This window comes from Streptomyces sp. P17 (assembly GCF_032436805.1).
Lineage (GTDB): Bacteria > Actinomycetota > Actinomycetes > Streptomycetales > Streptomycetaceae > Streptomyces.
Window position 1 is genome coordinate 57,108 of the sequence record NZ_JAVRBF010000011.1, and the last position, 56,515, is coordinate 113,622.

51 protein-coding genes and 1 pseudogene (2 of these 52 only partly in view) are annotated in these 56,515 nt (G+C 71.0%); 27 read left to right on the top strand and 25 right to left on the bottom strand.

Annotation, left to right across the window (positions count from 1 at the left end; translation table 11 throughout):
- A protein-coding gene (locus tag RMT89_RS09535; RefSeq protein WP_315883364.1) for an MFS transporter crosses the window boundary here: on the top strand, positions 1-1,299 show its 3' portion. Its footprint begins 303 nt before the window's first position; 1,299 of the gene's 1,602 nt are visible here — the last part of the coding sequence; its start codon lies beyond the left edge, outside the window; it ends in the stop codon at positions 1,297-1,299.
- 118 nt (positions 1,300-1,417) lie between these two features.
- On the top strand, positions 1,418-2,596 hold the full coding sequence (locus RMT89_RS09540; RefSeq protein WP_315883365.1) for an acyl-CoA dehydrogenase family protein: 1,179 nt from the start codon (positions 1,418-1,420) through the stop codon (positions 2,594-2,596).
- A gap of 35 nt (positions 2,597-2,631) precedes the next feature.
- Here the strand turns inward: RMT89_RS09540 and RMT89_RS09545 are convergent, their stop codons facing one another.
- Positions 2,632-3,069, bottom strand: a complete 438-nt coding sequence (locus RMT89_RS09545) for a cell division protein SepF (RefSeq protein WP_315883366.1) — start codon at positions 3,067-3,069, stop codon at positions 2,632-2,634.
- A gap of 326 nt (positions 3,070-3,395) precedes the next feature.
- On the opposite strand from RMT89_RS09545, the gene RMT89_RS09550 reads away from it, so the two are divergent.
- The 4 genes from RMT89_RS09550 to RMT89_RS09565 all read left to right on the top strand — a co-directional run bounded on the left by RMT89_RS09550 (position 3,396) and on the right by RMT89_RS09565 (position 8,097).
- On the top strand, positions 3,396-4,565 hold the full coding sequence (locus tag RMT89_RS09550) for a DUF5685 family protein (RefSeq protein WP_315883367.1): 1,170 nt from the start codon (positions 3,396-3,398) through the stop codon (positions 4,563-4,565).
- A 220-nt stretch (positions 4,566-4,785) separates the two neighbouring features.
- Positions 4,786-5,694 (top strand): S1 family peptidase, encoded by a 909-nt coding sequence (locus RMT89_RS09555; RefSeq protein WP_315883368.1) that lies wholly within the window; start codon positions 4,786-4,788, stop codon positions 5,692-5,694.
- A gap of 161 nt (positions 5,695-5,855) precedes the next feature.
- A complete protein-coding gene (locus RMT89_RS09560) occupies positions 5,856-6,737 on the top strand; it encodes a slipin family protein (protein ID WP_315883448.1) in 882 nt (293 codons plus the stop codon).
- A gap of 277 nt (positions 6,738-7,014) precedes the next feature.
- Positions 7,015-8,097: a S1 family peptidase gene (locus RMT89_RS09565; RefSeq protein WP_315883369.1), complete on the top strand. Its 1,083-nt coding sequence runs from the start codon at positions 7,015-7,017 to the stop codon at positions 8,095-8,097.
- A 60-nt stretch (positions 8,098-8,157) separates the two neighbouring features.
- On the opposite strand, the gene RMT89_RS09570 is transcribed toward RMT89_RS09565, so the two are convergent.
- A complete protein-coding gene (locus RMT89_RS09570; protein ID WP_315883370.1) occupies positions 8,158-9,192 on the bottom strand; it encodes a DUF3533 domain-containing protein in 1,035 nt (344 codons plus the stop codon).
- Between the two features lie 133 nt (positions 9,193-9,325).
- Here RMT89_RS09570 and RMT89_RS09575 point away from each other — a divergent pair, with 133 nt between their 5' ends.
- Genes RMT89_RS09575 through RMT89_RS09585 form a run of 3 tightly spaced genes read left to right on the top strand, consistent with a single transcriptional unit; the run spans position 9,326 to position 14,091 of the window.
- Positions 9,326-12,739: a DNA polymerase III subunit alpha gene (locus tag RMT89_RS09575; RefSeq protein ID WP_315883371.1), complete on the top strand. Its 3,414-nt coding sequence runs from the start codon at positions 9,326-9,328 to the stop codon at positions 12,737-12,739.
- Positions 12,736-13,710, top strand: a complete 975-nt coding sequence (locus tag RMT89_RS09580; RefSeq protein WP_315883372.1) for a DNA polymerase thumb domain-containing protein — start codon at positions 12,736-12,738, stop codon at positions 13,708-13,710. Before RMT89_RS09575 ends, RMT89_RS09580 begins: the two co-directional genes overlap by 4 nt.
- A 48-nt stretch (positions 13,711-13,758) precedes the next feature.
- Positions 13,759-14,091, top strand: coding sequence for a hypothetical protein (locus RMT89_RS09585; protein WP_315883373.1), 333 nt, complete (start codon positions 13,759-13,761; stop codon positions 14,089-14,091).
- Here the strand turns inward: RMT89_RS09585 and RMT89_RS09590 are convergent.
- Positions 14,088-14,462, bottom strand: coding sequence for a cupin domain-containing protein (locus tag RMT89_RS09590; protein WP_315883374.1), 375 nt, complete (start codon positions 14,460-14,462; stop codon positions 14,088-14,090). The genes RMT89_RS09585 and RMT89_RS09590 overlap by 4 nt on opposite strands.
- 111 nt (positions 14,463-14,573) lie before the next feature.
- Here RMT89_RS09590 and RMT89_RS09595 point away from each other — a divergent pair, with 111 nt between their 5' ends.
- Both RMT89_RS09595 and RMT89_RS09600 read left to right on the top strand, forming a co-directional pair.
- On the top strand, positions 14,574-15,017 hold the full coding sequence (locus RMT89_RS09595) for a MarR family transcriptional regulator (RefSeq protein ID WP_315883375.1): 444 nt from the start codon (positions 14,574-14,576) through the stop codon (positions 15,015-15,017).
- Between the two features lie 152 nt (positions 15,018-15,169).
- Entirely contained in the window at positions 15,170-16,033 is an 864-nt protein-coding gene (locus RMT89_RS09600; RefSeq protein ID WP_315883376.1) for an alpha/beta fold hydrolase, read from the top strand.
- 55 nt (positions 16,034-16,088) lie between these two features.
- Here RMT89_RS09600 and RMT89_RS09605 read toward each other — a convergent pair whose 3' ends face one another.
- On the bottom strand, positions 16,089-17,066 hold the full coding sequence (locus RMT89_RS09605; protein WP_315883377.1) for a lytic polysaccharide monooxygenase: 978 nt from the start codon (positions 17,064-17,066) through the stop codon (positions 16,089-16,091).
- A 170-nt stretch (positions 17,067-17,236) separates the two neighbouring features.
- Between RMT89_RS09605 and RMT89_RS09610 the strand changes: the two genes are divergently transcribed.
- On the top strand, positions 17,237-17,686 hold the full coding sequence (locus tag RMT89_RS09610) for a GNAT family N-acetyltransferase (RefSeq protein WP_315883378.1): 450 nt from the start codon (positions 17,237-17,239) through the stop codon (positions 17,684-17,686).
- 8 nt (positions 17,687-17,694) lie between these two features.
- Here RMT89_RS09610 and RMT89_RS09615 read toward each other — a convergent pair whose 3' ends face one another.
- Positions 17,695-17,832 (bottom strand): hypothetical protein, encoded by a 138-nt coding sequence (locus tag RMT89_RS09615; RefSeq protein WP_315883379.1) that lies wholly within the window; start codon positions 17,830-17,832, stop codon positions 17,695-17,697.
- Between the two features lie 140 nt (positions 17,833-17,972).
- Here RMT89_RS09615 and RMT89_RS09620 point away from each other — a divergent pair, with 140 nt between their 5' ends.
- Positions 17,973-18,587 (top strand): class I SAM-dependent methyltransferase, encoded by a 615-nt coding sequence (locus RMT89_RS09620; RefSeq protein WP_315883380.1) that lies wholly within the window; start codon positions 17,973-17,975, stop codon positions 18,585-18,587.
- Positions 18,588-18,590: 3 nt separating this feature from the next.
- Here the strand turns inward: RMT89_RS09620 and RMT89_RS09625 are convergent, their stop codons facing one another.
- Both RMT89_RS09625 and RMT89_RS09630 read right to left on the bottom strand, forming a co-directional pair.
- Positions 18,591-19,091, bottom strand: coding sequence for a DUF402 domain-containing protein (locus tag RMT89_RS09625; protein WP_315883381.1), 501 nt, complete (start codon positions 19,089-19,091; stop codon positions 18,591-18,593).
- Positions 19,072-20,004 carry a GNAT family N-acetyltransferase gene (locus RMT89_RS09630; protein WP_315883382.1) on the bottom strand — a complete coding sequence of 311 codons (933 nt, stop codon included), beginning with the start codon at positions 20,002-20,004 and terminating at the stop codon, positions 19,072-19,074. The genes RMT89_RS09625 and RMT89_RS09630 overlap by 20 nt, the downstream gene beginning before the upstream one ends.
- A 71-nt stretch (positions 20,005-20,075) precedes the next feature.
- Between RMT89_RS09630 and RMT89_RS09635 the strand changes: the two genes are divergently transcribed.
- Positions 20,076-20,447, top strand: coding sequence for a GntR family transcriptional regulator (locus RMT89_RS09635; RefSeq protein WP_315883383.1), 372 nt, complete (start codon positions 20,076-20,078; stop codon positions 20,445-20,447).
- 74 nt (positions 20,448-20,521) lie between these two features.
- Here RMT89_RS09635 and RMT89_RS09640 read toward each other — a convergent pair whose 3' ends face one another.
- Entirely contained in the window at positions 20,522-21,292 is a 771-nt protein-coding gene (locus RMT89_RS09640) for a DUF72 domain-containing protein (protein WP_315883384.1), read from the bottom strand.
- A 15-nt stretch (positions 21,293-21,307) separates the two neighbouring features.
- On the bottom strand, positions 21,308-22,402 hold the full coding sequence (locus tag RMT89_RS09645) for a DUF5925 domain-containing protein (protein ID WP_315883385.1): 1,095 nt from the start codon (positions 22,400-22,402) through the stop codon (positions 21,308-21,310).
- A 132-nt stretch (positions 22,403-22,534) separates the two neighbouring features.
- On the opposite strand from RMT89_RS09645, the gene RMT89_RS09650 reads away from it, so the two are divergent.
- Entirely contained in the window at positions 22,535-23,953 is a 1,419-nt protein-coding gene (locus tag RMT89_RS09650) for a GH39 family glycosyl hydrolase (protein WP_315883386.1), read from the top strand.
- Positions 23,954-23,956: 3 nt separating this feature from the next.
- Here RMT89_RS09650 and RMT89_RS09655 read toward each other — a convergent pair whose 3' ends face one another.
- From RMT89_RS09655 to RMT89_RS09685, 7 genes are all read right to left on the bottom strand, one after another.
- Positions 23,957-27,664 (bottom strand): lipopolysaccharide biosynthesis protein, encoded by a 3,708-nt coding sequence (locus RMT89_RS09655; protein ID WP_315883387.1) that lies wholly within the window; start codon positions 27,662-27,664, stop codon positions 23,957-23,959.
- Positions 27,657-28,457 carry a polysaccharide deacetylase family protein gene (locus RMT89_RS09660; RefSeq protein WP_315883388.1) on the bottom strand — a complete coding sequence of 267 codons (801 nt, stop codon included), beginning with the start codon at positions 28,455-28,457 and terminating at the stop codon, positions 27,657-27,659. The genes RMT89_RS09655 and RMT89_RS09660 overlap by 8 nt, the downstream gene beginning before the upstream one ends.
- Positions 28,450-29,439, bottom strand: a complete 990-nt coding sequence (locus RMT89_RS09665) for a glycosyltransferase family 2 protein (RefSeq protein WP_315883389.1) — start codon at positions 29,437-29,439, stop codon at positions 28,450-28,452. Before RMT89_RS09665 ends, RMT89_RS09660 begins: the two co-directional genes overlap by 8 nt.
- Positions 29,436-30,257, bottom strand: coding sequence for a glycosyltransferase family 2 protein (locus RMT89_RS09670; RefSeq protein WP_315883390.1), 822 nt, complete (start codon positions 30,255-30,257; stop codon positions 29,436-29,438). The genes RMT89_RS09665 and RMT89_RS09670 overlap by 4 nt, the downstream gene beginning before the upstream one ends.
- 334 nt (positions 30,258-30,591) lie before the next feature.
- Positions 30,592-31,689, bottom strand: coding sequence for a GNAT family N-acetyltransferase (locus tag RMT89_RS09675; RefSeq protein WP_315883391.1), 1,098 nt, complete (start codon positions 31,687-31,689; stop codon positions 30,592-30,594).
- Between the two features lies 1 nt (position 31,690).
- A complete protein-coding gene (locus RMT89_RS09680) occupies positions 31,691-32,113 on the bottom strand; it encodes a hypothetical protein (RefSeq protein WP_315883392.1) in 423 nt (140 codons plus the stop codon).
- A 141-nt stretch (positions 32,114-32,254) separates the two neighbouring features.
- Positions 32,255-33,463 (bottom strand): S8 family peptidase, encoded by a 1,209-nt coding sequence (locus RMT89_RS09685; RefSeq protein WP_315883393.1) that lies wholly within the window; start codon positions 33,461-33,463, stop codon positions 32,255-32,257.
- A 315-nt stretch (positions 33,464-33,778) separates the two neighbouring features.
- Here RMT89_RS09685 and RMT89_RS09690 point away from each other — a divergent pair, with 315 nt between their 5' ends.
- On the top strand, positions 33,779-34,573 hold the full coding sequence (locus RMT89_RS09690; protein ID WP_315883394.1) for an SGNH/GDSL hydrolase family protein: 795 nt from the start codon (positions 33,779-33,781) through the stop codon (positions 34,571-34,573).
- Between the two features lie 4 nt (positions 34,574-34,577).
- Here the strand turns inward: RMT89_RS09690 and RMT89_RS09695 are convergent, their stop codons facing one another.
- The 4 genes from RMT89_RS09695 to RMT89_RS09710 form a co-directional block, all read right to left on the bottom strand.
- A complete protein-coding gene (locus tag RMT89_RS09695; protein ID WP_315883395.1) occupies positions 34,578-36,176 on the bottom strand; it encodes a serine/threonine-protein kinase in 1,599 nt (532 codons plus the stop codon).
- 33 nt (positions 36,177-36,209) lie between these two features.
- Positions 36,210-37,706: a nickel transporter gene (locus tag RMT89_RS09700; protein ID WP_315883396.1), complete on the bottom strand. Its 1,497-nt coding sequence runs from the start codon at positions 37,704-37,706 to the stop codon at positions 36,210-36,212.
- Positions 37,703-38,878 (bottom strand): tetratricopeptide repeat protein, encoded by a 1,176-nt coding sequence (locus RMT89_RS09705; protein ID WP_315883397.1) that lies wholly within the window; start codon positions 38,876-38,878, stop codon positions 37,703-37,705. The genes RMT89_RS09700 and RMT89_RS09705 overlap by 4 nt, the downstream gene beginning before the upstream one ends.
- Before the next feature lie 414 nt (positions 38,879-39,292).
- On the bottom strand, positions 39,293-40,825 hold the full coding sequence (locus RMT89_RS09710) for a DUF4331 domain-containing protein (RefSeq protein WP_315883398.1): 1,533 nt from the start codon (positions 40,823-40,825) through the stop codon (positions 39,293-39,295).
- 207 nt (positions 40,826-41,032) lie between these two features.
- Between RMT89_RS09710 and RMT89_RS09715 the strand changes: the two genes are divergently transcribed.
- The 3 genes from RMT89_RS09715 to RMT89_RS09725 all read left to right on the top strand — a co-directional run bounded on the left by RMT89_RS09715 (position 41,033) and on the right by RMT89_RS09725 (position 42,756).
- Positions 41,033-41,575, top strand: coding sequence for a sigma-70 family RNA polymerase sigma factor (locus tag RMT89_RS09715; protein ID WP_315883399.1), 543 nt, complete (start codon positions 41,033-41,035; stop codon positions 41,573-41,575).
- Positions 41,572-42,360 (top strand): anti-sigma factor, encoded by a 789-nt coding sequence (locus RMT89_RS09720; RefSeq protein WP_315883400.1) that lies wholly within the window; start codon positions 41,572-41,574, stop codon positions 42,358-42,360. Before RMT89_RS09715 ends, RMT89_RS09720 begins: the two co-directional genes overlap by 4 nt.
- A 126-nt stretch (positions 42,361-42,486) precedes the next feature.
- The gene (locus RMT89_RS09725) at positions 42,487-42,756 is read left to right on the top strand and encodes a hypothetical protein (protein ID WP_315883401.1); all 270 of its coding nucleotides are present in this window, start codon (positions 42,487-42,489) and stop codon (positions 42,754-42,756) included.
- Positions 42,757-42,774: 18 nt separating this feature from the next.
- Here RMT89_RS09725 and RMT89_RS09730 read toward each other — a convergent pair whose 3' ends face one another.
- The 5 genes and pseudogenes from RMT89_RS09730 to hmgA all read right to left on the bottom strand — a co-directional run bounded on the left by RMT89_RS09730 (position 42,775) and on the right by hmgA (position 47,742).
- Positions 42,775-43,971: a CaiB/BaiF CoA-transferase family protein gene (locus RMT89_RS09730; RefSeq protein WP_315883402.1), complete on the bottom strand. Its 1,197-nt coding sequence runs from the start codon at positions 43,969-43,971 to the stop codon at positions 42,775-42,777.
- Between the two features lie 24 nt (positions 43,972-43,995).
- Positions 43,996-44,456: pseudogene (locus RMT89_RS09735) on the bottom strand (ABC transporter permease); the annotation flags it as partial.
- 33 nt (positions 44,457-44,489) lie between these two features.
- Positions 44,490-45,632 carry a type ISP restriction/modification enzyme gene (locus RMT89_RS09740; protein WP_315883403.1) on the bottom strand — a complete coding sequence of 381 codons (1,143 nt, stop codon included), beginning with the start codon at positions 45,630-45,632 and terminating at the stop codon, positions 44,490-44,492.
- Positions 45,633-45,648: 16 nt separating this feature from the next.
- Positions 45,649-46,398: a GntR family transcriptional regulator gene (locus tag RMT89_RS09745; protein WP_315883404.1), complete on the bottom strand. Its 750-nt coding sequence runs from the start codon at positions 46,396-46,398 to the stop codon at positions 45,649-45,651.
- Between the two features lie 27 nt (positions 46,399-46,425).
- The gene (gene hmgA, locus RMT89_RS09750) at positions 46,426-47,742 is read right to left on the bottom strand and encodes a homogentisate 1,2-dioxygenase (RefSeq protein WP_315883405.1); all 1,317 of its coding nucleotides are present in this window, start codon (positions 47,740-47,742) and stop codon (positions 46,426-46,428) included.
- Between the two features lie 162 nt (positions 47,743-47,904).
- Here hmgA and RMT89_RS09755 point away from each other — a divergent pair, with 162 nt between their 5' ends.
- The 8 genes from RMT89_RS09755 to RMT89_RS09790 form a co-directional block, all read left to right on the top strand.
- Positions 47,905-48,483: a hypothetical protein gene (locus RMT89_RS09755; protein WP_315883406.1), complete on the top strand. Its 579-nt coding sequence runs from the start codon at positions 47,905-47,907 to the stop codon at positions 48,481-48,483.
- Entirely contained in the window at positions 48,480-49,097 is a 618-nt protein-coding gene (locus RMT89_RS09760; RefSeq protein ID WP_315883407.1) for a TetR/AcrR family transcriptional regulator, read from the top strand. Before RMT89_RS09755 ends, RMT89_RS09760 begins: the two co-directional genes overlap by 4 nt.
- 641 nt (positions 49,098-49,738) lie before the next feature.
- Positions 49,739-50,287, top strand: coding sequence for a hypothetical protein (locus RMT89_RS09765; protein ID WP_315883408.1), 549 nt, complete (start codon positions 49,739-49,741; stop codon positions 50,285-50,287).
- 79 nt (positions 50,288-50,366) lie between these two features.
- Positions 50,367-52,592: a molybdopterin oxidoreductase family protein gene (locus RMT89_RS09770; RefSeq protein ID WP_315883409.1), complete on the top strand. Its 2,226-nt coding sequence runs from the start codon at positions 50,367-50,369 to the stop codon at positions 52,590-52,592.
- Between the two features lie 138 nt (positions 52,593-52,730).
- Positions 52,731-54,134 carry a citrate:proton symporter gene (locus tag RMT89_RS09775; protein WP_315883410.1) on the top strand — a complete coding sequence of 468 codons (1,404 nt, stop codon included), beginning with the start codon at positions 52,731-52,733 and terminating at the stop codon, positions 54,132-54,134.
- A 24-nt stretch (positions 54,135-54,158) separates the two neighbouring features.
- Positions 54,159-55,400: an MFS transporter gene (locus RMT89_RS09780; RefSeq protein ID WP_315883411.1), complete on the top strand. Its 1,242-nt coding sequence runs from the start codon at positions 54,159-54,161 to the stop codon at positions 55,398-55,400.
- 101 nt (positions 55,401-55,501) lie between these two features.
- Entirely contained in the window at positions 55,502-56,110 is a 609-nt protein-coding gene (locus RMT89_RS09785) for a hypothetical protein (RefSeq protein ID WP_315883412.1), read from the top strand.
- 172 nt (positions 56,111-56,282) lie between these two features.
- On the top strand, positions 56,283-56,515 hold the beginning of the coding sequence (locus tag RMT89_RS09790; protein ID WP_399497860.1) for a class F sortase. It continues 562 nt past the right edge of the window; 233 of the gene's 795 nt are visible here — the first part of the coding sequence; the start codon lies at positions 56,283-56,285; its stop codon lies off the right edge, out of view.

Sequence of the window (56,515 nt, forward strand, 5' to 3'; positions counted from 1 at the left end):
GCCTCCGCCATGGCCGCCCTCGCCGACACCGCCCAGGTGCTGATCGTGGCGCGGGCGCTGCTCGGCGTCGGCGGCGCGATGATCATGCCGGCCACCCTCTCGATCCTCCGCCAGGTTTTCCCCGACCGGCGTGAGCGGGCGCTCGCGATCGGTATCTGGAGCGCGGTCGCCGCGGTCGGCGCGGCGGTCGGACCGCTGCTCGGCGGCTTCCTGCTGGAGCACTTCTGGTGGGGCTCGGTCTTCCTCGTCAACATCCCCCTGATGCTGGTCAGCCTGCTGGTGGGCCGGCTGCTGCTGCCCGAGTCCAGGGGAGACGGCCGCGGTCCCTGGGACGTGGTCGGCGCGCTGATGGCGGCGGCCGGTCTGTTCGGGATCGTGCTGGGCGTCAAGCGGCTCGGCGGCGGCGACCTCGACGGCGCCGGCGCGCTGCCTCTGCTGGTGGGCGCGGCCCTGCTGGTCCTGTTCGTACGACGGCAGCGGCGCCGCGAGCACCCCCTGGTCGACCTGCGGATGTTCTCCCGTCCCGCGTTCAGCACCTCGGTGGGCTGCATCGTGCTGGCGATGCTCGCGCTGGTCGGCCTGGAGCTGATCGCCGCGCAGTATCTGCAACTCGTCCTCGGCCTGTCGCCGCTGGAGACGGGGCTGCGGCTGCTGCCGCTGACGTTCGCGGCGATGGGCGCGGGTCTCGCCGGGGCGCGGATGCTGCGCCGGTTCGGGCCGCGGCGGATGGTGTGCTCCGGGTTCTGTCTGACGGCGTTCGCGGTGGTGCTGCTGACGGCGATGGGCGAGACGGACAATCCCGCGCTGATGGTGTCCGGGTTCGTGCTGCTGGGCTTCGGCCTGGAGACCACGCTGTTCGGGGCGTACGAGTCGATGCTGAGCGAGGCACCGCCGGAGCAGGCGGGCGGCGCGGCGGCGATCGGTGAGACCTCGTACCAGCTCGGCGCGGGTATCGGAATCGCGCTGCTGGGCACCGTGATGAACGCGGCCTACACGCCCGGTCTGTCGTCCGTCCCAGGTGTGCCCGCCTCGGCGTCCGCGGCGGCCGGGCACTCGCTGGGCGAGGCCTATGAGGTGGCCGGACAGCTGGGCGGCTCCGCCGGGGAGACCCTGCGCGATGTGGCGCGGAACTGCTTCGTCAACGGGCTGCATGTGACGCTGCTGGTCAGCGCGGGACTGCTGCTGCTCGGCGCGGTGATGGCGCTCAGACTGCCGCGGACGATGAACTGTGAGGCGACGGCCCCGGTGGTGGAGGTGCCGGCGCCGCGGGAGGTCGCGGAGTCCCGGGTCACCGCGTAGGGCCTGTCGTCCAGGCCTCCAGAGCCTGAGACCCCTGGACGTGGTGGAGACTGCGTCGTAACGTCGGCCTTCAATCCGTGACTAGCGCTGCTAGTTTTGAGCTGCCGGAGGGTCTCCCATGCCGTTGCCCCCGTTCGATCCCGCCGATCCGCTGGGGATCGACGACCTCCTTCAGCCCGAGGACCTCGGGGTCCGCGACACCGTCCGCCGGTGGGCCGCCGACCGCGTCCTGCCGTATGTGGCCGAGTGGTACGAGACCGGCGAGCTGCCCGGCATCCGTGAACTGGCCCGTGAGCTCGGTTCCATCGGCGCCCTCGGGATGTCGCTGAGCGGCTACGGCTGCGCCGGCGCCTCCGCCGTCCAGTACGGGCTCGCCTGTCTGGAACTGGAGGCCGCCGACTCCGGCATCCGGTCCCTGGTCTCGGTACAGGGCTCCCTCGCCATGTACGCCATCCACCGCTACGGCAGCGAGGAGCAGAAGCAGAACTGGCTGCCCCGGATGGCCTCCGGCGAGGTCATCGGCTGCTTCGGGCTGACCGAGCCCGACCACGGCTCCGACCCCGCCGCCATGCGGACGTACGCCAAACGCGACGGCGACGACTGGGTCCTGACGGGCCGGAAGATGTGGATCACCAACGGGTCCGTCGCCGGTGTCGCCGTCGTCTGGGCGCAGACCGAGGACGGCATCCGCGGCTTCGTCGTGCCCACCGACAGCCCCGGTTTCTCGGCGCCCGAGATCAAGCACAAGCTGTCCCTGCGTGCCTCGGTCACCAGTGAGCTGGTGATGGACGAGGTACGGCTGCCCACAGATGCGGTCCTCCCCGAGGTCACCGGCCTGCGCGGACCGCTCAGTTGTCTCTCGCACGCGCGCTACGGCATCGTCTGGGGCTCCATGGGGGCGGCCCGCTCCTGTTTCGAGGCCGCGGTCGACTACGCGAAGTCGCGGGAGCAGTTCGGGCGGCCGATCGGGGGCTTCCAGCTCACCCAGGCCAAACTCGCCGACATGGCGGTCGAACTGCACAAGGGGATTCTGCTCGCCCACCATCTGGGGCGGCGTATGGACGCCGGCCGCCTGCGTCCCGAGCAGGTCAGCTTCGGCAAGCTCAACAACGTCCGTGAGGCCATCGACATCTGCCGTACGGCGCGGACGATCCTCGGTGCCAACGGGATCTCGCTGGAGTACCCGATCATGCGGCACGCGACGAACCTGGAATCGGTGCTCACCTACGAGGGCACCGTCGAGATGCACCAGCTCGTGCTGGGCAAGGCGCTCACCGGGCTCGACGCCTTCCGGTGAACCCCGAGGGGGCAGGGCCGACGATCGGCCCTGCCTCAGCTCTGGTTGAAGAAACCGTCCGTCCGGTGCGCCGCGGGCTCACCGTTGATGATCTCCGTGTCGGCCGGGGTCAGCAGGAACACCCGGGTGGACACGCGCTCGATCGAACCGCGCAGACCGAAGATCAGGCCGGCCGCGAAGTCGACGACACGCTTGGCGTCGGCGGCCTCCATGGCCGTGAGGTTCATGATGACCGGGACACCGTCCCGGAACAGCTCACCGATGGCGCGGGCGTCCCGGAAGCTGTCCGGGGTGACCGTGCCGATCCGGCGGCCCTTCTCCTCGGCCACGTCCGAGGCCACCTTGACCCGCGGGTCGGTGACCCAGGCATCCCCGGACTCGGTCCCTTCGGAGTAGTCGTCGTCGTAGTAACGCTCGTCATCGTTGTCGTCAACGAGGCCCAGCCAGGCACTCGCCTTGCGCACCGATCCCATGGACGCCTCCTCTCACAGCGGTCTTTCTTGCTTTCCGCATCCCTATGGTCATCCATGATGCGGACGGCGCGCCAAGTGGATAGACGCCGCGCGGGGGGTTTGTGACGGTACTGGTGCACAGCGCATACGTCGAGAGCCCAGGTGTGCCAAGGGCCGTGCCCCACATGGCTGCTGACTGTGAGTGAAATATGATTCTTCGCGGCGTATGGGTGATCCGCGGTGCGTACGGGTGAAGCGGGAGGGTGCGCAAGGGGCCGCAGGGACGGTCGATACGATGCGGCGGCTCGATGTCGTACTCAATGCCGTACGAACCACGGGGGAACGTCGTGTTCGGAATAGTCAGGCCCTGCCGTCATCGGCTGGGGGAGCGTCTCGCCGGTCAGTGGATGGCCCATCTGTGCGGTCTGTGCCTGGCGTTGCGCGGGGATCACGGGCAGTTCGCGCGGGTGGTGACCAACTACGACGGGCTGCTGATCTCCGTTCTGACGGAGGCTCAGGCCGTCGCGGACGAGGGGTTGCGGCGTACGGCGGGGCCGTGCCCGTTGCGCGGGATGCGGACGGCGTCCGTGGCGCGGGGCGAGGGGGCGCGGCTGGCGGCCGCGGTCTCGCTGGTGCTGGCCTCCGCGAAGGTGCGGGACCATCTCGCCGACGGGGACGGCCTGCTGGCGCGCAAGCCGGTGGCACTGGCCGCGCGCCGGGTCGCTGCCGGCTGGGGTGCGGCGGGGGCGCGCAGTGGTTCCGCCGTGGGGTTCGACACCGGGTTGCTGGTCGACGCGGTGGAGCGGCAGGTCGGGATCGAGGCGCTGGCCGGTCCTGGGACCTCGCTGCTGGTCGTGACCGAGCCGACCGAGACGGCGACCGCGGCGGCCTTCGCGCATACGGCGGTGCTGGCGGGGCGTCCGCTCAATGCCGAGCCGCTCGCCGAGGCGGGGCGGCTGTTCGGGCGGCTCGCGCATCTGCTGGATGCCGTGGAGGACAAGGAAGCTGACGCGGCGTCGGGTGCGTGGAATCCGCTGACCGCGACGGGGACGTCCTTGGCGGAGGCCCGAAGGCTGGCCGATGACGCGGTGCACGGGATACGGCTGGCGCTGCGGGAGGTGTCCTTCACCGATCCGAAGCTGGTGCATCAGCTGTTGGTGCACGAGCTGCGGCGCTCGGTGGACCGGGCGTTCGGCACGGCCTCCTGCTCGCACATGGCGGGTCCGTACGCCCCGCCCGGCGGTCCCGGGAGCCCGGCGCTGCCTCCCGAGCCGCCTCGGCGGGATCGGCGGGGGTTGCTTGCGGGGTGTGCCGTATGGCTCGGATTGGCTTGTACCTGTCAGATGTGCTGCGGGGAGTTCGAGGACCCCTGGAGTCGGCAGCGGCGGGAGGGGCTGTGCACCAGTTGCGATTGCAATGGATGCGGGGATTGCTGTAGCTGCTGTGACTGCTGCGGGAATTGCTGCGGCGACGACGGCTGTGGCTGTGACGGCTGTGACTGCGGGTGCAACTGCTGAGGTGGGACGAGGGCGTTGGCGGCCGTCCATTCTCAGGTGGTTCAAAGATTGACGGCTGAAAGGCGCTCTTGCGCCCATCCGGCACGCGGCCGAATACTCCCCCACAGCGCTTGTCAGGGGCACGGCGTGTTCGGAATCCGGATGAATCCGGCTCCTGGCTGCGCCTCACGGGCCCGAAACCCCACGAGGGCCCCCGACTTCCCATGTGGAGGAACGAAAAGTGAGGATCAAGCGCACCACTCCCCGCAGCGGCATTGCGAGACGGACCCGGCTGATCGCCGTATCGACCGGCCTCGTGGCCGCGGCAGCCATCGCGATTCCCAGCGCGAACGCGGCCGACACCCCCACCGCCTTCAGCTCCTCCGAGCTGAAGAGCGCGAGCACCTCGGTGCTCAAGGCCGACGTGCCGGGCACCGCCTGGGCCGTCGACAGCAAGACCAACCGTGTCGTCGTCACCGTCGACAGCACGGTCTCCCAGGCCGAGATCGCCAAGATCCGGCAGCAGGCGGGCGCCAACGCCGACGCCCTCACCATCAAGCACACCCCGGGCAAGTTCCAGAAGTACATCGCCGGCGGCGACGCCATCTATGCGAGTAGCTGGCGCTGCTCCCTCGGCTTCAACGTCCGCAACAGCGCGGGCGCCTACTACTTCCTGACCGCCGGTCACTGCACCGACGGCGCGGGTACGTGGTACTCCGACTCCGGCCGTACGACGGTCCTCGGACCGACCGCCGGCTCCAGCTTCCCGACGAACGACTACGGTCTGGTGCGCTACACCAACACCTCGATCACCAAGTCGGGCACCGCCGGCAACACGGACATCCTCCGCGCGGCCGACCCCACCGTGGGCACCAACGTCATCCGTGACGGCTCCACGACCGGTATCCGCACCGGCCGGGTCACCGCCCTCAACGCGACCGTCAACTACGGCGGCGGCGACATCGTCTACGGCATGATCCAGACCAACGTCTGCGCCGAGCCCGGCGACTCCGGTGGCCCGCTCTACGGCAGCAACGGCACCGCGTACGGTCTGACCTCCGGCGGCAGCGGCAACTGCTCCTCCGGTGGCACGACCTTCTTCCAGCCGGTCGTGGAGGCCCTGAACGCCTACGGGATGAGCGTCTTCTAGAGACGACCCCCCTCCGCTCCACAGTCGGCAGCAAGTGAGCCCCCGTACGCAACCGTCGTGCGGGGGCTCGCCCTTGTGCGCGGCCCGGAGTTACGGTCGAAGGAGACACCAGGTGGGCACCTGACAACCTGATGCGTCCACTTCGGATCCTGGGGGCCGTGATGGTCGAGGAGCTGGTGGCGGCAGGGGCGGCACTCGCCTCCGTCGGAGCGGTGTACGTGATGTCGGCGGCGCGCGTGGTCAAACAGTACGAACGCGGGGTCGTCTTCCGGCTCGGAAAGCTCCGGTCCCGGGTGCGCGGGCCAGGATTCACCCTGGTCGTGCCGTTCGTGGACCGGCTGCACAAGGTCAACATGCAGATCGTGACCATGCCGGTGCCGGCCCAGGAGGGCATCACCCGGGACAACGTCACGGTGCGCGTCGACGCGGTCGTGTACTTCAAGGTGGTGGACGCGGCCGACGCCCTGGTGCAGGTCGAGGACTACCGGTTCGCGGTCTCCCAGATGGCGCAGACCTCGCTGCGGTCGATCATCGGCAAGAGCGATCTGGACGATCTGCTCTCCAACCGCGAGAAGCTCAATCAAGGTCTTGAGCTGATGCTCGACAGCCCGGCCATCGGCTGGGGTGTGCAGATCGACCGTGTCGAGATCAAGGACGTCTCCCTGCCCGAGACGATGAAGCGGTCGATGGCCCGGCAGGCCGAGGCCACGCGCGACCGGCGGGCCCGCATCATCAACGCCGACGCCGAACTCCAGGCGTCGAAGAAGCTCGCCGAGGCCGCGCAGCAGATGGAGGCCACACCCGCCGCGCTCCAACTGCGGCTGCTGCAGACGGTGGTGGCGGTCGCGGCCGAGAAGAACTCGACGCTGGTGCTGCCGTTCCCGGTGGAGCTGCTGAGGTTCCTGGAGCGGGCGCAGCAGCCGCCTCGGCAGCCGGCACCCATGGCGCCGCAGCAAGCGCGTTCTTCGGCGGGCGAGCAACTCCCGCCCGCCGAGCCGGTCTTGGATCCGGACCCCGAAGGGTCTGTTTCAGGACAGGAGTAGACCTTACGCGATGCATACGAGTTACTCACGCGTAGCGTTTGCACTGCGAACGCACCTGGAGTGACTGTGCATGGTCAAGCCCAGGCGAACGAGTCGTGGTGGCCGTGTGTACGTCCTGAAGTCGACCTTGTGTGCCCCCTGTGAGGATCGGAATAGTAGGCGCCGATCAACCGGCACGGACGCGGCTTTTTGTTGTGCGCCGCCTCCGTGTCCGTACGCCTTCCGGTTCGCGAGGTCCCCACCACCTCCGGACCGACCCCCCACAGGAGGACGTGAGTTGAAGCACCGACGCATACCCAAGCGGCGGGCCGCCGCGGCAGGTGCGGGCATCGCCGCACTGGTGGCCGCGGGTGTCACCTTCCAGACTGCGAACGCCAGCGAGCCCTCGACGACCGCCACGCCCGAGACCCTGTCGGTCACGGCGGCCGGAAAGCTCGCCTCGACGCTGGTCAAGGATCTCGGGACCGACGCGGCCGGCACGTACTACGACGCACAGAGCAAGAACCTCATCGTGAACGTGCTCGACAAGACCGCGGCCGAGACCGTCGAGGCGGCCGGCGCCAAGGCGCGGGTCGTGGCGAACTCCCTTGCGGAGCTCAAGAGCGCGCGCGGCGCGCTCAAGCGGGACGCGACCATTCCGGGCACCTCCTGGGTGACCGACCCGACGACCAACAGAATCGTCGTCACGGCCGACCGTACGGTCTCCGACGCCGAGTGGGCCACGCTCGGCAAGGTCGTCGACGGGCTCGGGGCCACGGCGGAACTCCGGCGCACCAAGGGGGAGTTCAAGCCCTTCATCGCGGGCGGTGACGCCATCACCGACGGCAGCGGCCGGTGCTCCCTCGGCTTCAATGTGGTCAAGGGCGGCGAGCCGTACTTCCTGACCGCGGGTCACTGCACCGAGGGCATCACCAACTGGCAGGACTCGGACGGGAACGCGCTCGGCACCAACGAGGTGTCCAGCTTCCCCGACAACGACTACGGCCTGGTCAAGTACACGGGCGAGGTCGAGCACCCGAGCGAGGTGAACCTCTACAACGGTTCCTCGCAGACGATCTCCGGTGCGGCCGACGCGACGGTCGGCATGGCGGTCACCCGGAGCGGGTCGACGACCCAGGTGCACGAGGGCAAGGTCACCGGCCTGGACGCCACCGTGAACTACGGCAACGGCGACATCGTCAACGGCCTGATCCAGACCGACGTCTGCGCCGAGCCCGGTGACAGCGGCGGCTCGCTGTTCTCCGGGGACAAGGCGATCGGCCTCACGTCCGGTGGCAGCGGTGACTGCACCTCCGGTGGGGAGACGTTCTTCCAGCCGGTGACGGAGGCGCTGTCGGCGACGGGTACGCAGATCGGCTGACGGTTCTCGTAGCTTCGTGAAGTCCCGCCCCGCGCGCGAGGGGCGGGACTTTTCGTTCTGTCAGGGCACCTCGGACGGCAGCGCTTCGCCCTTCCGCCTCTTGCGCAGCGTCGCCGCCAGTAGCGTGATCGCGATTCCTGCTGCCGCCCATGCCGACAGGACCAGTAGGGCGGCCGTTGTGTCGTTGCCGTCGAAGTAGGCGATCGAGCGGGCCACCCAGGTTCCGGCGCCCGGGGGGAGCGCGGGGCCGATCGTCTGCCAGAACGGGGGCAGCATGGGCAGCGGGAAGGCACCGCCCGCGCTCGGGTTGCCCGCGATCACCACGAGCAGGATCGCCAGACCGATGCCGACGATCCCGAAGATCCCCTGGAGGGCGAGGGTCGCCGCCCCGACCGCGAAGGTGATCAGCGCGCCGAGTCCCCAGAGGGCCATCACACTGCCCGGCAGCGCGTCCAGGATCGGCCCCACGATCACCGCCCCGCCGAGCCCGCCGACGATCGCCACCAGCGCCATCACGACCAGCCGGATCACCGCGCGGCGCGGATTGGCGGGCCGGGCGCCGGTGCTGATCGCCAGGATCGAGGCGCACAGATAGCCGCCGACACACCAGCCGACGACCAGGTAGAAGGACGACAGACCGTCGAAGTCCTGGGGCGAGGCCGGGGCCACGTCCACCGTTTTGACGGTCCGCTGCTGGGAGGCCTCCAGGGTGGTGAGGTACTTCTCCAGGGTGGTGGCGAGGACGGTGCCGCCGCCGCTCGCGACCAGGAGTGTGTCGGTCGTCCGTGCCGGGTTGATGATCAGCGCGCCGTCGATGTCCCGGTTCATGATCTGCTCCCGGGCCGTCGCCTCGTCGGCCACCGCGCGCGGGTCCAGCGGCTCGCCGGGCAGCTTCTCCAGCCGGGCCACCGCCTGCTCGGCCGCGGCCTGCGGCGCGACCACACCGAACGGCACATCCCTCGGCTTCGGATCGTGGAGTGCCCCCACATAGGACGCGATGAACAGCAGCTGGAGGGCGAGCACGCCGAGGACGAGCAGCGTGGCGCGCGGGGTGACCGCGTCCTTCACCTCACCGAGAAAGCTGTGCTGTGTCATGTCCCCACAGTCCGAGGCGACGGACGTTTCCGCAGGTGGGAGAGGGCCGAACGGTTGTCGTACAGACGTTCGAGTTTTGGTCTATGGTGGGGGTGAGGCAGTCGGGAACTGATGTTCGATATCGGAGGTGTGGATGCCTGGGTTCACGCATCTGCACACCGTCTCCGGGTTCTCCCTGCGCTACGGCGCCTCGCACCCGGAGCGGCTGGCCGAGCGCGCCGCCGAACGGGGCATGGACGCCCTCGCCCTCACCGACCGCGACACCCTCGCCGGCACGGTCCGCTTCGCCAAGGCGTGCGCGAAGGCGGGGGTGCGCCCGCTGTTCGGCACGGAACTGGCGGTGGAGCGCTTCGAGCCCGTACGTGAGGAAAGGCGCCGCGCCCCCGTCCGCGGGGGTGCCTTCATCGACGAGTCGACACCCCGGGTCGCCTTCCTCGCCCGGGACGGCGCCCGCGGCTGGGCCGACCTCTGCGGAATCGTCACGGCATCGCACTCCGGCGAAGGCCCGCCGCTGCTGCCCTGGGCCGCCAACCGGGGCGACGGCCTGACCGTCCTGCTGGGCCCCGACTCCGACGTCGGCCGCGCCCTCGCCGCCGGCCGCCCGGACCGCGCGGCCCGTCTGCTCGCCCCTTGGCGGGAGGTCTACGGCGACGCGCTGCGCCTGGAGGCCGTCTGGCACGGCCGCAAGGGCACCGGCCCCGGCTCCCTGCGGCTGGCCGCCCGCACCGTCGGCTTCGCCGCCGAGCAGCGGATCCGGCCGGTGCTCAGCAATGCCGTCCGCTACGCCGACCCCGGCCAGGGCCCGGTCGCCGATGTCCTGGACGCCGCCCGCCGGCTCGTCCCCATCGACCCCACCAAGGAACTGGACTCCGGAGAGGCCTGGCTCAAGGACACCGGCGCCATGCTGCACGCCGCCGAGCGGATCGTGGAGGCCGCGGGCTTCCGGCGCGACACCGCGCACCGGCTGCTGGAGCAGACGCGGGCGACCGCCGCCGAGTGCCTGGTCGACCCCGAGGACGACCTCGGCATCGGCACCGTGCACTTCCCCGAACCGCACCTCGTCGGCGCGGGGCGCCGTACCGCCCAGCGGGTGCTCGCCTCCCGGGCGGCGGCGGGGATGGTGCTGAAGGGGCATGCCGACAAGCGTGCCTACTGGGAGCGGATGCACCGGGAGCTGGACATCATCGCCCACCACGGCTTCGCCACCTACTTCCTGACGGTCGCTCAAGTGGTGGACAACGTACGGGACATGGGAATCCGGGTGGCCGCACGCGGTTCCGGTGCGGGCTCGCTCGTCAACCATCTCCTCGGCATCGCCCACGCCGACCCCGTCGAGCACGGGCTGCTGATGGAGCGCTTCCTGTCCAAGCGCCGGCTCGTCCTGCCCGACATCGACATCGACGTGGAATCCGCACGCCGCCTTGAGGTCTACCGCGCGATCATCGGCCGGTTCGGCACCGAGCGGGTGGCGACGGTCGCGATGCCGGAGACCTACCGGGTGCGCCACGCCATCCGGGACGTGGGCGCGGCCCTGTCCATGGATCCCGCCGACATCGACCGCATCGCCAAGTCCTTCCCGCACATCCGCGCCCGCGACGCCCGGGCCGCGCTGGAGGAACTGCCCGAACTCAAGGCGCTGGCGGGGGAGAAGGAGAAGTACGGGCGGCTGTGGGAGCTGACGGAGGCCCTGGACGCCCTCCCGCGCGGAGTCGCCATGCACCCCTGCGGAGTGCTCCTCTCCGACGCCTCCCTGCTCGCCCGTACGCCGGTCATGCCGACCAGCGGCGAGGGCTTCCCCATGTCGCAGTTCGACAAGGACGACGTGGAGGACCTCGGGCTGCTCAAGCTGGATGTGCTGGGCGTGCGGATGCAGTCGGCGATGGCGCACGCGGTCGCGGAGGTGGAGCGGGCGACCGGCGAGCGGATCGACCTGGACGGTGTGGCGCCGGGCGATCCGGCGACGTACGAACTCATCCGCTCCACCGAGACATTGGGTTGCTTCCAGATCGAGTCACCGGGGCAGCGGGACCTGGTCGGGCGGCTGCAGCCGGCCACCTTCCACGATCTCGTCGTCGACATCTCGCTCTTCAGGCCGGGGCCGGTCGCCGCCGACATGGTGCGGCCGTTCATCGAGGCCCGGCACGGGCGGGCGCCGGTCCGCTATCCGCACCCGGACCTGGAGGAGCCGCTGAAGGGGACGTACGGGGTCGTCGTCTTCCACGAGCAGATCATCGACATCGTCGACATCATGACCGGCTGCGGACGCGCCGAGGCGGACCGGGTGCGGCGCGGGCTCTCCGACCCGGAGTCGCAGGGGCGGATCCGGTTCTGGTTCGCGCAGCACGCGGCGGCCAAGGGGTACGACGCGGAGACGATCCAGCGGACCTGGGAGATCGTCGAGGCCTTCGGGTCGTACGGCTTCTGCAAGGCGCACGCGGTCGCCTTCGCCGTACCGACGTACCAGTCGGCCTGGTTGAAGGCGCACCACCCGGCCGCCTTCTACGCCGGGCTGCTCACGCACGACCCCGGGATGTACCCGAAGCGGCTGCTGCTGGCGGACGCGCGGCGGCGGGGGGTGCCGATCCTGCCGTTGGATGTGAACCGGTCGGCGGTCGCCCACCGTATCGAACTGGTGTCTGAATCTCCTTCGGTGTGGGGGCTGCGGCTGGCTCTCTCCGATGTGCACGGCATCAGTGAGGCCGAGGCGGCGCGGGTGGCGGGCGGGCAGCCGTACGCCTCGCTGCTGGACTTCTGGGAGCGGGCGCGGCCGAGCAGGCCGCTGGCTCAACGGCTCGCCCAGGTAGGAGCGTTGGACGCCTTCGGTGCCAACCGCCGTGATCTGCAACTGCACTTGACCGAGCTGCACCGGGGAGCGCGGGGTGCGGGCGGTGGTCAACTCCCGCTGGCAGGTGGGCGGAAGACCGCGCCGGCAGGGCTGCCCGACCTGTCCTCCGCCGAGCGGCTCAGTGCCGAGCTTGGTGTGCTGTCCATGGATGCCTCGCGCAATCTGATGGACGACCACCGGGCGTTCCTGGAGGAGTTGGGCGTGGTCAGCGCGCGCCGGCTGCGTGAGGCGCGGCACGGTGAGACGGTGCTGGTCGCGGGCGCCAAGGCGGCCACCCAGACACCGCCGATCCGGTCCGGCAAGCGGGTTATTTTCTCCACGCTGGACGACGGCACCGGCCTGGTCGACCTCGCCTTCTTCGACGACTCCCACGACGCCTGCGCGCACACCGTCTTCCACTCCTGGCTGCTGCTGGTGCGCGGGGTCGTCCAGCGGCGCGGGCCGCGCAGCCTCAGCGTGGTGGGCTCCGCCGCCTGGAACCTCGCCGAGCTGGTCGGCCTGCGTGCGGAGGGCGGCCTTGACGTGGTCGCGGCGCGGCTTGCGGAGCCCGTGCCCGAAGGGGGCGGTGACTCGACCGGCGGTCGGCGCATCCATATGCCGACGGGATACGAAATGCATCCGTGGGCCGATCTGCGTCCTGCGGGTCAGGAGCCCTCACAGATACGGAAGTTGTGGCATCAGAGTCCGGGGAGTGCGGGATGACCATTCTCTGCGTACGTTTCCAACTGCCGCCGATGTACGAGGCGGCGCTGCCCGGGCTGCTCGGGTTGCTGGAGGAGTTCACGCCCGTCGTCGAGGCGTTGCCGCCGGACGGGGCGCTGGTCGATCTGCGGGGCGCCGAGCGGTACTTCGGGCGCAGTGCGGTGGAGCTGGCCTCCGTGATCCGGGTGCGGGCGCTCGCCCTGTACGGCGTGGACTGTGTGATCGGGGCCGGGCCGGGGACGATGCTGGCGCGGATGGCGCTGCGGGACGCACGGCCCGGGGTCACCTGTGTCGTGCCCGGGGAACGGGACGGCATCGTGGAGTTCCTGGCGGACAAGCCGGTCACCGCGCTGCCGGGCGTCGGGGCCGCGACCGGCCGTGTCCTGTGCGAGTACGGGCTCGACAGCCTCGGCCGGGTCGCCTCCGCTCCGCTGTCCACGCTTCAGCGGCTGGTGGGGGCGAAGACGGGGCGTGAGCTGCATGAGAAGGCGAACGGGGTGGACCGGGGGCGGGTGGTGCCGGACGGGCTGTCCCGGTCGCTGGTTTCGGAACAGCCCTTCGAGCGGGACGAGTTGGATCCCGGTCGGCACCGTCGCGCCCTGCTCTCGGCGGCGGAGGAACTGGGGGCGCGGCTGCGGGCGCTGGACAAGGTGTGCGGGGCGCTGACGCTCACCGTGCGGTATGCGGATCGGTCGGCGACTTCGCGCAGCCGCTCGCTGAAGGAGCCGACCGCGCACTCCGCCGCGCTGACTCGGGTGGCGTACGGGATGTACGAGGGGCTGGGGCTGCAACGGGCTCGGGTACGGGCGCTCGTGCTGCGCGCGGAGGGACTCGATCCCGCTGAACAGGCCTCCTACCAGCTCAGCTTTGATCCGGTCGACGAGAAGGCGCGCAGGATCGAGGAGGTCGCGGATCGGGCCCGGGCGAAGTTCGGGCCGCGGGCGATCATGCCGGGGGCGTTGGCGGCGTGAGCGGTTGGTGTGCGCGCATGAGCTGACGCAGGCCGACCTGTCGGGTCGTTGACGGGGGGGGGCGCTCTTCACAGTGAACCCCTGTCCGCCGAGGACCCCGCCGACCGGGACCGCATCCGCGCCGCCGCCACCGCCGCCGAGGCACAGGAGCAGGGCGGGTCGGTGGCGCGGCTCGGTGTCATGGGCGGGCTGTTGCGGGCCGAGTTCGGCCGGCATCCCGGACTCGCCGGGGTGTTGCTGTCCACCGGGGACGCGCGGATCAGCTACACCGGGTTCTCGGAGTCACCGTACTGGACGGACGGCCGCGACGGGCGCGGCCGTAACTGGGTCGGACGGCTGCTGGAGCTCGTCCGCTCCGAACTACCGCTCTGCCGAGGCTAGTTGGCCCACGGAGGAGTGATACGGGTGCCGTCGGCCAGATCCGCCGTCAGGCCGATGGAGGTGGTGACCCAGGTGAGGGCGGTCTGATCGGTCGGGTTCTCGACGGCCAGGGTCGCGCCCGGGTTGATGATCAGCGTGTCGCCCGCCGTGATGTCGGTCGTGGTGCCGTCCAGGGTCACGCGCAGGCTGCCGATGAGCACATGGAGGATCTCCTCCCTGTTCACGGTGTGCGCCGGCGCCTTCGTACCCGGCGGAACCTCGCCGCGCCAGGCGCACAGCTCCTTGCTGCCGGTGCGGGGTGAGGCGTACGAGACGAAACGGGCGCCGTGGATCTCGTGGGTGACGGCGTCGGACGAGCGGATGACGGGCATGGTTCTCCCCCAGAAAAATGGTCCGGAAAATAGTCAAGTAGCTTGACTAGCTCAACGCTCTCTATGGTCAAGCCACTTGACCGGATCGTCAAGGGTGTTTTGAATGCCCCCGTGCAGAACTCCGAGGCCCTCTCCCTGTCCTTCGCCCTGCTCGCCACCGCCGGTGAGCTGGTGCGACGCATCAACGACGGTGTGGTCGTGCGCGGTTTTGAGGGGAAGTCCGCCTACGGGTTCGCGTTCACGCGGATCGCGGCGGGCGGGGCGACCGTCTCCGATCTCGCCGGGCATCTCGGGGTCACCAAGCAGGCCGCGAGCCAGCTCGTGGACGAGCTCGTACGCAAGGGGTACGTCGAGCGGCGGCCCCATCCGCGGGACGCGCGCTCCCGGCTCCTCGTGCTGACCGAGCGAGGGTGGGCCAATACGCGGGCGGCGGAGGAGGCGGCGGCGGACGTCGTGCGGGAGTGGAGTGCGGTGATGGGGGAGGCGGAGGTGCGGGCGCTGGGGCGTCAGTTGCTGCGCATCGCGCCCAAGGGGCCCGTGCGCCCCTCCTGGTGACTGGCCATCAACTACCACTGGAAGTTTTTACTGACGCGTAACTTCCCCCTTGAACTACTCGTCCGTAACTTGACAAGTGAACAGCATCCCGTGATCCGGATCACAGGGCGTAGAGCCATCGCAACTCCCTTGAGCCGCAAGGAGATCACCCGATGCTGCCCTGGAAGAGACTGCTCAGACCCCTGACCGCGCTGCTGCTGACCGCCGCGGTCGCCGTCTTCCCCGCCGCCACCAGCGCTCACGCCGCCGATGCACCGAGCAGCGGCTGGAACAACTACTCCTGCAAGCCGTCCGCCGCCCACCCCCGCCCCGTCGTCCTGGTGCACGGGACCTTCGGCAACTCCGTCGACAACTGGCTGGGCCTCGCGCCCTATCTGACCAAGCGCGGCTACTGCGTCTTCTCGCTCGACTACGGCCAACTGCCGGGCGTCCCGTTCTTCAACGGTCTCGGCCCGATCGACAAGTCGGCGGAGCAACTGGACGCCTTCGTCGACAAGGTGCTCGCCGCGACCGGCGCCGCCGAGGCCGACCTCGTCGGCCACTCGCAGGGCGGCATGATGCCCCGCTACTACCTGAAGTTCCTGGGCGGAGCGGCCGAGGTGAACGCCCTCGTGGGCATCGCGCCGGACAACCACGGCACGAACCTGTCCGGCCTGACCAACCTGCTGCCGTACTTCCCGGGCGCCGAGGACCTGCTCTCCACCGCCACGCCCGGCCTCGCCGACCAGATCGTCGGCTCCGCGTTCCTCACCAAGCTGAACGAAGGCGGCGACACCGTCCCGGGCGTCCGCTACACGGTCATCGCCACCAAGTACGACCAGGTGGTCACGCCGTACCGCAGCCAGTTCCTGGACGGGGCGAACGTACGCAATGTCCTGCTCCAGGACCTGTGCCCGGTGGATCTGTCCGAGCATGTGGCGATCGGGCTGATCGACCGGATCGCCTTCCACGAGGTGGCCAACGCCCTCGATCCGGCGCGGGCCACGCCCACCAGCTGTGCGTCGGTGTTCAGTTGAGTTCCGCCGGGGCCTGACCAGCCTGAGCCGCCGGTCAGGCCCCGGAGTCCTGAGGTCAGCGGCTGTGCCGACCGCTCACCGCGCGCCGCCGGATCGACATCAACAGGGCCGCAGCCCCGAGCGCCAGTGCCGCCGCGCCGCCCATCGCGAGGTACGAGCTGCTGCTGTCGCCACCGGTCTCGGCGAGGTTCTCGGTGGCACCGGCCGCCTTGGGCCGGTTGGCGGCGGCCTGTGCCGGCTCCTCGGTGACCGGCTCCGCCGACGTACCGGCGTCCTGGTCGCCATGGCCGTGGTGCTCGATGGTCGACTCGTCGGCGCCGTCCTCGATCTGCTCCTCGGAGGGCGCGGAGGCGGTGGGTGCGGCGGAGCTCTCACCAGTGTCGCCACCGCCCCCGAACGTGACGTCCGAGCAGGAGTAGAACGCCTCCGGGCTGTCCGAGCGCTGCCAGACCGCGTACAGCACCTGCTTGCCGGAGCGCTGGGGCAGGGTCCCGGAGGACGTGTAGAAGCCGCCGACGGCCGCCGGGTCGGTGACCGTTGCCACCGGGTTGGTCAGGTCCAGGTCGTCCCAGGCCAGCGGCTTGGCCGGGTCGTAACCGGCCTTCGTGATGTAGACCTTGAGCGTGCCCTTGTGCGGGGCGGTCACGCGGTACTTGAAGGTGTAGGACCCGCTGCTCACGCTCGTGGCCGGCCAGTCGGCGCGGGCCAGGTCCAGGCCCTTGAACTCCTCGGCGCCCGCGCTGCACAGCTTGCCGTCGGGGATCAGCTCCTGGTGGCGCCCGCCGGCGTCGCCCATCCGGATGCCGTTCCAGTCGTAGAGCGCCTGGGTGCCACCGGCCGCGACGGCCGCCTTGCAGGCCTCGGACTTCGGGCTCTCGGGCCCCTCCGCGTAGCACTGCGAAACCCGGCTGACGGGGTCCCCCATCGAACCGTGCGCGGCAGCGGGGGCGGCGGCCAGCGCGGTCAGAGCGAGCGGCGCGACACCGGCCACGGCGACGGAGGCGGCGGTGGCGGCCCTGCGGCGTGCGGGCATGGGGAACTCCTGGGGAACGGTCGTCGGCTGCTTGGCTGGAACCCGTGGGGGCGATCAGCAAGCTAGCCCGAGAGAACCGTGAAATCGCCCGCTGGAGGCGGGTGATGGAGATCCTTATGGTCCCTTTAAGGGAGTGCTCAGACTGCGCTCAGGTAGATACGGTTCGGGCCATGGCAGACGACGAGATCCGGCCCGCGAGCGCCGCCGACGTACCGGCTGTGAAGAGCGTGACCGACGCCGCGTACCACCACTACATCGAGCGGATCGGCCTGGTGCCGCAGCCCATGGAAAGGAACCACGCGGCGAACGTGGCCGCGGGGCAGGTGTTCGTCACGGGGGACCCCGTGGTCGGCCTCGTGGTGGTCGAGGAGCACGAGGACCATCTGTACGTCGACAACATCGCCGTCCACCCCGCCGCCCAGGGGACGGGGGTGGGACGGCGGTTGCTGGAGTTCGCGGACGCGCACGCACGCGTGCTGGGGCTGTCCGAGATCAGGCTCTACACCAACGCCAAGATGTGGGAGAACCAGAAGATCTATCCGAAGTTCGGCTACGAGGTGGTCGAACGCCGTGTCGACGGCGACTACGACCGCATCCACTACCGCAAGCGGCTGGACTGAAGGGCCGGTCAGCCTTCCGGCCACCATGTTCGTGCGATGTCCTTGCGGACCTCGGGTCGTCCCGCGGGGCGGTCCTCGGCCTCCTCGCCGGTCATCCGGCGCGAGTCCGTCTTCCTCAGGGGCTTCTGCACGGTGATGCGGCGCATGGCTGCCTCCTTCAGTGCCTACCGTGTTCCGCGTTCTCACGGAGGTAGACCCTTTCGGTGAGGGTTCCTCATCGGTGCCGTTCTGTCAGTGGCCGTTGTCACGATTCGGACTGTCAGTGGCGCGTGTCACTCTCGGGCGTATGGGGAAACAGAGTGACGACGCGACCGCACCGCGTACCGACTGGGACGCGGCGGCGGCCTCCTTCGACGACGAGCCCGACCACGGCCTGCGCGACCCCGAGGTGCGCCGGGCCTGGGCGGGACGGCTGCGCGAGTGGCTGCCCGGACGGCCGAGCGATGTGCTCGACCTCGGCTGCGGAACCGGCAGCCTGTCGCTCCTCGCGGCCGAACAGGGACACCGCGTCACCGGCGTGGACAGCTCCCCGGCCATGGTCGGCCTCGCCCGCGCCAAGCTCGCGGGCCGTGACGCGGCGTTCCTCGTCGGTGACGCCGCGTCGCCGCCGGTGGGGGAGGAGCGGTTCGACGTGGTGCTCGTCCGGCATGTCCTGTGGGCGCTGCCCGACCCCGCGCGCGTGCTGCGGCATTGGGTGGGGCTGCTGCGCCCGGGAGGGCGGCTTGTCCTGGTCGAGGGCGTGTGGGGGAGGGTCAGCCCGGTCGGCATATCCGCCGGCCGCCTCACCGCCCTCCTCGCCCCGCTCGCCTCGCAGGTGCGCGTGGAGCGGCTGTCCGGTGACCCTCTGCTGTGGGGGAAGCCGGTGGACGACGAGCGGTACGCGGCGGTGGCGCTGCTGTGAGGCTCAGGTCAGCAGCGACTCGAAGTCGCCCTTGAGAGCCAGTGCCTCCAGTTCGTCGAGGGCGGCTACGGCTGCCGCCGCGGCCTGCGGATCACGCTCCAGGAGCCCGCTCTCCTCGAACTCGTCCTCGTCCAGCCGCCGTACGTCCGTGCCGTCCGCCGAGCGCCACAGGTCCAGGTCGAGGTCCTCTACGACCAACTCGGTGCCGGAGAAGACCGCCGGGCGCGTGATGTCGCAGTACCAGCCCTTGAGCGAGCCGTCCGCCGTGCGGACCTCCTTGACCGAGTACCAGCGGTCCCGCCAGTAGTGCTCGGTGAAGACGTCCCCCTCCTCGAAGCGGACGAAGCCGAAGTCGCGGGCTCCCTCGCCGGCCCAGGGGGCGCGTACCGCGATGCGGGTGCCCTCGTCGAAGAGGAGTTCCGCCGGGTAACTGATCTTCGTACGGCCGCCCTTGACGAGGACGACGTCCACCATCGCCCTGGGCTCAGCCGAGTTCGCGGACATAGCGCACCTCCGTCGCACAGACTTCGTATCCGAACCACTTGTTGATCGCGAGCATCGGCTCGTTGCCGGTGTCGTTGCCCGTGAAGGCCTCCGTGTACCCGGCCGCGCGGGCCCGGTGCAGGGAGTCGTTCTTGGCGAGCTTGGCCAGGCCACGGCCGCGGTAGGCGCGGGCCGTGCCGGTCATGCCGGTGTTGTACCGGGTGCCGCCGTCGGTGCGGGCGGCGGTGAATGCGGCGGGCTCTCCGTCGACCAGGGCGATCGTGGTCAGCTCAAGGCTGGTGAGTGGGTGCCGCCAGGTCCCCGCCAGCCAGGACTCGTAGTCGGTGAGTTCGGCGGCGCCGGCCTCGCTGGGTTCGTCCGCCGTCGTCTCCGCGTCCAGTTCGAACACGGGACGCGGATTGTCGGCGAAGTCGGAGGCGGGGCGCAGTTCGACGCCGGGCGGCGGATCCTGGAGCGGCGGGAGGATGCCGTTCGCGAGGTCGAGCCGCAGGAAGTGCGCGGAACGGCCCGCACGGTAGCCGTGGGCCTCGGCGAAGGCCCGGTTGCCGGGCTCGTCCAGGACCCAGGCGAGCAGCCGGGTCGCGCCGAGGCCCGCCAGATACTCCTCGGCGGCGCGGACCAGGAGCGTGCCGGCGACGCGGCGGGTGCGGTCCGGGCGCACGTACACATTGACGAAGCCCTGGACCGGGTCGGGGTTCTCGTGGAGCAGGCCGACCTGCGCGGAGCCGATGATCTCGCCGTCCTCCTCGGCCACGAGCGGCCGGTAGCGGGCATCGGGAGGGAAGTGGGCGAGATCGTGGGCGAGTGAGTCCGCGGTGATGAGGTAGAAGGGGAGGGCACTGTGCCGGACAGCGGCGAAACCCTCCAGGTCGGCTCGGACTCCGGGCCTGATCTCGCGCACGATGACAGTCATGTGGCCGCACGGTACGGGCGCTCCGCGCCAGTGTGCCTCTCATTTTCCTGCGGGTACGGGACAATCGGTCCGTGACCTTGAAGATCCACATCGATGACAGCGCGCCGCCGTACGAGCAGGTGCGGGCGCAGATCTCCGAGCAGGCGCGGACCGGGGTGCTGCCGGTGGGGTACCGGCTGCCCACGGTGCGGGGTCTCGCGGAGTCGCTGGGGCTCGCCGCGAACACGGTCGCCAAGGCGTACCGGGCGCTGGAGACGGACGGGGTGATCGAGACGCGGGGGCGCAACGGCACGTTTGTCGCTGCCGCGGGCTCGGCCGCGGAACGTGAAGCGGCCTTGGCCGCACAGGCTTACGTCGGGCGGGTCCGGCGGCTCGGGCTGGACGAGGATGCGGCGCTGGGCGCGGTCCGGGATGCCTTGCGGGCGGCTTACGAAGAGGGCTGAGCAGGCTTGGGCACCGCCGTGACGCGCCGTCGTGGACGTTCGCCAGGCGGCGGGGAAGGGGTGGCCGGCAGTGATCAGGACGCGGGCACGTGCTCCGGCGTCCGCGTCACCGTCAGCCCCGCCTTCGTCGCCACCCGTGCGAACACCGCCGCGTCCCTCACCGCCGCCCCTCCCGGATCGTTGTTGAAGTACGTGTACACGTCCCGGCTGTCCGGCCAGGTGTCCGCGATGCGGCTCGCCCACGTCGCCAGGGACTGTCGGCCGTAGCGGGGCCACGGCTGGGCCCGGCCCTGGTGGAAGCGGACGTAGCCCCAGTCCGTGGTGCGCCACAGCGGGGTGACCGGGCGGGACTGGATGTCCGCCCAGCACAGGGCCGCGCCCCGGGACTCCAGGACCTCCCGTACCGTCCGGGTCCACCATGAGTCGTGCCGCGGTTCCACCGCCACGCGCGTGCCGGACGGGAAGCAGGCGAGGCACGCGTCCAGGAGACCCGGGTCCGCCTGCAGGGTCGGGGGAAGCTGGAGCAGCACCGGGCCGAGGCGGTCGCCCAGGCCCTGCGCGTGCGTCATCAGGCGCTCCACCGGCTCCTCCGGTTCCCGCAGCCGCTTGATGTGCGTCAGATAGCGGCTCGCCTTCACCGCCACCACGAAGTCCCCGGGCACCCGGTTCCGCCACGCCTCGAAGTTCTCCCGCGACGGCAGCCGGTAGAACGCGTTGTTGATCTCGACCGTCGCGAAGCGTTCCGTGTACTCCTCCAGCCAGAGCCGCATCGGGCAGCCGGACGGGTACAGGACGTCCCGCCAGTCCTTGTACTGCCACCCCGACGTGCCGACGTAGAGGGTCATACGACCATCAAAGCACTACAGGTACAGGCCCGCGTCCGCCTGGCCCCGCGGCTCCGGCAGTGACGTCGGGGAGGTGCCCCGGCGCAGTGCGTACAGCTCCGCGAGGGTGGCGCCCTCGCGGCTCACGCCCCCCTCGGCGCCCAGCCAGCCCACCGCCTCCGCCCGGGTCAGCGGGCCGACCTCGATCCGGGCCAGACAGCGGCCGGGGCGGACCACGGCCGGGTGCAGGCGCTCCAGGTCCTCGTTGGTGGTGACGCCGACCAGGACGTTGCGACCCTGGCCGAGCAGGCCGTCCGTGAGGTTCAGCAGCCGGGACAGCGCCTGGCCCGCCGTGTGCTTGGCCTCGCCGCGGATCAGCTCGTCGCAGTCCTCCAGGAGCAGCAGCCGCCAGCGCCCCTTGCCGGTGCCGTCCTCCTCGCCGATCGCGATGTCCATCAGATAGCCGACGTCGCTGAACAGCCGCTCCGGGTCCAGTACACAGTCCACCTGGCACCAGTCCCGCCAGGAGCGGGCCAGGGTGCGCAGCGCGGAGGTCTTGCCGGTGCCCGGCGGGCCGTGCAGCAGGAGCAGCCGACCTGCGATGTCCTCCGGGGTCGTCTTCATCAGGCGGTCCATCGCGTCCGCCACCGGTGCCGTGTAGTTGCCGCGGACCTCTTCCCAGGTGCCCGCGGAGATCTGGCGGGTCGTGCGGTGCGGGCCGCGCCGGGGGGAGACGTACCAGAAGCCCATGGTCACGTTCTCCGGCTGGGGTTCGGGCTCGTCCGCCGCGCCGTCGGTGGCCTGGTCGAGGACCTTCTCGGCCAGGTCGGCGCTGGTCGCGGTGACCGTGACATCGGCCCCGCGGTTCCAGCGGGAGACCAGCAGCGTCCAGCCGTCGCCCTCCGCGAGGGTCGCGCTGCGGTCGTCGTCGCGGGCCACCCGCAGCACGTGGGCGCCCGGCGGGAGCAGGGTCGCGCCGGACCGTACGCGGTCGATGTTCGCCGCGTGCGAGTAAGGCTGCTCGCCCGTCGCGAAGCGGCCGAGGAACAGCGCGTCGACGACATCGGACGGGGAGTCGCTGTCGTCGACGTTGAGCCGGATCGGCAGAGCGTCGTGTGGGTTCGCAGACATGTCGTCATGATCCGGCACGAACGCTCTTCGTGCACTGGATTTCCCCCGGACGTCGCCCCCCGGAAATTGCTGCGGGACTGTTCACCGCCGAAACCTGCCCTCGCGCCCGTCCCGCCGTTACCGTTGCCCTCGATGGGACGACATGGGTGGAATTCGGGGGCACGGCGGTGGCGGCTCACCGCGCTGCTCGGTGTGGGCGTGGCCGCTCTGGCCCTGGTGGTGACCCTGTTCAACACGTTGCCCGGAGGCGGTGCGAGCACCGAGGGCACCACACGCGACGGCGACAAGGTGCACGGCACCCCGACCTCTCCGGCGCCGGACGCCACGAAGCCGGAGGTGGGCTGGGGGTTCACCCACACCCAGTTCAGTGCCGACGAGGGCGACGCGGCCGCGGTGGAGCGGGTCGAGCAACGGCTCCCCGACGGGATGCCGCAGATCCAGCACATCATGGGCTGGGGCGCCGACAACCCCGAGCCCGTGAAGGGCCGTTACGACTTCGAGGCGATGGACCGCCGGATCGACTTCGTCCGTGCCTCCGGCGGCACCCCGGTCGTCACCCTGTGCTGCGCCCCGGACTGGATGAAGGGCGGCGAGGCGGGCGTCGACAGCACCGACTGGAGTCAGGCGGCCCTGGAGACCGCTCCGGAGCCCGAGTACTTCGACGACTTCGCCGCGCTCGCGGTGACCGTCGCCAAACGCTATCCGGATGTACGGCACTTCATCGTCTGGAACGAGTTCAAGGGCTTCTGGAACGACGCCGAGGACCGCTGGGACCAAGAGGGCTACACGAAGCTGTACAACCTCGTCTACCGGGCGCTGAAGAAGGTCAACCCCGAGATCATGGTCGGCGGGCCGTATCTGGTGATGGACAGCCTCGATCCCCGTGAGGAGCACGCCTCCCCGACCCTCAAGGGCAGTTGGGGCGCGATGGACCGGCGGGTCCTGGACGCCTTCACCTACTGGAACGAGCACAAGGCGGGCGCGGACTTCGTCGTCGTGGACGGCTCCAGCTACACCCGGGACGACGAGCTGCTGCCCGACGAGTTCACGGCGACCGACAAGTTCACCGCCGTCGGGGAGTGGGTGCGCCGGCAGACCGGTGGCGAACTGCCGCTGTGGTGGGCCGAGTACTACGTCGAGCCCGCCGACGGCGAGGACAACCGGTACGGCTGGTCCGAGACCCGCCGTACCGCCGTCCACGCCGCCGGACTGATCGCCATGGCCAAGGGGGGCGCCACCTCCGGCTTCTACTGGAACCCGGAGCCAGAGGAGGGCACCGAGTGCCCCGGCTGCCTCTGGACGCCCACCGGCGGAGCCAACGGCGGCCAGAAGCTGCCCCTGTACGACCTGCTGGCCCGGTTCGCGGCGGAGTTCCCGCCGGGGACGGAGTACGAGGACCTCGGTACCGCCCCGCACGTCAAGGTGCTGGCCACCGAGAAGACCGCCCTGGTCGTCAACACCCTCGGCCGGTCCGCCGAGGCGACGGTGGACGGCAAGCGGATCAAGTTGCGGGCCTACGAGGTCAGGTGGCTCGAACGCACAGCCACCTGACCCCTACTTGATCGTCAGGAACCGCTGCACCAGCGAGGCCAGCAGCACCGCCAGCAGTGGCAGCGAGAACCAGAAACTGCTCTGCAGCCAGCGCAGTTGGCGCACGCTCGGCCGCACCGCGACCCGGACCACCTCGCGCGCCGCCAGCAGCACGATCAGCGCGAGCGCCGCCAGCGCCCCGACCACCGACCACGGCGTCCAGGTCACCTGCGGTCCGATCGGACCGGGATCGGCCTTCGGGACCTCGCCCGCGGGCTGCTTGCGCAGCGCGTACATGGTCACGTCCTCGTTGACGAAGACCTTCCTCAGTTCCTGGCGCCGGTCCAGGTTCTGGATGAGCCGCGGCTCCCAGGTCTTCGAGTAGCCGACGTCCATCCGCAGATAGGTGACCTGACTGCGGTTGATCATCAGATACGAGTTCGGCCCCGCGTCCTTGAGCGCCTTGACCAGGCCCGACACCAGCACCGGGTCGACCGGCGCCAGCGTCGGCAGATACTCGACCTTCTCCATGTCCCGAGCGCCCCACGGCATCGACGGCGTCACGACGTTGACGGGGTCGTCGCTCAGCCACAGCAGCCGCGCGCTCGGATCGTCATGGGCGTACACGTACTCCATGGCCGCGACCTCGCCGGGCCTGACCCGCTCGAACGGCTCGTTGCCCCACCGGGCCACCAGGAAACCGCCCATGAGCACCAGGCCCGCCATGAGCGCGGCCAGCGGGGCGAGGCTCACCCGGTCCTTGTCCCGCTCCTTCGCGGTGACGCCGGTACGCGGGAACAGGGCGAGGCCGGTCAGCAGGGCCGCGCCGGGCAGCGCGAACATGAAGACGCGCAGCGCCATTTCGCCGCCGTAGCTCTGCATGCCGAAGCCGAGGAACGGGACGAAGGTGAGGACCAGCAGGGAACGCTCGCGGTACTTGTGGTCGCGGCGGCGCCACCAGCCCCAGCAGGCCATGGCCATCACACCGCCGGCCAGCAGCACGCGCGTGTACAGCACCAGCTTGTGGGTGGAGCTGCCGCCCTCGATCCGGCCGGAGACGGACGAGGAGACATTGGAGCCGACGCCGCCGACGCCGCCGAAGAGTTCGTCGAAGTGTCCCGACCAGTACGGCTCGGCCATGAAGCCGATCCAGGAGACCACCATGACACCGAACAGGACGGGCAGTCCGCGCAGTTCGCTGCGGCCCACCAGCACCAGCACCGCCAGCACGCCCAGCATCACGAACGGGGTCAGCTGGTGGGCCGGCACGCTCGCCGCGAACAGCCCCATGACGACCAGCAGCAGCACCGCCCGCTGCCGCCGGTCCGTCGGCTCGACCTCCAGCTCGCCCGGCCGCACCTTCGTCCAGATCACCCGCGGCGCCCGGAACCACACCAGCAGGATCGCCGCGAACATCAGATACATCAGATAGGTGAAGCCCTGCGGCGAGAAGTAGTCCTGGCCGACCCAGCCGCTGAGCACGAAGACCCAGATACCGGTCCACCGCGCCCGCCAGCTCGCCCGCATGGAGCGGGTCAGCAGGAACATCGGGACCAGGTACAGCAGTTGCATGGTCAGCGGCCACCAGCGGATGACCCCGGTGAGATCCGGGACCCCGCAGGCCTGTGCCACGAACGCGGCCACCGCGAAGAAGCCCGGCCAGCTCCAGCGCGCGTCCAGGTCCGGTACGGCGGACCCGGTGCGGTCGATGTAGTCGAGGAAGCCGAGATGCTGCCAGGCCGTGGCGAAGCGCGGCTCGGTCTCGATCAGTGCGGGCAGGGCGTGCAGCGAGACGACGGTCGCCAGCAGGGTGACCATCAGCAGCGCCCGGTGCTCGCGGCCCAGCCAGAGCAGCGAGGCGAAGGCAGTGACCAGCAGCCCGGCGCCGATCAGCGTCGGCGTGGGCAGCACGGAGACCAGACCGAGCCCGCCCATCTCGTCCAGATCGGCCTCGCCGAGCCGGAGCGCGGGCACCCAGTACAGCAGCAGCGCGGCGGTCAGCAGACAGCCGAGGACCACCCCCATGCGGGTCGGCAGCAGCGCCGGGGGCTCTTCGCGTGGTTCCTCCCGTACGGCCTCCGGCACGTCCGGTACGACCGCCTTCTCCTCCGCCTCGAACGGCGCGTCCACCTCCGGCTCCCTCCCCCACGCTCGGCTTCGCTCGCGCGGGGGGACCCCCATCTCGACGGGCAGCCCGACGGCCCACGTCGGCCGGCGCTCGGGCCGCTGCACCACGGGCAGACCCGTGGGCGGGGTGCCCGGTCCCGGCCGGACGTCGGGACGGCGGTCCAGGTGGTCGAAGTCGACGTGGATGCCGAGGGCGAGGGTGTCCGTGTCCAGCGCCCAGGCGGGCCCGCGCTTGGCCGGCGCGCGCGAACCCAGGTCGGCGAGGTCGCCGTCGGGTGCGGAGCCCTCGGGGACTTCGGCCGGTGTGGTCAGGACCGTGCGGTACAGCTTGGGCGCGGCGATGGCCACGATCACCGCCAGCGCGACGATCTCGGCGACGCCCGCCCCGGTCAGCCCCATCCGGGGGAGCAGCAGCAGCGTGAGACCGAGCACCAGGGCGCACAACAGGCCCTGGAGCCAGGCCAGTCCGGCGGTACGGCTCTGTGCCCGCAGCACCGCGAAGTACGTCTCCATCACGACCCGCAGCAGCCCGCCGATCGCGAACCAGCGCAGCAGCGACGTCGCCGCGTCCGCGTACCCCGCGCCGAACACACCGAGGATCCATGGGGCCCCGAAGAACAGGATCGTCGCGACCGGGATCATGATCTTCGCCATGCGCCGGAGCGCGGCCCGGGTGTTGGCGGCGAGCCGGCTCGGGTCGTGCGAGCCCTCTACGGTCAGCGAGGCGCCCATGTTGATGGCGAGCAGATTGACCGTGCCGCCGATGGTCGCGGTGATGTAGAAGTACGCGTTGTCCTCGGAGCTGACCTGCGCGGCCACGATCACGGGGATGAGATAGACCACGGCGAGGGAGAACAGCGAGCCGGTGTAGTCGCCCGCGAGGAACTTGCCGATCTCCTTCACCGAGGGCGGTTTCGCGTGCTCCTCGGTCGCCTTCTCATGCCGGGGCACCAGACGCCGGAACACCAGCCAGCCCAGCGGCAGTACCGAGACCGCGATGGCCGCGACCCAGGAGACGAACACGCCGGTCGTCGGGATCGCCGCCGCGAAGGCGACCAGCAGACCCAGCTTGACCGCCGAGAAGGCGGTGTTGCCCACCGGCACCCACAGCGCGCTGCGCAGCCCGGTCAGCACCCCGTCCTGGAGCGTCAGCAGATTCCACGCGACGACGGCCACGATGAACCCGAGCCCGTTGACCGGCCCGTCCAGGAACCGGTACGACGGCCCCCACATGCCCAGCGTGACCAGGAAGACGCCCGCCGCCAGCGCCACGATCACCGAACTGCCCGCGTACGTACGGAGGATCAGCCGTCCGGTGGCGCGGCCCGCGACCGGGATGAACCGGGCCAGCGCCCCGGTCAGGGCCACCGCGGTCAGGCCCGCGAGGAACTTCATCGCGGCGATCGCGGCGGAACCCTGGCCGACCGCCGACTCGGAGTAGTAGCGGGCCGCGGCCAGCCAGAAACCGAGACCGAGCACCGCGGAGATACCGGTGTTGAGCATCAGGGCGTAGGCGTTGCGGAACAGCTGGCTGCCGCGCCCCGACTGCTCGGGCGCCGGTGCGGCGGGCTGCTCCGCCTCGGTCGTGGTCGTCGTGTCAGACACGGGTTCGGATGGCCTTCCGGCGGACCTGTCGGGCTCTGCGGACCATGGCGTACCCCTTGGTGAGGGCCAGGTCCCGGGCGAACGTACGGGTGATCGCGCGGCCCTCGACCAGCCGCTGGAACTCCTCGGCGCCGGTACTGCGCCGGACGGTGACCCGGCGCAGCGCGTACGGCCCCTGACGGCGGCGGGCGAGGCCGTTGCCGACCGCCAGCGCCTGGGCATACCCCGTCTCGCGCACCGTCTCGCGCACCCGGCGGCTGGAGTAGCCGTACGGATAGGCGAACGAGGCGGGGACCGCGCCGAGTTGGTCCGAGACGATCTCCTTGCACAGGATCAGCTCCCGGCGCAGCCTGTCGTCCGGGAGCCGGTCGAGCTGGGGATGGGTGTGGCTGTGGCCGCCTATCTCCACTCCCGCGGCCGCGAGTTCGCGGACCTGGTCCCAGTCCAGCATGGTGTCCAGGGCGCCGCCGGTGTCGTACGGGCCGCGCAGCCAGCCGGTGGCGACGAACAGGGTGGCCGGGAAGCCGTGCTTGGCGAGCACGGGCAGGGCGTGGCGGTGCACGCCCTCGTAGCCGTCGTCGAAGGTGACCAGGACCGGGCGCCCCGGCAGCGGGCGTCCCTGTCGCCAACAGGTGGCCAGATCAGCCGTGCTGACCGGGGTGAGACCCAGGTCGGCGATGACCGTCATCTGCGCGGCGAACGCCTCGGGTGTCACCGACAGAGCGCGGGTGGCGTCGTTCGGCTCGGAGGACACGGCGTGGTACATGAGGATCGGCACGGCCGTCTCACTCATCCCCGCCTCCCTCGATCGCCGCCACCGAGTACGTCACCGAGCCCCGGCGCGCCCGGACACTCCCGACGACATACCCACCCGCCGCGGTGAGCACCCCGGCGACGATCGCACCCGCCCGGCCCGCACCCCCCGGCCGGGCCAGCACGGCGTCCCGCAGCCCTCGGACCACCCCGGCCGGCAGCACCCGGGTGGTGTACCGGCGCTCGGACTCAAGGCCCTTGCCGGCGCCGACACTCCGGGCCACCAGAGCCTTCGACAGGCCCTCGGCGTAGGCACGGGTGCGGAAGTACCCGAAGTGCTCGCGCGCCTCCGGCACCCGGTGGTGGATCACCGCACGGTCGTCGATCAGCAGCACGGCGTCGGGTCTGGCCCGGGTCAGCCGGATGCACAGCTCCGTCTCCTCGCAGCCCAGCGGCCGCTTGTCGCCGTCGCGCCCGATACCGGTGGCGAAGCCGCCCGCCGCGTCGAACGCCGTACGGCGGAAGGAGGCGTTGCCGCCGAGGACGTTGCGGACCCGGACCAGGCCGGGCGGCAGGCCGCGGTAGGTGCAGCCGACCACCCAGTCGAACTCCTCCGGGAACCAGGCAGGCCTGCGGCCCGAGGCCCAGATGGGCTCCGTACGGCCCCCGACCGCCATGACCCGTGGGTCGGCGTACGACGAGGCGAAGTGCCTGAGCCAGTCCCGCTCGGCCACGGCGTCGTCGTCGAGGAAGGCGATCACCTCGCCGCAGGAGGCGGCGATACCGGTGTTGCGGCCGGCGGACAGGCCGCGGGGACCCGCGTTGGCGAGCACCCGCACATCCGTGACTTCCTTGTACTCCTTGGCCAGGCGTTCCCTGAGGAGGTCGTTGTGGTCGACGACCAGCAGCGTCTCCAGCGCCGGGCGGGACTGCGCCCGTACCGAGGCGACCGCCGCGAGGATGTCCTCCCAGCGGTCCTCGGTGTAGACGCAGATCACGACGGAGATGTCGGGACCGCTCAAGACACCTCTCCCCGGACCGAGTCGAGCATCGGGGAGCGCTCGGCGCGGCGGCGCAGAGCCCGCCGGTTGGAGCGTTCCCTGAGGATCACGTTGAGCACCCGGAACCCGTCGCGCACGGCGCGGAGATTGCTGGTGCCGTGGATGCGGAGGTACTCGTGGCTGGGTATCTCCTGCACTTTCAGGCCTGCCTTGACCACCCGGATGTTCATCAGGGTCTCCACCTCGAAGCCGGTGCAGTCGAGGTCGATCTTGTCCAGGCAGTGCCGCCAGAAGGCGTTGTAGCCGTAGCACAGGTCGGTGTAGCGGGCGCCGAACTTGCGGTTGACGATCGTGCACAGCGCCCAGTTGCCGAGCTTGCGGATGAAGGTCATGTCGTCGGTGCCGCCGCCGTTGGCGAAGCGGGACCCCTTGGCGAAGTCGGCGCCGGAGACCAGCGCGGAGACATAGCTGACGATCTCCTGCCCGTCGGCGGAGCCGTCCGCGTCCACCATCACGATGATGTCGCCGGAGCAGGCCTCGAAGCCGGTGATCAGGGCATCCCCCTTGCCCTTGCCCTGCTGCTCCACCACCTTCACGTCCGGCCACAACTCGCGGGCCACCTCGACGGTGTTGTCCGTGGAGTTGCCGTCGACCAGCACCACCTCGTGGATCCAGTCCGGCAGGGTCTTGAAGACGTACGGAAGGTTCTCGGCCTCGTTCATGGCCGGGATCACCACGCTCACCGGCGGCGCTATCGCCAGGTGCGAGGAGACGGCCCGGTATGTCCGGGCCGTGCGGTACTCGTCACCCGTGGCCGCCGGGCGCAGAACTGAGCTCATGAGTCTGGTCCCTCTCGTCCGGTGGACCGCCCGCCCCTGGGGCGGCCCGGCTGTGTGTCCGGTTCGAAAGGGGGGTTATTACTGGCATAACTCACCGGCTACCGCAAAGCGGCAGCCGATTGCGCGGCACGCCTCGGTCGCGCGCACCTCCAGTACGCCGGCCGAGTGCGGCACCCCCCTACCGCGCCCCGCGCCGGTGGCCACCGCGGCCCTGAGCCCTCCCCTGGTCCGCGTAAGTGGTGGTCCGATGCGGGTGAGATGTACGACGGTATTGACGATTGCGTCCGTATGGCAAGGCCTGGAACCAGGCCTCACGTTTTTGTTGGTTTATCCGTTACTTCCGACCTGAGCGGATCTTTCCCACCCGCTTGAGCAGGCGGTCGGCGGGCTCGAACAGCTCCGGCCGGGACACCACGACATTGCGCAGGGCCCGCACCGGGGCACGGCGTGCCCGATGTCCGAACGCCACCGGGTGACGGCGGGTCACCCACCCCTCGGACACGCCGATCTCGCGTGACTTCAGGGAGTCCTTGTATTCCTTCTGGCCCCGGCCGAGGTCCAGATAGGCGATGCCGTCGGCGGCGGCCGCCTCGGCCATCCTCAGATGCAGCACCAGACCGGGGGAGTACTTCGAGAACGCCGGGTCGTACGCCGGGAACCAGCAGGCCAGCACCCGTTCGGTACGCAGCCCGAAGTGCGCGGCGATCGGCTTGTCCTCGGCGTACAGCACCGACAGGACCCCGGCGAACGACTCGGTGCGGGTGTGGAACAGCTGCTCCACAAGACGGGTGATCCACTCCTGGGCGAACCGGTCGCTGCGCCCGGTCCTGCGGTACTGCGCCGACTTCCAGCCCATCAGGGTGCGCAGCGCGGCCGGATCCCGCTCGTCGTGCACATACCGCACGCCCGTGTGGTCGCGGCCCAGCTTGCGCTCCTTGGCGAGCGTGGTCCTGGTGAATTTCGGGGAGCGCTCCCGGAGTTGGCCGAGATACACCTCGTACCCCTGCTCCACGTCCATGACCGGCGACGGGAACGATCCGGTGGCCCCCGCGCGGAACGCCGGCTGGCCCTCGACGAGGTGGTCGAACTCCCACACCGCGAGCCCGCAGGCCCGCAGCAGCTCCCTGGCGTCCCAGGTGAACCCGGGCCGGTGCACCAGGCCCTGGGCGTCGGAGACCCCGAGCCCGATGGCCCGGCCGACACCGGTGGCCGTTCTCTGGTACGGGAAGAACGCGGCGGGCTCACCGGACTCCCGTACGACCGCGATCCGCACGCCGGAGCGGCAGCGGCCGACGGCGAGCGCGAACTCGGGTGACAGGAACGGGTTCGCCAGCTCGGGCGACCCGTGCAGATGAGCCTTGGACTGCATCGCCGTCCACGCCGTCCGGTCGGCGGCGGTCAGCTCGCCGGGACGGTACACGCTGATGTCCACGTCAGGGATTCCGCCTTCTTTCCGTACGGCCGCGCAGCCGCCGTACCAGAACCAGCAGGAAGATGAGGGAGCTGAGCGCGGTCACGGCCACGATGCCGCCGGTGGCCGACCAGCCGTTCAGGGCCAGCATCCCCTGGGCCACCAGCATGTTGACGACGACCGCGCCCGCCAGCGAGGCGAGGGTGCGGCCGAAGGGTTCGAGCCCGCGCAGGGTGGCGGCGATGGCCGCTGCCGGTGCCGCGAGCAGGAAGAACAGGGTGAGCGGACCGCGCAGCGGCGAGTCACTGTCGGCGAGTGCGAGCAGCGCGCCGGCCGCCCCCACGGCCGTCGCGGCGCCCGCCAGCAGCGGCGCCAGGTCCCCCGGTCCCGGTCCCGCGCGCTGAGCGCCCTCCGTTGAAGATGTCTTGAGCCTTAACGTCTGCATTGGCGACTTTGCCCCCCGAAGCGCCGGATGTCGGGCTTCAATGTGGCGCAGCCCGGAGGCGGCCGTCAAGACGGCGTGGGCGACGCACGACTGTTCCCCGGAGGCGAGTGGGGCACCTTCGGGGAACAGATGGTTCGCGCGTTACGGGACGAGCTTCAGGAGTCGGTTCGGGGAGCCGGTGCCCGCGCTGGTGACCTTGCCGGTGGTGGCACCGCCGGTCAGGGCCGAGGCGACCTGGGCCGGGGTGGACGAGGTGTTGTTCGCCAGGTAGACGGCGGCCGCGCCCGCGACGTGCGGGGTGGCCATCGAGGTGCCGGAGATGGTGTTCGTCGCGGTGTCGCTGGTGTACCAGCCCGCCGTGATGGAGGAGCCGGGCGCGAAGATGTCCAGGACCGAGCCGTAGTTGGAGTAGCTCGCCTTGGCGTCGGTGCTGGTCGTGGCGCCGACGGTGATGGCCGAGGCGACCCGGGCCGGGGAGTACGAGGAGGCGTTGGCGCTGCTGTTGCCCGCCGCGACCGCGTAGGTCACTCCGCTGGCGATGGAGTTGGCGACCGCCGTGTCCAGGGAGGCGGACGCACCGCCGCCCAGCGACATGTTGGCCACCGAGGGACCGGAGTGGTTCGCCGTCACCCAGTCGATGCCCGCGATCACGCCCGCCGTGGTGCCGGAGCCGCTGTTGTCCAGCACGCGCACGCCGACGATCTTCGCCTTCTTGGCGACGCCGTAGGTCGAACCCGCGATCGTGGTGGCCACATGGGTGCCGTGGCCGTTGCCGTCGGAGGCGGTGGTGTCGCCGTCGACCGCGTCATAGCCGTAGGAGGCACGGCCGCTGATCTGGGTGTGCGTGATCCGGACGCCGGTGTCGATGACGTAGACCGTCACCCCGCTGCCCGCGCTGTCGGGGTAGGTGTACGTGCCGGACAGCGGCAGTGAGGTCTGGTCGATGCGGTCCAGGCCCCAGGGGGCGCTCGTCTGGGTGGTGTCGGCGAGCTGGACGCGCTGGTTCTGCTCGACGGAGGCCACCGACGGGTCGGCGGCGAGTCTCTTCGCCTCGGTGGCCGAGAGGGTGGCCGAGTAGCCGTTGAGGGCCTTGCCGAAGGTCTTCTCGACCGAGCCGCCGTACTCCTTGATCAGGCCCTTGCCCTCGCTGGAGGCCGCCTTGAAGCCGGCGCCCTTCTTCAGGGTGACGATGTAGCTGTCCTTGATCGCCGTGGGGGAGCCGGCGGCAAGGACCTTGCCCTCGGCCGGGGCGGCCTGGGCGGGCAGGGAGGTGAGCCCGCCCACGAGGGCGGCGGTCGCCAGGCTGGTTATCGCGGCGAACCGGAGCTTCTTGCTACGCAGTTGTGCCATTCGAGGGAGTCCTCCTCATTGGCGACGCGCGCTCGGGTGGGGGCACGCGTCTGTGGGGGGTGCGCACGTGATCGCGCGCACGGCCGGAGCGTCGCGTTCCCGCTACGGGCTGGATCAAGAGTGGGTGGTCTACAGGCGTAGAACAAGGGAGTTGAGGGGCTGTCAACAAATCTGTCATGGGCACGTAATCAAACACACAGTGAACGCATAGGGGACGGGTCGATTCGTGGTCGAAAGTCTTGGCATGGACACTTCCTGTCAACACGCGTAGCTGCTACGACAGTTGTGGCAGAGATCCTGCTAAAGGGAGGTTCCATGAGACGTTCCCGAATTGCCGCTTACGTCAGCTCGCTCCTCCTCGCCGTCGGCGCCGTCCTCACCGGCGCCGGCTCGGCACAGGCCGCCACCGGCCCCTATGTGGCCCTCGGTGACTCCTACGCGTCAGGTGTCGGCGCCGGGAGCTACATCAGCTCCAGCGGTGACTGCAAGCGCAGCACGAAGGCCCACCCCTACCTGTGGGCGGCCGCCAACTCACCCTCGTCGTTCGCCTTCACGGCCTGCTCGGGCGCCCGAACGGGTGATGTTCTGGCCAACCAGATGGGCCCGCTCAACTCCAGCACCGCCCTGGTCTCCATCAGCGTCGGCGGCAACGACGCCGGGTTCGCCGACGTCATGACGACCTGTGTGCTCCAGTCCGACAGCTCCTGCATCTCGCGCATCAACACCGCCAAGGCGTACGTCGACTCGACGCTGCCCGGGCAGCTGAACAACGTCTACTCGACGATCCGCTCCAAGGCGCCCAACGCCCATGTCGTCGTGCTCGGCTACCCGCGCTTCTACAAGCTCGGCCAGTCCTGCCTCGGTCTGTCCGAGACCAAGCGCAAGGCCATCAACGACGCCTCCGACTATCTGAACGCCGCCGTCGCCGCCCGTGCCGCCGCGCACTCCTTCACCTTCGGCGACGTCCGCACGACCTTCACCGGCCATGAGATCTGCTCCGGCAGCTCCTGGCTGAACAGCGTCAACTGGCTCAACATCGGCGAGTCGTACCACCCGACCGCGGCCGGCCAGTCCGGCGGCTATCTGCCGGTCCTGAACAGCGCGGCCTGAGCCCTCAGTAGCTCGGGGAGAGGGAAGGGGAGACCCCGTCCGTCGGGGTCTCCCTCTCACAGGTGACCGAGAACGGCACCGAGTTCGACGTCGTCTCGACCGGGTCCCGGACCTCGACGCTGATCTCGTTCTCGAAGGTCCCGCTGTCGTCGTTGGTCGTCACGAACGCCCGGTCCTGCTTGGTGCGGGAGCCGCCCTCGGGGAACGACAGCGTCTTCCAGCCCGAGTCCATGACATCGCCGTCCCGCGAGACCCAGCGATAGCTGACCTCCGCGGGCAGCCGCCCCACCGTGAACGTCGCCGTGAAGGCCGGAGCCTCGGCCTCCGGCGGCGGACAGGCGCCCTCGTACTCGGTGTTCGACCCGGCCAGGGAGACCTGCACGGTCTGCGGCGGCGGGGTCGACTTCGTCGGACTCTCGCTCGGGGTCGGCGTCGGGGTCGGGGTGTCCTTCTCGTCGGTCTCCGTCGGCGTCGTCCGGGTCTCCTCCTGGCTCGTCGTCCCGCCTCCGGCCTCACCGCCGTTGTCCTCGCGGTTCAGCAGCGCGTACGTCAGACCGGCCAGCGCCAGCGCGAGCGCGACCAGACCCGCGACCAGGACGACGGCGGCACGGCGGTTGCGGTCGGGGCGCTCGGGCCCGGTGGGGGTCGTCGGCGCGGTGGGCGCACTGGAGTACGGCAGGGGCGGCGTCGGCGGCTGCTGGTGTGCCGCCACCGCCGGGGCGTAGGGCGCCGCCCGGACGGTGCCCGCCCGGGGTGTGCCGCCCGCCCCGATGATCCGCAGCTCCTGCTCCGCGTGCTCCGCCGACAGCCGCTCGGCGGGGTCCTTGCGCAGCAGTCCCTCGATGACGGGGGCGAGCGGCCCGGCCCGGTGCGGCGGCGGCAGCTCCTCGTCGACGATCGCGCGCAGGGTGCTCAGCGGGGTGTCCTGGCGGAACGGGGAGTTCCCCTCGACCGCCGCGTACAGCAGCACACCGAGCGACCACAGGTCCGACTCGGGGCCGGGCGTGCGCCCCAGCGCCCGCTCCGGGGCGAGGAACTCGGGCGAGCCGATCACCTCGCCGGTCATCGTCAGCGCGGAGCTGCCCTCCACCATGGCGATCCCGAAGTCGGTCAGCACCGCCCGGCCGTCGTTCGCCAGCAGCACGTTGGCCGGCTTCACATCCCGGTGCAGCACCCCGGCCCCGTGCGCCGCCCGCAGCGCCGACAGCACCTCGGCACCGATGTGCGCCGCGCGCTGCGGGGGCAGTGGGCCCTCGGCGTCCAGGAGCTCGGCGAGCGAGATCCCGCGCACCAGCTCCATCACGATCCACGGCCGGCCGTCCTGCGTGGCCACGTCGTAGACCGTCACCACATTGCGGTTCGCCACCCGCGCCGCCGCCCAGGCCTCGCGCTCCAGACGGGCGTACATCCGCTCCACCTCGGCGGCCGGCAGGCCGTGCGGGGCGCGTACCTCCTTGACGGCGACCTCGCGGTGCAGCACCTCGTCCCGGGCGCGCCAGACCGTCCCCATGCCACCCTCGCCGAGCGGGGACAGGAGACGGTAGCGGCCCGCGATCACTCGTTCACTGCCCGGTGCGTCGGACACGGGCGCCCCCATTCGCATGCGCGCGAAATCTCCTTTTCCTCACAAAGTAGCTCAACCGAGTGCGGATGCCGCCCCCTTGAGCACCAATCCGGCCCCAAGAGCTACGACGACCCACGCGGACAACAGCGGTGCGGTACGGCGGACCAGACCCGCCAGCGGGTGGGCGGCCCAGCGCGGACGCCGCTCCAGCACCCGGCTCGCGCCCGCCCCGAGCCGTACGACGGCGAACCCCGCCGCGGTGAGGGTGAGCGCGAGCCCGACCCCGTACGCCACGACGAGCAGCAGCCCGAACCAGGCGTGCCCGAGTGCGGCGGCACCGACCAGGACCACGACGGCGGAGGGACTGGGCACAAGCCCACCGGCGAACCCGAGAAGGATGGTGCCCCGCACGGTGGGGGCGGTGGAGTGGGTGTGGGTGCGGCCGCCGTGGGTGTGCGTGTGGGTGTGCTCGTGCTCGTGCGGGTGCGCGCCGACCAGGACAGGCGTGCGTACGTGCACGTGGGAGTGCTGGTGGCTCCTTCGGTGCCGGGCCCTTCGTACGAGACTCGCGCCCGCCGCCGTGACCAGGGTGCCGCTAACGATGCCGAGCCAGGCGATCACGGACGGCGCCGCCGCCGACCCGGCCGTGACCAGCAGACCCAGGGCGACCACGCCCAGGGTGTGGGTCACCGTCACCGAGGCGGCGAGCGGCAGGACGTCCTTCATCCGGGCCTGTCCGCCACGGGCCGTGGCCACCGCCGCCATGAGCGTCTTGCCGTGGCCCGGTGCGACGGCGTGCAGCGCGCCGAGGCCGACCGCGAGGAACAGGGCGAGGGCGGCGAAGCCGACGGTGAGGTCCTCCCGGGCCACCAGCGAGTCCAGGGCCCGCGTCCAGCGGTCGGCGCCCCGCGGCAGCACGGAGGCGGCAGGCGCGTCCCGTTCCTCCTCGGCCAGCGCGGGGCCGCCGGGCCGCACGCTCAGGGAGGCGCGCCCGGTGTCGGCGGGGGAGGATCGCAACTCCTCCGGGTAGTCGGTGAGCTCGCCCGACAGCGACTCCTTCGGTACGTCGGAGGCGGCGAGCGTCATCCGGTCGCCGCGCGCGGTGATCTCCCGCCAGCCGGGCCCGGACTCCGCACCGGCGGCACGGAAGTCGAGCGCCAGGCTGTCGGCGTCGGGCAGCGGGGCCGACAGCACGCACTCCACCCGCAGGGTGTCGAGCCCGGCCTGTCCGGGCCCCACGCGCGCGTGGCTGGACTCGACGGTGAGGGCGACGCTCCGGCCGTCGACGGTGAGGGCGCTGTCCCGGGCGGCGGTGGCGCATCGCCGCTTGGCCCACTTGTCGAGGCCCAGCCGTTCGATGTCCGGCTCGGCCTGCGTCGCGGGGATCTCGGCGAGGTCCTCGACATGGTCCACGCGCAGGGCGCCCGGCGCGGCGACGAGTCCGTCGTAACGGTTCACGGTGAAGTTGCCGAGCGGGTGCGCGCTCGCGGACGGGGAGGCGACCAGCACGAGCGCGCCGACGGCCGTGAGAACGGCCGCGCCGGAGGCGACCGGACGACGGAGGGTCACTCGCCCGCCTCCAGGTCCTTGAGGGCGGCACGGGCCTCGCGCGCGCCGAGCGGCGAGAACCCGGGGTTGAGGCGGAGGGCCTTGGTGAGGTACTGCTCGGCGGTCCGCTCATGGCCGGCGGCGCGCTCGGTCATGCCCCGGTGGTAGAGGAAGGTCGCGTTGCGGTAGCCGGTGGCCGTGGCCCGGCGCGCATAGGGCAGCGCCTCCTCGTCACGCCCGTTCCTATGCAGCGCCCAGGCGAGGGCGTCCGCGGTGTGCACGGTGCGGCGGCGGTCCCACTCGGCGCGGGCGGCGCGCAGGGCAGCGGCCCTGTCGCCGTGGTCGGCGGCGGCGAGCGCGGTGTCGAGGTCGGCGTTGACGCCGTTGGCCCGGGCGAGCGCGGTCCAGGCGTCGACGAGGGCGTACTGGTCGCGAGCCCGGTCCCTGTCTCCGGCGGCCTCGTACAGCTCCCCGAGCACGACGAGCGGCCCGGGGAACGGGGAGCGTGCGACGACGGCCTCCATGCCCTTCACGGCCGCTTCCGGGTCCCCACTGGCGGCCTGTGCGCGGGCGCGGCCCTCCAGCGCGGGCAGATAGGTGTCGTCGGCGGCGAGAGCGCGCGCGTACTGCAGGAGCGCCTCTTCGTAGTCGCCCTGGTTCCAGGCGAGTTGACCGAGCTGAGTCGCCACGTACGCCACGTCCGAGGGAGTCGTGGCCGAGGAGAGGGCCTGCTCCAGCACCCGCCGCGCGGTCTTCACATCACCGCGCAGCTCGTGCACATAGGCGTACCGAGTGAAGACGGGGACGCCCGGCCGACGTGAGTCGGCGGTATCGGCGGCCTTTGCGGCGTCGTCGTAGCGGCCGAGCTCGACGAGGGCGTCGATACGGGTGGCCAGTGCGCGCTCGTTGTAGGGGTTGGCGTCCAGGGCCCGATCCGCGTACCTGAGGGCATCCGGGAAGTCATGCCGGGCAGCGGCAAGGGCGGCCTGCCCGGCAAGGGCCTGATCATTACCGGGCTCCACCGAAAGGGACCGCTTCAGCGCCCGCTCGGCCTGCGGGTAGCGCGAGGCGTCGCCGCTTGTGCGCGCCTCTTCCACATACGCGAGCCCAAGGGCCGCCCACCCACTGAAGTCCCGGGGCTGGGCCCGCAGACGCTCCTGAAGTGCCTCGATGTCACCGGACCTCAACGCCACCGGCGACACAGCGGAAACGCCCCGCTCCGGAACATCCTGACCACCCCCGAAAGCAACGGCCCCGGCGGTGAGCGCAACAGCCAACAATCCGGCACAGAGGCCAAGGCGAGCGCGCGAATTCATGCCAACTCCTAGATCGCTTGCTGAGAAGAAGACGGTGCGGCCAGCGCCCCGACAGGGGCGCGGGGAACTGCGCGACCAGCCACAGACAACCCACGGCCGACGAAGAACCCCGCACATCGACGGCGCCTAGGGGGTGTTTTGAAAGTCCTGTGCGGTGCCCGCGGTGTTCGGTGCGTGCCCTCGGCGTGCCGGACGAAGGCCCTCGTACTGGACGTACTTGGGTCTTTGGCCGGTGCGGCGAGGGTGCGTGCCGGGCGCCGTGGGTGCTGTGCGGGACTTTCAAAACACCCCCTAGTACGCCCGCTCCCGCATCCGCCGCCACCAGAGCAACCCGGACCCGATCAAGACGACCCCGATAGCCCCCGCCCCCGCGGAAGCCGCGATCAGCGTGGTGTCCGAAGAACCCCCGGAACCGGCCGGCGACAACGCGTCTCCGAGCTGATTGCGCACGTCGTTCCCCCCGGACGTCCCCTTCGCCAGCGGCCCCCGAGACCCTTCCGTAGGCAGCGCCACATACGGGAACGACTTCCCGAACTTCTTGTCGTTCTTGTCGACGGCGTCCCCCAAGTCGTTCTTGGCCCCGACCAGTTCACCCTCGACGACCTGAAGCGACGCGTCGATCACGTCATCCGTCAGCCGGCGCCCGTTGGGGAACCCGGAGTTGTCCCCGTCCAGCACACCCAGCCGCTTCGGCTTGGCGGCCGGCTTGACGGACGTGTTGAGCCGCAGCTCCTCCGCGGGACGCACATGCGGCGGCTGATTGAGCCCCTTCACACCCTTCAGGAAGACATCGACGAGGTCATTACGAGGCTCAGCGGGCGCCGGGATCTTGTAGGTCGCCTCGATCAGCTTCGGCAGCTCGGGATTGGTCACGTTCTTCAGGAACTGCCCGTCGTTCCAGGGCGCGCTCGCATTGAACTTGTCCTTGTCCTTGATCGGATTGACGACCTCGTTCACGAGCGGCATCCCCAGCCGGGACACCTGGGTGAAATACCCCTGTGCGTTCTTCCGCTGGGTGGTCGACCAGATCCCCACGATCGGCTGCTCGGCCGACTCCGTGATCATGTCCGTAGGGACCTGCAGCGCGATGGAGTTGACGTTGTACCCCTTGAGCGTGTCGTTCCCGACCTCGCTCAGATTCCCCCCGTACAGCAGGTCGAAGACCCGCAGATCGAGGAAGAACGGATCGTCCGCCTGACCCGCGAACGACGAGGCGCCACCGGCCAGTTGATGGACCGCCTGGGAGCGAAGCTTCGCGTAGTCCGGCATCGACGCCTTGCCGACGTTCGACGGTGCCACCGGCACATCGTTGGCGACCTTGGTCTTCGACACCAGTTGCTGGTTCTTCAGCCGCAGCAGGTCGATGTCGTAGGTCTGCGTGACGTTCAGGTCCGGATCGTCCAGGCTCTCGACGGGACCGGTGTTGTACAGGAACGTCTTCTTGTTCTTGACATGCGTCTTGAACGTGAACCGGTACAGCAGTTCGCCCTGCCCGTCACCGTTGTTGTCGATGTGGATGTCGTACTGCGCGTCCTCGGCGAACGTGAAGAAGTTCGGTCCGCCGGCCGGCTCCTCGAAGGGGATCCAGTTCGCGACGATCGTCGTCGTGTCCGGCTTGTCGGGGCTGACGAACGCGTACACGTCCGTGTTGTCGTACTGCGGGGTCCCCGAGATCAGCGGGGCCTCCCGGTGGCTGGAGGCGGAGGCCGCCCCCGGTTCCAGCACGGTCACGCCGGCGGCTGCGAGCCCCCCGGCGGCCAGCGCACCACAGATGAGGGTCGCGACACTCGTGCGTCCCGCGCGGCTCCTGGAGATAGGTGTCATGCCGTCCGTCCTCGGTTCAACTTGCCTGACGCACCGGGATTCGGAGCGGGGTGGGAGGCGGATTGGTCCGACCCGGAACTGATTTGGCGGTCCCCCGACCCGCGTTTTCGGCTTCCTGATCCGTAACCCCATCCGGAGGTGGGTGCGTTGCGAATACCTCGTGGGGCGGGACGGCCCAGATGCGGTCTCGCGGGAGGGGGAGACGAGTTGGAGGCGGACGAGCTTCTGGTGCTCGTGGCGGGTGGGGACCAGAAGGCATTCGAGGAGTTGTACGGGATCGTGTCCGGCCCGGTGTTCGGCCTTGTACGGCGGGTCGTGCGGGACCCGGCCCAGTCGGAGGAGGTGGCGCAGGAGGTGCTGCTGGAGATGTGGCGGTCAGCGGGGCGGTTCGACCCCGGCCGGGGCAGCGCCCTGTCGTGGATCCTCACCCTCGCCCATCGCCGGGCCGTGGACCGGGTGCGCAGCGCCCGCGCGGCCGGCGAACGCGAGCAGCGCGAGGCACGGCGGGCCCATCACCCCGCCTTCGACCAGGTGTCCGAGGAGGTCGAGGCGGGCCTGGAGCGCGAGTGGGTGCGCCGCTGTCTTGACCGGCTCACCGCCCTGCAACGGCAGTCCGTCACCCTCGCCTACTACGACGGCTACACCTACCGTGAGGTCGCCGAGCGGCTCTCCCTGCCGCTCGGCACGGTCAAGACGCGGATGCGGGACGGGCTGACCCGGCTGCGCGAATGCCTGGGAGGTGCCGTATGAGCCTCTTCCGCCGGGGGGACCTGCACTCCCTCGCCGCCCCCTACGCACTCGACGCTCTGGAACCGGGGGAGCGCGTGCGCTTCGAGAAGCATCTGAAGAAGTGCGAGCGCTGCGCCGCCGAGGCACTGACCCTGTCCGAGGACGCGGTACGGCTGGCCTGGTCCACGTCCGCCCCGCCGCCGGCCGCGCTGCGCGAACGGGTCCTGGCCGCCGTACGGACAATTCCGCAGGAGCCCGTGCGGGGGCGGGAACCGCAGTTGCCGCCGCATGTGTGGGGGATGCGTCCGCCGCCGGCGCGGGTGCGGCAGCGGCGGCCGCTGTTCGTGCCCTTCGCGACCGCCACGGCCGCCGCCGCCCTCGTCGTCGCCTCGCTGTTCGCCGTGCAGGCGAACCAGACACAGGAGCAGCTGGACGCCGAGCGGGCGCAGGCGCGTGAGATCGCCCACGTTCTCGCCGCTCCGGACGCGCGCGCCAATACCGGACGGGACGCCGAGGGCCGGAGTATCGGAGTGGTCGCTTCCGCGTCGGAGGGGCGCGCGGTCGTCACCCTCGGCGGGTACGACGGCCTTCCCGGCGGCCGCGTGCGCCAACTGTGGCTCATGCGCCCCGACGCGCAACCGCGCTCCCTCGGGCTCTTCGACGGCGACACGCCCCTGGTCGCGTCCGGCCTGGACACCTCCGCTACGTCACTGGCTGTGACCGTCGAGCCGGACGGCGGCTCGCCGCAGCCCTCTACTCAGCCGATAGTCCAACTCGCCCTGAAATCGGTTGGATTCGGAGAGTAATCAACGACGAGTCGTCAACACCCTTATGGGGAAGGTGAATCCTGTGACCGCGATACACGAGTGCCCCGAGGGGGCGATAGGGTTACCCTGCCCGGGCCGGGTGGACTCGTACGGGTGGGGAGTGACATGGAACAGATAACAGTGCGCAGCAGGGCGAGGGTCCCTGCGATCACCTGCGGGAGCAGCGCGACCAGTTCGCGCCTCGACCGTCATCTCTCGGTGCTGGCGGGTCCCGCCGTGCCGCAGCAGAAGACGGCAGAGGCGACGTCACTGATGCGTGAGCTGACCGCGCGTGAGCCCGTGCGTCAGCAGAGCGACCGGGGTGCGCGCGTCCGTCGCGTCTCGCTCTTCGCGCCACTGCGCCGACTGCGCCGCTCGCTGTTCGGCGGCCGCTGAGGCGTTCCCGCCCCGCGCTCAGGCCGCCACACCGTCCCGGCGCAGCGCTGCGATTTCGTCGTCCGTCATCCCCACGGCACGCAGCAGCGCCTCGGTGTGCTCCCCGAGCGCGGGCACGTCCCCCATAGGTGCCGCTTCCCCGCCCGGCAGCGTGATCGGCGGCAACAGCGCCTTGAGCGGCCCCACCGGCGAGCCCACCTCCCGCCACCGGCCCCGGGCCGCCAGCTGTGGATGGTCCGCCACCTCGTGCAGATCCCTCAGGCGCGCGCACGCCAGACCGGCGCCCTCAAGACGCGCCAGCGCCTCGTCGGTGCCGAGCGCGCCCAGCGCCTTCGCGACCAGCTCGTCCGTGCGCTCCCGGTTCACCACCCGCGCCGCGTTCGTGGCGTAGGCCGGTGCGGTCCCCAACTCCGGCCGCTCCAGCACCTGTTCGGCCAGCCGTCGCCACTCCCGGTCGTTCTGCACCGACAGCAGTACCCGCCCGCCGTCCGCCGTCGGATAGGCGTCGTACGGCGCGATGACGGCGTGCGCGAGCCCGGTGCGCGCCGGTGCCGTGCCGCCGTGCATCGCATGGTGCAGCGGATGTCCCATCCACTCCGCCAGCGACTCCAGCATCGACACCTCCACCGGCCCGCCGCGCCCGGTCGTGCCCCGGCGCACCAGCGCCGCCAGCACCCCGGAGAAGGCGTACATGGCCGCCGCGATGTCGGCCGCCGGGATCCCCGCCTTCACCGGCTGCTCCGGCGTCCCGGTCACCGACACCAGACCCGCCTCGCACTGTACGAGCATGTCGTAGGCCCGCTTGTCCGCGTACGGGCCACCGGCGCCGTACCCCGAGATGTCCACGGCGATCAGCCGCGGGTGCGCCGCGCACAGCGTGGCGGCGTCCAGGCCCAGCCGGGCGGCGGCGCCCTGGGCGAGGTTCTGCACGAAGACGTCCGCGCCGCCCACGAGCCGCTGTACGACCTCCAGGCCGCGCGGGTCCTTCAGGTCCAGGGCGATGGACTCCTTGCCGCGGTTGCACCACACGAAGTGCGAGGCCAGACCACGCGCGGCGGTGTCGTAGCCGCGCGCGAAGTCGCCCCCGTCGATCCGCTCGACCTTGATCACCCGGGCGCCGAGATCGGCGAGCTGCCGGGTGGCGAAGGGGGCCGCGACGGCCTGTTCGACCGCGACGACGGTGATGCCGGTCAGGGGCAGCGGCTGCGATTCCATGCGGGCGATCATGCCCTGTGGGCGTCAGCTTTCGCCACGGGTGTACCGGCGCACGGCGAGCGGCGCAGCCACCGCGATCAGTACCGCGCTCCAGGCCAGTGACCCGGCGATCGGGTGTGCCACCGGCCAGGCGGCGTCCTGCGGCACGGGAGGGTTGCCGAAGAGGTCCCGCAGGGTCGTGGTCACCGCGCTGATCGGGTTCCCCTCGGCGAGGGCGCGCAGCCGGCCCGGCGGACCGTCGGTCGGAATGTACGCGTTGGACAGCAGCGGCAGGATGAAGGTCGCCCGCCCAGCTGACCGGCGGCCTCCTCGTTCCGGGTGAGCAGCCCGAGGAAGATCCCGGCCCAGGTCGTCGCGAACCGGAACAGCAGCAACAGCCCCACGGCGGCCACCGCTTCGAGCGCGGACCCCTCGATCCGCCGGCCCACCGCGAGGCCGACCAGCAGGAACGGCACCGTTCCCACCGCCGTCACCACCAGATCCGAACGGGTCCTGGACGCCTTCGATCCCGATCCGCGCTAGATCAGCACGAGCTGTCCTTCGGGGCCCTCTTCATGGCCGTCGAGCACCGAGGCCGGTCGGCGGGCCGACTCCGGCACCGGGAACACGCCTGCCTTCCGCAGCTCGGCCGCGGTGATCTGGGACGTCAACTCCTCCTGGAACGGCTGGAGTTCCGCCAGCAGGGCGAGCACGGTGATCAGCTCCAGCAGCTCCGACGTCCACGCCTGCGGCCAGGTCGTCGGGCGGATCGCCGCCAGTGTGCCCGGTTGCGCCGTCTCCGCCGTGCGGGCCGTGAACCACTGCTCCAGGACCCGGACCCCGCCCACCTCGAAGTCCCAGGCCTGGGGCGGTACCGGGGAGATACGGCCCTCGTCCAGGTGGAGGCTCTCCTCCTCGCGGTCGTAGTGGAGGGTCAGGGGGCGGGAGGGGAGTGGTGCGCGGACGTACGGGCGGCGGCCGCCGGGGAGCTTGGGGCGGTCCCCGTCACGGCGCATCAGCCACAGGACGCGGTGGCCCGACTCCACGCCCCGCGCCCAGAGTTCGGGGTCCTCGGTCAGGGGGACGGTGAGGTCGGGGCGGGCGGTTGCCAGCAGCCAGGCCAGGACGTCGGCAGGAGTGGGGGACAGGCCCAGCCGTGTGGACAGGTGCTCCAACAGGCCCGGTGCCAGGTTCGGTTCCGTGCCGCCCGGGCGTCGGAAGAGAGGGCGGACGCGGCCCGGACGCAGGAGGGGGAGGAGCGAGGTGGCCAGCAGCTGGTCCGGGGTCTCTACCAGGAACGTCTGGTGTTCGTCCGCCACCCGCCACAGCTCCGGGCGGGCCGCATCGATCAGACGGTGGTCGGGGATCAGCCACTGCACGTCGAAGGGCGCGTGCAGCACGCGCACCGGTTCCGGGCACGGGCCCGAGGCACGGACCAGCTTCTCCGTACCGCCCCTGCGGCCCGGCAGTTGACCCACGGCCGAGTGCAGGGTGCGTGAGCGTGTCGGCTCCAGGAGCGCTTCCCGGTCCGGGCCCTCGGCCTTGACGAAGGCGTCCCAGCGGGCCTTCAGACAGGCCGCGTCGGGGCCCGTCGGCCACCCCCGGCCCAGCCGAAGCGGTGCGACGGACCACGGCATGAGGTCCGCCAGCGGCGGAGCGTCGTCGTGCGTCACGCTGGGCATGGTACGACGTGGCCGGCTACGTCGCGTCGAGGGTCACCGTGAAGGAGAAACGGTCACCCCTGTAGTTGATGACCGCCACATCCAGCACACGCCCCTCCGAATCGTACGTAATGCCCGTGTAGTGCAAGATCGGGCTCAGCAACGGCACTTCCAGCAGCCGGGCCGTCTCCGGATCCGCCAGCCGCGCCTCCACCGTGTCCGTGATGCGGCTGATGTCCGCCCCGACCGCATCCCGCAGCACCTTCGTCATCGGCCAGCGCGCCAGGTCCGCCAGATCGATGCGGGCGGCGAGTTCGGGGCGGACGTAGTTGCGGGCGTGGTTCGTCGGCTCGCCCGTCTTCTCGTCGCTGCGCAGGCGGTGGTACGTCCCCACCTCGACCAGATCCGGGAAGTACTCGGCGAGTTCGGCGGGGACCGGCCCCTTCCCATGGTCCAGCATCCGGGTCGTCATCCCCGACTGCTGGGCCACGATCGCGTCCACCGAGCCCAGCAGCCGTACCGGCGCGCCCCGCTGCACATGCGGCTCGATGAACGTGCCCCGGCGCCGGTGCCGGGTGATCAGCCCCTCGTCCTCCAGCTCCTTGAGCGCCTGCCGCATGGTCAGCACGCTCACGCCGTAGTGCCCGGCCAACTGCTCCTCGGTGGGCAGCCGCAGCGGGTCCTGGGGCCGGCGTCCGAGTATCGAGGCGCGCAGCGACTGCGACACCTGGTACCAGAGCGGCAGCTTGCGGTTGAGGACGATGGAGTCCGGGGCGAAGGAGGTCACGGGGCCATCCGTACCGGCAGGATTTGATCAGTGCAAGGGGCGGAAGTGGCGTTCGAGGCCCTGCCAGACATCGTCGTAGCGCTGCTGCAGGTGTTCCGCCTCGGCCGCGTGCGGGGTCAGGGTCACCGGCCACCTCGTCTCGAACATGAACGCCAGCCCGTCGTCGACCTTCTGCGGCTTCAGCTCCGCGGCGCTCGCGCGGTCGAAGGTCTCCCGGTCCGGGCCGTGCGCCGACATCATGTTGTGCAGCGAGCCCCCGCCCGGCACGAAGCCCTCCGCCTTGGCGTCGTAGGCGCCCTCGATCAGGCCCATGTACTCGCTCATCACATTCCGGTGGAAGTACGGCGGCCGGAAGGTGTCCTCGCCCACCAGCCAGCGCGGGGCGAACACGACGAAGTCGACGCCGGCGAGACCGGGGGTGTCACTCGGCGAGGTCAGCACCGTGAAGATCGACGGGTCCGGGTGGTCGTACGAGATCGTGCCGATGACGTTGAAGCGGCGCAGGTCGTACACGTACGGCACGTGGTTGCCGTGCCAGGCGACCACGTCGAGCGGGGAGTGGCCGTACGTCGCCCGCCAGAGGTTGCCGCAGAACTTGTTGACCACCTCCACCGGGCCCTCGACGTCCTCGTAGGCGGCGACGGGCGCCCTGAAGTCCCGCGCGTTGGCGAGGCCGTTGGCGCCGATCGGGCCGAGGTCGGGGAGCTGGAAGGGGGCGCCGTAGTTCTCGCAGACGTACCCGCGGGCGCTGTCGTCCAGCAGTTCCACCCGGAAGCGCACCCCGCGCGGGATCAGCGCCACATGCCCGGGCTCGGCGTGCAGCAGCCCGAACTCGGTGCGCAGCAGCAGCCCGCCGCGCTCCGGGACGATCAGCAGCTCGCCGTCGGCGTCGCTGAAGACGCGGTCCATGTCGGCGGTGGCGTGGTAGAGGTGCACGGCGATGCCGGTGCGCTGGGTCGCGTCGCCGTTGCCGCCGAGGGTCCACAGGCCGGCCAGGAAGTCGGTGCCCGGAGCAGGCTCGGGCAACGGGTTCCAGCGCAGCCGGTTCGGGTCCGGCACCGAGTCCGTGAAGGGCGCGGTGCGGATCGGGCCGTTGTCCATCCGCGTGAACGCCGGGTGGGCCGCCGACGGGCGGATCCGGTACAGCCACGAGCGGCGGTTGTGGGCCCGCGGCTCGGTGAACGCCGTACCGCTGAGCTGCTCGGCGTACAGCCCGAGGGGTGCGCGCTGCGGTGAGTTGCGGCCCTCGGGAAGAGCGCCGGGCACCGCCTCGGAGCTGTGCTCATTGCCGAACCCCTGGAGATACGACAGCCCCTCCGCGGTCTTCCGCGCGTCCCCGCTCATGATCGCTCCCTCGCCCTGAGTATTCCTATGTATCACCGTAGGATTGCGACTCGACGGGCGCAAGAGGTGCACGGGGCGTACCGGGGTTCTCCTCACTGCGGACGACCGGAACCAGACTTCAGGGGGATCCGAGTGTCGGACCGGTGTTCTACGCTCCCGGGCATGTCGTGGACGCGGGCGCTGCTCGCCGCGCTCGCGGTCTGTGTCCTGCTGCTGACCGGATCCGTGGGCTGCGGCTCCAGTGGCACACAGGAACAGAACAACGGCGAGCGGTCCTCGCCGGTCGGCGAGCTGCTCGACGACGCCGACGAGCAGGGGCGGCTCTATCGCGAGGTGGACAAGGACGAGGCGCCCGAGGTCGGCATCGAGGTGCAGCCCAACTCCGACGACAGCTGGGACGTCCGCCTGACCGTCCGCGGCTTCCGCTTCTCGCCCGCCGGGACGAAGGAGATGCCGGTGGCCGGACAGGGCCTGGCGCACCTCTATCTCGACGGCCGTCTGATCGCGCGGCTGCGCACCCCCGAGTACCGCCTCCCGGCCGAACTCGTCCCCCGGGGCACGCATCACGTCACGGCCCGGCTCTACGCGGACGACGGCACGGTGTGGGCGGTGGACGGGAAGCCGATCGAGAGCACGGCCGACCTCACGGCTTCCGGGGCGGAGCCGAGACTGAGTGCAGGGGCCACCGGAGTCCGTACTGGAGGGCAAGGTTCACCGGACCGCGCCGGAAAGGCATCATGAAGCCCGTGCCCCACGCGACCTCGCTCCGCCGCGCGCCCGTACAGCGGCGCAGTGCCGAACGGCTGACCAGGATCCTCGACGCCTGCGCCGACCTCCTCGACGAGGTCGGCTACGACGCCCTGAGCACCCGCGCGGTGGCCCAGCGCGCCGGCGTCCCCATCGGCTCGGTCTACCGCTTCTTCGGCAACAAACGCCAGATGGCCGACGCCCTGGCCCAGCGCAACCTCGACCGCTACGCCGAGCGCGTCACCGAGCGCCTGGCGGGCGCGGCCGTCCGGGACTGGCGTACGGCCATGGACGCCGTACTCGACGAGTACCTGCTGATGAAGCGCACCGCCCCCGGCTTCTCCCTGGTCGACTTCGGCAACCAGATACCGGTGGGCGCCCGCCGCGCCGAACCCAACCACCGAGTGGCCGACCGCCTCACCGACCTCCTCTCCGGCTACCTCCAGCGCACCCCGGACGAGGACCTGCGCCGTGTCTTCCTGGTCGCCGTGGAAACCGCCGACACCCTGGTCCATCTGGCCTTCCGGGTCTCCCCGGAGGGCGATGAGCGCATCATCGAGGAGGCGCGGGAGCTGCTGCGGGCCTATCTGGCGCGGGTCCTGGACTGAACGGGGCCCGGAACGCCTCCCGTTGCTAAGGTGATCAGACCCTTGGGGCGCGTATCGGGGGGGCGCCATGGCTCAGGTGGTCTGCGTTCACGGGGTCGGTCAGCAGTACGCCGGGGAACGGAAGTTGCACGCCGCCTGGCACCCGTCGCTCGCCGACGGCCATCGTCGCGCTCCTGTGGGAGGAGACCGCGATCGAGCGGCTGCTGGTGCTGATCGACGCGTGCCATGCCGAGGAGGGCGCCGACACCGCCCTGCGCACGGCGCTGGACGCGCGCGGAGGAACGCCTGTGCGTGGTGACGGGCGACCCCGGCTCGGGAAAGTCGTCGCTGCTGGGCCTGGTGGCGGTGCTGACGGACGCGGTACGGGCGCCGTCGGTACCCAGGGCTGAACTGCCGACCGAGCTGCTTTCCCCGGGCGCGGTGGACGAGCGCATCGACGCCGGCCACCTGTCCACCCGGCAACTCCTGGACGCTCTCGCCGCGGCGGCGGGGTGCGCGGCGGAGTCACTGGGCGCGCTGACGGCCCAGTCGTTGCTTGCGCTCACCTCCTCGGGAGGGAGCGACTCCGCCACCCCTCGCTGGTATCGGGAGAGCAATGTCGCTGTCCATGACATCGCCGACGGGCCGCTGCTCGACCAGCCGTGTACCGCGCTGGGGAGATCGCCTCGCTGGGCGCGCTCCACGCGGTCCGTTGCGCGGGCCGTCTGCTCCTCGTCGTTCAGGTCGAGGACAAGGAGGTACGCCTCCTGGACGAGACCACGCACCGCTGGGCACGGCTGCCGGAGAGCGACCTGATCGAGGTGTGCACGCTGTCCGGACCGGCCGGGGACGAGTTGCTGCTGATCGGTGCCGACCGCACGAGGATCATCCCGCGGGGCGCCCTGGAGAGCCTTTTCGCCCGGCAGCCGGGCCCTGCCTCGCTGAGGCATCGCAGGGGGCGCCGTCATCGGGCCCGGTGGCCCGCGGGCACCCAAGAACACGAGTCGTGGCTGTGGGTCCGCCACGCCGCTCTCCTCCCCGGCGGCGACACCTATGCCGTCTCGGACGGCATCGAGCTCGCCGTCCTCGGCACCCGCGACGGCGAACTCCGCCGCACCATCGAACTCCCCTCCCGCTGTACCGCCCTCACCGCCGCCCCGTCCGGCGAGCTGATCGTCGGCACGCCCAACGGCCTGATCCTCTTCGACTGACCCCGGCCACCCCCTCCCCACCATGCATACCGGTCGGTATGCTCACCGGGACAGGCACCGCTGCCCTCCGGGAGGACCCGTGTCCCGCACCGCCCTGCGAATCTGCCCCCTGTGCGAGGCCACCTGCGGTCTCACCCTCTCCATCGAGGGCACCCGCGTCACCCGTGCCCGAGGTGACCGTGACGACGTGTTCAGCAAGGGGTTCATCTGTCCCAAGGGCGCCTCCTTCGGGGCCGTCGACGGGGACCCCGACCGGCTGCGCGCGCCCCTTGTACGCAAGGACGGTGTGCTGCGCGAGGCCACCTGGGACGAGGCCTTCGACGCCGTCGCCGAGGGGATTCGGGCCGTCGTCGAGCGGTACGGGGCGAACGCCGTCGGCGTCGTCCTCGGCAATCCCAACGTGCACACCATGGCCGGCGCCCTCTACCCGCCCGTGCTGCTCGCCGGCCTCGGCACCCGCAGCGTCTTCTCCGCCTCCACCGTCGACCAGATGCCCAAGCACGTCTCCAGCGGGCTCCTCTTCGGTGACGCCAACGCCATCCCCGTACCCGACCTCGACCGCACCCAGCATCTGCTGCTCATCGGGGCCAACCCCCTCGAGTCCAACGGCAGTCTGTGCACCGCCCCCGACTTCCCCGGCAAGCTCAAGGCGCTCAAGGCCCGCGGCGGCACCCTCACCGTCATCGACCCCCGCCGCACCCGCACCGCCAAGCTCGCCGACCGGCACATCCCGATCCGCCCCGGCGCCGACGCGCTGCTGCTGGCGGCGATGGCCCATGTCCTGTTCGACGAAGGGCTCGTCGACCTCAAACAGCTCGCCCCCCACGTCCAGGGCCTCGACGAACTCCGGGCGCAGCTGCAGGACTTCACGCCCGATGCCGTCCAGGGCGCCTGTGACGTCGACGCCGACACCATCCGTACCCTCGCCCGCGACCTCGCCGCAGCCCCCACCGCCGCCGTCTACGCCCGCATCGGCAGCTGCACCGTCCCGCACGGCACCCTCGCCAGCTGGCTGGTGGACGTGCTCAACATCCTCACCGGGAATCTCGACCGGCCCGGCGGCGCCCTCTTCCCGCAGGCTGCCACCGATCGCACGCCCCGGCCCGCCGGACCCGGCCACGGCTTCGCGCTCGGCCGCTGGCACTCCCGGGTCAGCCGGCACCCGGAGGCCAAGTCCGAGCTGCCGATCTCCGCGCTGGCCGAGGAGATCGACACCGCGACCGACGAAGGCGAGCCCATCCGGGCGCTCATCGCCATCGCCGCCAACCCCGTCCTCTCCGTGCCCGACGGCGACCGGCTCGACAAGGCCCTCGACGCGCTCGACTTCATGGTCAGCGTCGACCCCTACCTCAACGAGACCGCCCGCCACGCCCACGTCGTCCTGCCGCCGCCCCCGCCCTCCCAGAGCCCGCACCACGACTTCGCGTTCAACACCCTTGCCGTGCGCAACCAGGTCCGCTACTCCCGTCCCGCGGTCCCGCTGGAGCCCGGCCGGATGGCCGAGACCGAGATCCTGGCCCGGCTGATCCTCGCCGCGACCGGGATGCACGGCGCCGAGCCCTCCGCCGTCGACGACATGGTGATCGGCCAGACCCTCGGCAAGGCGGTGAAGGAGGCGCACTCCCCGGCCCATGGGCGCGATCCACGCGAACTCGCCGCGCTGCTGAGCGGCGACACCGGCCCGGAGCGGCGGCTCGACATGATGCTGCGCCTCGGCCCGTACGGCGACGGCTTCGGCGTACGACCCGACGGGCTGACCCTGGAGAAGCTGCTCGCGCATCCGCACGGCATCGATCTCGGGCCCCTGGAAGCAAGGCTGCCGCAGCCCCTCAAGACGCGCAGCGGCAAGGTCGAGCTGCTGCCCGCGCCCATCGCCGACGATCTGCCCCGGCTGCGGGAGGCCCTGCGGCACCGCCCCGAAGGGCTCGTCCTCGTCGGCCGCCGTCATCTGCGGTCCAACAACAGCTGGATGCACAACGTGCCCGCCCTCACCGGCGGCACCAACCGCTGCACCCTGCACATCCACCCCGAGGACGCCGAGCGGCTCGGCGTGCGGGACGGGGCGGACGTACGGCTGAAGGGGGCCGGAGGAGAGGTCACCGCGCCCGCGGAGGTCACCGACGCCGTGCGTCCCGGGGTCGTCAGCCTGCCGCACGGGTGGGGTCACGACCGGCCCGGGATGCGGATGAGCCACGCCGTGAAGGACCCCGGAGTCAACGTCAACCAGCTCCTCGACGGCAGCCTGCTGGACCCCCTCTCCGGCAACGCCGTCCTCAACGGATTCCCGGTTCAGCTCACCCCCTGACCTGAGCAAAGCTCTGACCTGGAGTTTTGCGCTTATTGCTCGCACGTCAACGTCTTGTTAACGCCGATTGAAGAGACCTAACGTCATCGCACCGCCGGCCCTGGTGGGAGTTCAAGGGCGAACGTTAGGTATCCACTCATGCTGACCATCCTCGGCTTCGCCATGATCGCGACCTTCCTGGTCCTGATCATGATGAAGAAGATGTCGCCGATCGCGGCGCTCGTACTGATCCCGGCACTGTTCTGCGTCTTCGTCGGGAAGGGCGCCCAACTCGGTGACTACGTCATCGACGGCGTCACCAGCCTCGCCCCCACCGCGGCGATGCTCATGTTCGCGATCGTCTACTTCGGTGTGATGATCGACGTCGGCCTCTTCGACCCGATCGTGCGCGGGATCCTGAAGTTCGCCAAGGCCGACCCGATGCGGATCGTCGTCGGTACGGCGGTCCTCGCGGCCATCGTCTCCCTCGACGGCGACGGCTCGACCACCTTCATGATCACCGTCTCGGCGATGTACCCGCTGTACAAGCGCCTGAAGATGAGCCTGGTCGTGATGACCGGTGTCGCCGCCATGGCCAACGGCGTGATGAACACCCTGCCCTGGGGCGGCCCCACCGCCCGCGCGGCCACCGCGCTGAAGCTGGACGCCAGCGACATCTTCGTCCCGATGATCCCGGCGCTCCTCGTCGGCCTGCTCTTCGTCTTCGTCCTCTCGTACGTGCTCGGTCTGCGCGAGCGCAAGCGGCTCGGCGTGCTGACGCTGGACGAGGTGCTGGAGCCCCAGGAGGCCGAGACGGTCCTCGTGGGCGCCGGCGGCTCCGGCGACGGCAAGGTCTCCATGACCAAGACGACCGGCGGAGCGGGCTCCGGCACCGACGCCGAGGACGCCGAGAACGACGGCTTCCAGGGCCTCGACCCGAACCGGCCCACCCTGCGCCCCAAGCTCTACTGGTTCAACGCGCTGCTCACGGTCTCCCTGCTGACCGCCATGATCATGGAGTGGCTGCCGATCCCGGTGCTGTTCCTGCTCGGCGCCGCGCTGGCCCTCACCGTCAACTTCCCCCGCATCCCCGACCAGCGGGCCCGGCTCGCCGCCCACGCCGACAACGTCCTCAACGTCTCCGGCATGGTCTTCGCCGCCGCTGTCTTCACCGGCGTCCTCCAGGGCACCGGCATGGTCGACAGCATGGCCAAGTGGATGGTGGACGTCATCCCCGCGGGCATGGGCCCGCACATGGCCCTGGTCACCGGACTGCTGAGCCTGCCGCTCACCTACTTCATGTCGAACGACGGCTTCTACTTCGGCGTCCTGCCGGTCCTCGCCGAGGCCGGTGCCGCCCACGGGGTCTCGCCGCTGGAGATGGCCCGCGCCTCGCTGGTCGGCCAGCCGCTGCACATGTCGAGCCCGCTCGTCCCGGCCGTGTACGTCCTGGTCGGCATGGCCAAGGTCGAGTTCGGCGACCACACCAAGTTCGTGGTGAAGTGGGCGGCCGCCACCTGCCTCGTCATCCTCGCGGCGGGCATCCTCTTCGGCATCATCTGACCCATAACCAGGAGGACTTGAACCATGGCGCCCGGTGGGAACCGCGGCTGGCTGCTCCGCCTCGTCATCGCCTTCAGCTTCGCGCAGGCGGCGGTGTCGATGGCCCGGCCCGCCGTCTCCTACCGGGCCCTGGCGCTGGGCGCCGACGAGCGGGCGGTCGGCGTCATCGCCGGTGTCTACGCCCTGCTTCCGCTGTTCGCCGCCGTGCCCCTCGGCCGCCGTACCGACCACGGCCGCTGCGCGCCCCTGCTGCCCGTCGGAGTGGTCCTGATCTCCGGCGGCTGCGCGCTGAGCGGCCTGGCGAACTCCCTGTGGACGATGGCCCTGTGGAGCGGAGTGATGGGCCTCGGCCATCTCTCCTTCGTCATCGGCGCCCAGTCCCTGGTCGCCCGCCAGTCCGCTCCGCACGAACAGGACCGCAACTTCGGCCACTTCACCATCGGCGCCTCGCTCGGCCAGCTCATCGGCCCCATCGCGGCGGGCGGGTTGATCGGCGGCCACGACATGGCGGGCACCAGCGCGCTCGCCCTGCTGGTCGCGGGCGCGGGCGCGGCGGTCGCGCTCAGCTCGCTGTGGCGCACAGAGGACCGGCGTACGACGCCCAAGTCCCGTACCGGACAGGGCGATCGCGTTCCCGTCCACCGCATCCTGCGCACCCGGGGCGTGCCGGCGGGGATGCTCATCAGCCTCTCCGTGCTGTCCGCGACGGATGTTCTCACCGCCTATCTGCCCGTGGTCGGCGAGCACCGGGGTATCTCGCCCGCGGTGATCGGACTGCTGCTCAGCCTGCGCGCGGCGGCGACCATCGCCTGCCGCCTGGTGCTGACCCCGCTGCTGCGGCTGCTCAGCCGCGCCGCCCTGCTGACCGTGACCTGTCTGCTGGCGGCCGTGCTGTGCGCCGCTGTCGCGCTGCCGGTGCCGGTGTGGGCGCTGGCCCTGATCCTCGCCGCGCTGGGCTTCTGCCTCGGCGTCGGCCAGCCGCTGTCCATGACGACGGTCGTCCAGGCCGCCCCCGACGGCGCCCGCTCCACCGCCCTCGCCCTGCGGCTGACCGGCAACCGCCTGGGCCAGGTCGCCGCGCCCGCCACGGCGGGCCTGGTCGCGGGCGTCGCGGGAGTGGCGGCGCCGTTCGTGATGCTGGGGGCGCTGCTGCTGGCGTCCGCGGGCGTCGCCGTGCGGTCGCCGGGTCCGGTGAAGGACGACGGCGCTGAGGCCGCCGCGCCCCGTCGGTCGCGGGCGGCTGTGAGCCGTAAGGGCGACGACTGACGGGTCGTAGGGCGCGGCTTCGCGGGTTGGCGAGGGAAATGTGACAAAGAGTCAGATGCAGTGCGATTTGTACGACAATAATCTGACTCGGAGGACCTCGCATGCCCACCACGTCGCTGCCACGCCGCGCCGGAGCGCGCACCGCCGCCCTCGCGGCCCTGACCCTCGCCGGTACGGCCGCCGGGGCGCCCGCCGCCCTCGCCCAGCCGCCCGGTGACAACGGAGACGTCAAGATCCACTCGGTGGGCACGCCCTTCGACGACCAGCGCAACGAGCCCAAGGTCTGCGACTTCTACCTCGCCGCCTTCAACTTCGACCCGGGCGAGATGGTCACCTGGACCATCAAGACCCAGCCGCCGGTCCCGGGCGGCGCCCAGCTGCCCGACGCGACCTACCCCGACAACACCGTCACCATCGAGCAGAACGGCAGGGCGCAGACCATCCCGCTCGGCCTGCCCGACGGACAGTACAAGCTCACCTGGAAGACCAACCTCGGCCACGGCGCGGGCAAGCAGAAGGTGTTCAAGGTCGACTGCCCCGTGTCCAAGCCCACGGCGCCCCCCGGACCCAACGGCGGTCCGCCCGCCGGTGGTGGCGGACTCGCGCGCGACGACGCCTTCGCCCCGGTCGCCGGCGCCGCCGCGGTGGGCCTCGCGGCCGTGACCGGGGTGGTGTGGTTCCGAATTCGCCGGCGGCCGCATGGCGTGTAAGCGGTCCGATGCCGGTGCCGAGAAGGGTGGTCGGTCGTCTGCGGCGCAGTCCCGCGCCCTGGAGGGAGTTGGAGAACCGCAGGTGGCTTCGGCAGGTCGGCCTCGGCGCAGGCCCTGGTACCGGACGCGGGCCTATCGGCTGACCAGGACCGCGCTTGCGGTTGTGGCGCTGGTGACCGGCGGTCTGTGGTGGGGGCAGGACGAGGAGTCCGGCGGGGCGGCCGAGGCCGCCCGGCCGGACCCCCCGGCGGCCGCCGGGCCGACGTCCGGTGGCCCCCGGGGGACGGACCCGCAGGGGCTCAGGGGCCGCCCGGAACCCGCCAAGGCCGCCGACCGGCCGAGCCCCGCGTCGAAGCGGCCGTCGCCGAAGATCACTCCGAAGGGCACTGCGGACGCCCCCCGGAA

Coding starts and splice junctions, on each gene's coding strand:
- RMT89_RS09540 (WP_315883365.1), top strand. CDS start 1,418: ATGCCGTTGCCCCCGTTCGATCCCGCCGATCCGCTGGGGATCGACGAC.
- RMT89_RS09545 (WP_315883366.1), bottom strand. CDS start 3,069: ATGGGATCGGTGCGCAAGGCGAGTGCCTGGCTGGGCCTCGTTGACGAC.
- RMT89_RS09560 (WP_315883448.1), top strand. CDS start 5,856: ATGGTCGAGGAGCTGGTGGCGGCAGGGGCGGCACTCGCCTCCGTCGGA.
- RMT89_RS09570 (WP_315883370.1), bottom strand. CDS start 9,192: ATGACACAGCACAGCTTTCTCGGTGAGGTGAAGGACGCGGTCACCCCG.
- RMT89_RS09575 (WP_315883371.1), top strand. CDS start 9,326: ATGCCTGGGTTCACGCATCTGCACACCGTCTCCGGGTTCTCCCTGCGC.
- RMT89_RS09580 (WP_315883372.1), top strand. CDS start 12,736: ATGACCATTCTCTGCGTACGTTTCCAACTGCCGCCGATGTACGAGGCG.
- RMT89_RS09590 (WP_315883374.1), bottom strand. CDS start 14,462: ATGCCCGTCATCCGCTCGTCCGACGCCGTCACCCACGAGATCCACGGC.
- RMT89_RS09600 (WP_315883376.1), top strand. CDS start 15,170: ATGCTGCCCTGGAAGAGACTGCTCAGACCCCTGACCGCGCTGCTGCTG.
- RMT89_RS09605 (WP_315883377.1), bottom strand. CDS start 17,066: ATGCCCGCACGCCGCAGGGCCGCCACCGCCGCCTCCGTCGCCGTGGCC.
- RMT89_RS09610 (WP_315883378.1), top strand. CDS start 17,237: ATGGCAGACGACGAGATCCGGCCCGCGAGCGCCGCCGACGTACCGGCT.
- RMT89_RS09615 (WP_315883379.1), bottom strand. CDS start 17,832: ATGCGCCGCATCACCGTGCAGAAGCCCCTGAGGAAGACGGACTCGCGC.
- RMT89_RS09620 (WP_315883380.1), top strand. CDS start 17,973: ATGGGGAAACAGAGTGACGACGCGACCGCACCGCGTACCGACTGGGAC.
- RMT89_RS09625 (WP_315883381.1), bottom strand. CDS start 19,091: ATGTCCGCGAACTCGGCTGAGCCCAGGGCGATGGTGGACGTCGTCCTC.
- RMT89_RS09630 (WP_315883382.1), bottom strand. CDS start 20,004: ATGACTGTCATCGTGCGCGAGATCAGGCCCGGAGTCCGAGCCGACCTG.
- RMT89_RS09640 (WP_315883384.1), bottom strand. CDS start 21,292: ATGACCCTCTACGTCGGCACGTCGGGGTGGCAGTACAAGGACTGGCGG.
- RMT89_RS09645 (WP_315883385.1), bottom strand. CDS start 22,402: ATGTCTGCGAACCCACACGACGCTCTGCCGATCCGGCTCAACGTCGAC.
- RMT89_RS09650 (WP_315883386.1), top strand. CDS start 22,535: ATGGGACGACATGGGTGGAATTCGGGGGCACGGCGGTGGCGGCTCACC.
- RMT89_RS09660 (WP_315883388.1), bottom strand. CDS start 28,457: ATGAGTGAGACGGCCGTGCCGATCCTCATGTACCACGCCGTGTCCTCC.
- RMT89_RS09670 (WP_315883390.1), bottom strand. CDS start 30,257: ATGAGCTCAGTTCTGCGCCCGGCGGCCACGGGTGACGAGTACCGCACG.
- RMT89_RS09680 (WP_315883392.1), bottom strand. CDS start 32,113: ATGCAGACGTTAAGGCTCAAGACATCTTCAACGGAGGGCGCTCAGCGC.
- RMT89_RS09685 (WP_315883393.1), bottom strand. CDS start 33,463: ATGGCACAACTGCGTAGCAAGAAGCTCCGGTTCGCCGCGATAACCAGC.
- RMT89_RS09690 (WP_315883394.1), top strand. CDS start 33,779: ATGAGACGTTCCCGAATTGCCGCTTACGTCAGCTCGCTCCTCCTCGCC.
- RMT89_RS09695 (WP_315883395.1), bottom strand. CDS start 36,176: ATGCGAATGGGGGCGCCCGTGTCCGACGCACCGGGCAGTGAACGAGTG.
- RMT89_RS09710 (WP_315883398.1), bottom strand. CDS start 40,825: ATGACACCTATCTCCAGGAGCCGCGCGGGACGCACGAGTGTCGCGACC.
- RMT89_RS09720 (WP_315883400.1), top strand. CDS start 41,572: ATGAGCCTCTTCCGCCGGGGGGACCTGCACTCCCTCGCCGCCCCCTAC.
- RMT89_RS09725 (WP_315883401.1), top strand. CDS start 42,487: ATGGAACAGATAACAGTGCGCAGCAGGGCGAGGGTCCCTGCGATCACC.
- RMT89_RS09730 (WP_315883402.1), bottom strand. CDS start 43,971: ATGGAATCGCAGCCGCTGCCCCTGACCGGCATCACCGTCGTCGCGGTC.
- RMT89_RS09740 (WP_315883403.1), bottom strand. CDS start 45,632: ATGCCCAGCGTGACGCACGACGACGCTCCGCCGCTGGCGGACCTCATG.
- hmgA (WP_315883405.1), bottom strand. CDS start 47,742: ATGAGCGGGGACGCGCGGAAGACCGCGGAGGGGCTGTCGTATCTCCAG.
- RMT89_RS09755 (WP_315883406.1), top strand. CDS start 47,905: ATGTCGTGGACGCGGGCGCTGCTCGCCGCGCTCGCGGTCTGTGTCCTG.
- RMT89_RS09760 (WP_315883407.1), top strand. CDS start 48,480: ATGAAGCCCGTGCCCCACGCGACCTCGCTCCGCCGCGCGCCCGTACAG.
- RMT89_RS09775 (WP_315883410.1), top strand. CDS start 52,731: ATGCTGACCATCCTCGGCTTCGCCATGATCGCGACCTTCCTGGTCCTG.
- RMT89_RS09780 (WP_315883411.1), top strand. CDS start 54,159: ATGGCGCCCGGTGGGAACCGCGGCTGGCTGCTCCGCCTCGTCATCGCC.
- RMT89_RS09785 (WP_315883412.1), top strand. CDS start 55,502: ATGCCCACCACGTCGCTGCCACGCCGCGCCGGAGCGCGCACCGCCGCC.